This is a genomic window from Clostridioides sp. ES-S-0006-03, from assembly GCF_020662275.1.
In the GTDB taxonomy this organism is placed as follows: Bacteria; Bacillota; Clostridia; order Peptostreptococcales; family Peptostreptococcaceae; genus Clostridioides.
Window position 1 is genome coordinate 57672 of the sequence record NZ_JADGMM010000015.1, and the last position, 54605, is coordinate 112276.

46 protein-coding genes and 1 other annotated feature (1 of these 47 only partly in view) are annotated in these 54605 nt (G+C 28.1%); of the genes, 5 read left to right on the plus strand and 41 right to left on the minus strand.

The window, feature by feature from the left end; all coding sequences use genetic code 11:
- The 26 genes from IR151_RS16855 to IR151_RS16980 all read right to left on the minus strand — a co-directional run.
- Positions 1 to 60 carry the beginning of a D-2-hydroxyacid dehydrogenase gene (locus IR151_RS16855; protein WP_227436698.1) on the minus strand. 882 nt of this gene lie to the left of the window's left edge, so 60 of the gene's 942 nt are visible here — the first part of the coding sequence; its start codon is at positions 58 to 60; its stop codon lies off the left edge, out of view.
- Between the two features lie 240 nt (positions 61 to 300).
- Positions 301 to 1377 (minus strand): pyridoxal-phosphate-dependent aminotransferase family protein, encoded by a 1077-nt coding sequence (locus tag IR151_RS16860; RefSeq protein WP_227436700.1) that lies wholly within the window; start codon positions 1375 to 1377, stop codon positions 301 to 303.
- Between the two features lie 355 nt (positions 1378 to 1732).
- A complete protein-coding gene (locus tag IR151_RS16865) occupies positions 1733 to 2248 on the minus strand; it encodes a PaaI family thioesterase (RefSeq protein WP_227436702.1) in 516 nt (171 codons plus the stop codon).
- 307 nt (positions 2249 to 2555) lie between these two features.
- Complete coding sequence (leuB, locus tag IR151_RS16870; protein ID WP_227436704.1) at positions 2556 to 3626, minus strand: 3-isopropylmalate dehydrogenase; 1071 nt, start codon at positions 3624 to 3626, stop codon at positions 2556 to 2558.
- 6 nt (positions 3627 to 3632) lie between these two features.
- Positions 3633 to 4124 (minus strand): 3-isopropylmalate dehydratase small subunit, encoded by a 492-nt coding sequence (leuD, locus tag IR151_RS16875; RefSeq protein WP_227436706.1) that lies wholly within the window; start codon positions 4122 to 4124, stop codon positions 3633 to 3635.
- Positions 4125 to 4138: 14 nt separating this feature from the next.
- On the minus strand, positions 4139 to 5416 hold the full coding sequence (gene leuC / locus IR151_RS16880) for a 3-isopropylmalate dehydratase large subunit (RefSeq protein ID WP_227436709.1): 1278 nt from the start codon (positions 5414 to 5416) through the stop codon (positions 4139 to 4141).
- Positions 5373 to 7115 carry a 2-isopropylmalate synthase gene (gene leuA / locus IR151_RS16885; protein ID WP_227436712.1) on the minus strand — a complete coding sequence of 581 codons (1743 nt, stop codon included), beginning with the start codon at positions 7113 to 7115 and terminating at the stop codon, positions 5373 to 5375. Before leuA ends, leuC begins: the two co-directional genes overlap by 44 nt.
- Before the next feature lie 129 nt (positions 7116 to 7244).
- Positions 7245 to 7489, minus strand: a binding site (T-box leader).
- A gap of 156 nt (positions 7490 to 7645) precedes the next feature.
- A complete protein-coding gene (locus IR151_RS16890; RefSeq protein WP_227436713.1) occupies positions 7646 to 8092 on the minus strand; it encodes a hypothetical protein in 447 nt (148 codons plus the stop codon).
- 20 nt (positions 8093 to 8112) lie between these two features.
- Positions 8113 to 8832 (minus strand): phosphatase, encoded by a 720-nt coding sequence (locus IR151_RS16895; protein WP_227436715.1) that lies wholly within the window; start codon positions 8830 to 8832, stop codon positions 8113 to 8115.
- A 118-nt stretch (positions 8833 to 8950) separates the two neighbouring features.
- A complete protein-coding gene (locus tag IR151_RS16900; RefSeq protein WP_227436716.1) occupies positions 8951 to 10216 on the minus strand; it encodes a 30S ribosomal protein S1 in 1266 nt (421 codons plus the stop codon).
- Positions 10217 to 10428: 212 nt separating this feature from the next.
- Positions 10429 to 11796: an MATE family efflux transporter gene (locus IR151_RS16905; RefSeq protein WP_227436718.1), complete on the minus strand. Its 1368-nt coding sequence runs from the start codon at positions 11794 to 11796 to the stop codon at positions 10429 to 10431.
- Between the two features lie 242 nt (positions 11797 to 12038).
- Entirely contained in the window at positions 12039 to 12476 is a 438-nt protein-coding gene (locus tag IR151_RS16910; RefSeq protein ID WP_227436720.1) for a COG2426 family protein, read from the minus strand.
- Positions 12477 to 12507: 31 nt separating this feature from the next.
- A complete protein-coding gene (locus IR151_RS16915; RefSeq protein WP_227436722.1) occupies positions 12508 to 13137 on the minus strand; it encodes an HAD family hydrolase in 630 nt (209 codons plus the stop codon).
- Between the two features lie 21 nt (positions 13138 to 13158).
- Entirely contained in the window at positions 13159 to 14046 is an 888-nt protein-coding gene (locus IR151_RS16920; protein WP_227436724.1) for a decaprenyl-phosphate phosphoribosyltransferase, read from the minus strand.
- A gap of 28 nt (positions 14047 to 14074) precedes the next feature.
- The gene (locus tag IR151_RS16925; protein WP_227436727.1) at positions 14075 to 15298 is read right to left on the minus strand and encodes a DUF6080 domain-containing protein; all 1224 of its coding nucleotides are present in this window, start codon (positions 15296 to 15298) and stop codon (positions 14075 to 14077) included.
- A gap of 396 nt (positions 15299 to 15694) precedes the next feature.
- Complete coding sequence (locus tag IR151_RS16930) at positions 15695 to 16837, minus strand: aldo/keto reductase (protein WP_227436728.1); 1143 nt, start codon at positions 16835 to 16837, stop codon at positions 15695 to 15697.
- Between the two features lie 139 nt (positions 16838 to 16976).
- Positions 16977 to 17843 carry a cation diffusion facilitator family transporter gene (locus IR151_RS16935; RefSeq protein ID WP_227436730.1) on the minus strand — a complete coding sequence of 289 codons (867 nt, stop codon included), beginning with the start codon at positions 17841 to 17843 and terminating at the stop codon, positions 16977 to 16979.
- Between the two features lie 253 nt (positions 17844 to 18096).
- Positions 18097 to 19644, minus strand: coding sequence for a glycine betaine ABC transporter substrate-binding protein (locus IR151_RS16940; protein ID WP_227436732.1), 1548 nt, complete (start codon positions 19642 to 19644; stop codon positions 18097 to 18099).
- The gene (locus tag IR151_RS16945; protein WP_227436734.1) at positions 19637 to 20773 is read right to left on the minus strand and encodes an ABC transporter ATP-binding protein; all 1137 of its coding nucleotides are present in this window, start codon (positions 20771 to 20773) and stop codon (positions 19637 to 19639) included. The genes IR151_RS16940 and IR151_RS16945 overlap by 8 nt, the downstream gene beginning before the upstream one ends.
- 271 nt (positions 20774 to 21044) lie before the next feature.
- Positions 21045 to 22142 (minus strand): DNA polymerase IV, encoded by a 1098-nt coding sequence (gene dinB / locus IR151_RS16950; RefSeq protein WP_227436736.1) that lies wholly within the window; start codon positions 22140 to 22142, stop codon positions 21045 to 21047.
- A 394-nt stretch (positions 22143 to 22536) separates the two neighbouring features.
- Positions 22537 to 24042, minus strand: a complete 1506-nt coding sequence (locus IR151_RS16955; protein ID WP_227436738.1) for a DUF1846 domain-containing protein — start codon at positions 24040 to 24042, stop codon at positions 22537 to 22539.
- A gap of 261 nt (positions 24043 to 24303) precedes the next feature.
- Positions 24304 to 24654, minus strand: a complete 351-nt coding sequence (locus IR151_RS16960) for a DUF6483 family protein (protein WP_227436740.1) — start codon at positions 24652 to 24654, stop codon at positions 24304 to 24306.
- Positions 24655 to 24877: 223 nt separating this feature from the next.
- Positions 24878 to 25069, minus strand: coding sequence for a hypothetical protein (locus tag IR151_RS16965; protein ID WP_003418667.1), 192 nt, complete (start codon positions 25067 to 25069; stop codon positions 24878 to 24880).
- Positions 25070 to 25189: 120 nt separating this feature from the next.
- Complete coding sequence (locus tag IR151_RS16970) at positions 25190 to 26104, minus strand: MBL fold metallo-hydrolase (RefSeq protein WP_227436742.1); 915 nt, start codon at positions 26102 to 26104, stop codon at positions 25190 to 25192.
- Positions 26105 to 26274: 170 nt separating this feature from the next.
- Positions 26275 to 27771 (minus strand): 4Fe-4S dicluster domain-containing protein, encoded by a 1497-nt coding sequence (locus IR151_RS16975; RefSeq protein ID WP_227436744.1) that lies wholly within the window; start codon positions 27769 to 27771, stop codon positions 26275 to 26277.
- A 262-nt stretch (positions 27772 to 28033) separates the two neighbouring features.
- Positions 28034 to 29524 (minus strand): 4Fe-4S dicluster domain-containing protein, encoded by a 1491-nt coding sequence (locus IR151_RS16980; RefSeq protein ID WP_227436747.1) that lies wholly within the window; start codon positions 29522 to 29524, stop codon positions 28034 to 28036.
- A gap of 466 nt (positions 29525 to 29990) precedes the next feature.
- Between IR151_RS16980 and IR151_RS16985 the strand changes: the two genes are divergently transcribed.
- Complete coding sequence (locus IR151_RS16985; protein WP_227436749.1) at positions 29991 to 30191, plus strand: cold-shock protein; 201 nt, start codon at positions 29991 to 29993, stop codon at positions 30189 to 30191.
- A gap of 173 nt (positions 30192 to 30364) precedes the next feature.
- Here IR151_RS16985 and speB read toward each other — a convergent pair whose 3' ends face one another.
- From speB to IR151_RS17060, 15 genes are all read right to left on the minus strand, one after another.
- Positions 30365 to 31243: an agmatinase gene (speB, locus tag IR151_RS16990; RefSeq protein WP_227436751.1), complete on the minus strand. Its 879-nt coding sequence runs from the start codon at positions 31241 to 31243 to the stop codon at positions 30365 to 30367.
- A complete protein-coding gene (gene speE / locus IR151_RS16995; RefSeq protein WP_227436752.1) occupies positions 31233 to 32084 on the minus strand; it encodes a polyamine aminopropyltransferase in 852 nt (283 codons plus the stop codon). The genes speB and speE overlap by 11 nt, the downstream gene beginning before the upstream one ends.
- A gap of 35 nt (positions 32085 to 32119) precedes the next feature.
- Positions 32120 to 32533, minus strand: a complete 414-nt coding sequence (gene speD, locus IR151_RS17000; RefSeq protein ID WP_227436754.1) for an adenosylmethionine decarboxylase — start codon at positions 32531 to 32533, stop codon at positions 32120 to 32122.
- Positions 32534 to 32593: 60 nt separating this feature from the next.
- Positions 32594 to 34069: an aminotransferase class I/II-fold pyridoxal phosphate-dependent enzyme gene (locus IR151_RS17005; protein ID WP_227436756.1), complete on the minus strand. Its 1476-nt coding sequence runs from the start codon at positions 34067 to 34069 to the stop codon at positions 32594 to 32596.
- Between the two features lie 528 nt (positions 34070 to 34597).
- The gene (locus tag IR151_RS17010; RefSeq protein WP_227436758.1) at positions 34598 to 35902 is read right to left on the minus strand and encodes an MATE family efflux transporter; all 1305 of its coding nucleotides are present in this window, start codon (positions 35900 to 35902) and stop codon (positions 34598 to 34600) included.
- Between the two features lie 97 nt (positions 35903 to 35999).
- Positions 36000 to 36839, minus strand: coding sequence for a MerR family transcriptional regulator (locus IR151_RS17015; protein ID WP_227436759.1), 840 nt, complete (start codon positions 36837 to 36839; stop codon positions 36000 to 36002).
- Between the two features lie 144 nt (positions 36840 to 36983).
- Complete coding sequence (locus IR151_RS17020; RefSeq protein WP_227436760.1) at positions 36984 to 37622, minus strand: GntR family transcriptional regulator; 639 nt, start codon at positions 37620 to 37622, stop codon at positions 36984 to 36986.
- Positions 37623 to 37855: 233 nt separating this feature from the next.
- A complete protein-coding gene (locus IR151_RS17025) occupies positions 37856 to 39721 on the minus strand; it encodes a glycoside hydrolase family 13 protein (RefSeq protein ID WP_227436761.1) in 1866 nt (621 codons plus the stop codon).
- A 6-nt stretch (positions 39722 to 39727) separates the two neighbouring features.
- A complete protein-coding gene (locus tag IR151_RS17030) occupies positions 39728 to 42148 on the minus strand; it encodes a glycogen/starch/alpha-glucan phosphorylase (RefSeq protein WP_227436763.1) in 2421 nt (806 codons plus the stop codon).
- Positions 42149 to 42161: 13 nt separating this feature from the next.
- Complete coding sequence (gene glgA / locus IR151_RS17035) at positions 42162 to 43604, minus strand: glycogen synthase GlgA (RefSeq protein ID WP_227436765.1); 1443 nt, start codon at positions 43602 to 43604, stop codon at positions 42162 to 42164.
- A 28-nt stretch (positions 43605 to 43632) separates the two neighbouring features.
- On the minus strand, positions 43633 to 44763 hold the full coding sequence (glgD, locus tag IR151_RS17040; protein WP_227436767.1) for a glucose-1-phosphate adenylyltransferase subunit GlgD: 1131 nt from the start codon (positions 44761 to 44763) through the stop codon (positions 43633 to 43635).
- A 1-nt stretch (position 44764) separates the two neighbouring features.
- Positions 44765 to 45925 carry a glucose-1-phosphate adenylyltransferase gene (locus IR151_RS17045; RefSeq protein ID WP_227436768.1) on the minus strand — a complete coding sequence of 387 codons (1161 nt, stop codon included), beginning with the start codon at positions 45923 to 45925 and terminating at the stop codon, positions 44765 to 44767.
- A 759-nt stretch (positions 45926 to 46684) separates the two neighbouring features.
- Positions 46685 to 47728 (minus strand): SPFH domain-containing protein, encoded by a 1044-nt coding sequence (locus IR151_RS17050; protein ID WP_227436770.1) that lies wholly within the window; start codon positions 47726 to 47728, stop codon positions 46685 to 46687.
- Between the two features lie 20 nt (positions 47729 to 47748).
- Positions 47749 to 48195 carry an NfeD family protein gene (locus IR151_RS17055; RefSeq protein ID WP_227436772.1) on the minus strand — a complete coding sequence of 149 codons (447 nt, stop codon included), beginning with the start codon at positions 48193 to 48195 and terminating at the stop codon, positions 47749 to 47751.
- Between the two features lie 189 nt (positions 48196 to 48384).
- Positions 48385 to 49971, minus strand: coding sequence for an NAD(P)H-hydrate dehydratase (locus tag IR151_RS17060; RefSeq protein WP_227436773.1), 1587 nt, complete (start codon positions 49969 to 49971; stop codon positions 48385 to 48387).
- A gap of 816 nt (positions 49972 to 50787) precedes the next feature.
- Here IR151_RS17060 and IR151_RS17065 point away from each other — a divergent pair.
- The 4 genes from IR151_RS17065 to IR151_RS17080 form a co-directional block, all read left to right on the plus strand.
- Positions 50788 to 51675 (plus strand): ABC transporter permease subunit, encoded by an 888-nt coding sequence (locus IR151_RS17065; RefSeq protein ID WP_227436775.1) that lies wholly within the window; start codon positions 50788 to 50790, stop codon positions 51673 to 51675.
- Complete coding sequence (locus tag IR151_RS17070; RefSeq protein ID WP_227436777.1) at positions 51676 to 52431, plus strand: ATP-binding cassette domain-containing protein; 756 nt, start codon at positions 51676 to 51678, stop codon at positions 52429 to 52431.
- Between the two features lie 153 nt (positions 52432 to 52584).
- Positions 52585 to 53622 carry an ABC transporter substrate-binding protein gene (locus IR151_RS17075; protein ID WP_227436779.1) on the plus strand — a complete coding sequence of 346 codons (1038 nt, stop codon included), beginning with the start codon at positions 52585 to 52587 and terminating at the stop codon, positions 53620 to 53622.
- A 799-nt stretch (positions 53623 to 54421) separates the two neighbouring features.
- The coding region (locus IR151_RS17080; RefSeq protein ID WP_413927371.1) for an ABC transporter permease subunit at positions 54422 to 54605 on the plus strand (184 nt) is incomplete at its 3' end.

Sequence of the window (54605 nt, forward strand, 5' to 3'; positions counted from 1 at the left end):
CTCTCTCAATTTTCTCGCTGCATCTTTCTCTATTCCATCAGTAATTAATATATTATACATAACAAACTCCTCCAATTATATTCACTTAATTTTTCCAATTTTTATTTTTTAAAGTATTTTCATCACTAAAAAACTTTATTTAAATTACACTTTCTATTTATATAATTTTCAAAATATTTTTTATTAAAGTCATATCAAATTTCATTAATGTTTGTTAAAAATTTAATATGTAATTTTCATAAAACACATTTTATTTTATATATTTTAAATTTAACTTAAAATACACATAATTTTGTAATATTACTTATTAAAACCTAATATATCATCAATATTATCTAATAATTCTTGTACATCTTCGACAGTATAGTCACCCATATGTGAAATTCTAAAAGTTTTTTCTTTTAAATTGCCATAGCCATTTGCTATTTGGAATCCTCGTTCTTGTAATTTTGAATTTAAATTTGATACACTAATACCTTGAGTATTTTCTATAACAGTAAGTGTATTGGATAAGTGATTTTCATTGGTAAAAATTTGGAAGTGTTTTTTAGCCCAGATTCTAACTAAGTTTGCCATGTCTTCATGTCGTTTGAATCTGTTATCTAGGCCTTCATCTAATATATTATCTAATTGGAAATCTAAAGCGAACATGTGAGAAAGAGATGGTGTTGAAGGGTATTGGTAGTTTTTCTTGATTAAGTATTCATACATTTCTAACAAATCAAAATAAACTCCTCTAAAAGGTACTTGCTTAGCTCTATCGATTGCTTTTTGAGAAAATGTGCAAATAGACATTCCTGGTGGTAATCCCAGTGCTTTTTGTAATGATGTTATACAAATATCTATTCCAATCTTATCAACCTCGACTTTTATTCCACCGGCTGAACTTACAGTGTCTACACAGTAGACCACATCTTTATATTTTTTAACAACTTCTCCAATTTCTTCTATTGGATTTCTTATTCCAGTTGAAGTTTCATTGTGAGTTACGGTTATTAAATCATATTCTCCGGTAGAAAGCACCTTATCAACCATTTCTGGTGTTGTTGCCTCTCCTAATTCAACTTTAAATATATCCGCTGGGACATTATTAGCCACTGCCATTTTGTACCATCTATCACCAAAGGACCCACAGGAAAATACTGCTGCCTTTTTGGATGTACAGGAACGAATGGAGCCTTCCATTAAACCAGTTCCGGACGACGTGGATAAAAGTATCGTGTTGTTGGTATAGAATAGTTTTTGCATTTTTTCACTTATACTTTTTTGAAGTATAGATGCATCTTTCCCTCTATGTCCTATCATTGGTGTAGCCATCTTTTCCAAGACTTCTGCTCTAACATCAATAGGACCAGGAATAAATAATTTCTTACTCATTATAATTCCCTCCTTTTTTAGTTTGTAATATGGATAGTGTGTTTACTGTCCTTATTTTTAATATCTATAATATCAAGCTAAATTAAGTATGTCAACATAAAAATTATATTTTATATATAATTTATTTTCTATATTTTGTGAAATCATCCATTTTACACCTCATCATTAGTTTGAATTTTCTGAATTTTACCTATAAAAAAAATACACTTTTTAAATATATAAATTATTTTTTTTAACGTGTAAATTTAATGCTATTATAAGAATTTTTTTTAAGTATAGCTAAGTTATTTTTATCTTATGTTTTTCAATTTTATATTTTTTTACACATCATTTTACATAGCAAATATGTAATCACTTAAATCTCAATATATTCAACTTTTTCTTCTGATTCAGCAAAGAACCATTCTTCATCAGAAAAATCACCTTCTGCTATTTGACCAATAGGCATCTTCATATATTTTCCAGTTGCTGTTACTGCTATCTCTCCATTTGGCAAAATTATTTCTCCTGTACCTTCAAATAATTTTCTATTTTCTTTAGTTATCCTTCCAACTACTTTTATAGTAGCATCTGTTGGTACTGGCTTTTTATATTTCAATTCCAAAGATACTGTAACCCCCCATATTTGGTCATCATTTATACTTACAGCTCTTCCAATAGTCTCATCTAATATTGCAGCAGACATACCTCCATGAACTCTTCCTGGATAACTCTGATGCCAATCTTTTGTATTACAAATTGATACAAGTTCTCCATTTTCAAGTTCATAAAAATCTGCTTTTAATCCTAATTCATTTTGCGTTCCACAAACTAAACAAGATTTACTACTATTTTGCTTTTTTAAAACCTTATATTTTCCCAAAAACTCCATCTCCTAACTAATATTGACAGTCACTTAATATTCATAATACTAAAATATATTATATAATATTAATTAAATCCCTGCAAATTTCTAATAAACAAAAATAGGCTATTTCAGCATTAAAATCTTAATCCAAAGTGTTATTTTATAAAAAAGCACAACGTGATTTTATGTAATTAAAATTACCTAAAATCATGTTGTGCTTTAAAAATAAAATATCTCTTCTACCCCAAATATAAAACTATTTCACAATAAATTTTTTACTAATGCCCCCCATTATATGACCAAATCGTATTATATAAATTAAACTATAATTCTAAATTTCATTTACTATTAATTCTCCCATTTTCTTTGTACCAACAACAGTTCCTATACTATTATATATATCACTAGTTCTGTATCCTTTTCTAAGTACATTTTGTACTGCATCTTCAATGCATTTAGCTTCATCTTCTAGATTAAAGCTATGTCTTAACATCATTGCGACAGATAAAATAGTTGCAATTGGATTTACAATATCTTTTCCAGCTATATCAGGAGCACTCCCATGTATTGGTTCATACATTCCAAAGCTATCTTCTCGAAGTGATGCAGATGGTAACATACCTATAGAACCTGTAACCATGGATGCTTCGTCAGATATTATATCTCCAAAGATGTTATTAGTCACTATTACATCAAATTGGCTAGGGTCTTTCACAACTTGCATAGCAGCATTATCAACATACATATGTGATAGCTCTACATCATCAAATTCTTTAGCTAAGTTCTCCATAATACCTCTCCAAAGTCTTGAACTTTCAAGCACATTTGCTTTATCTATACTGACAAGCTTCTTCTTTCTATCTCTAGCGATTTCAAAAGCCCTTCTTCCAATTCTTCTTATTTCATTTTCATTGTATACCTCTACATCATAAGCCTCTTCAACACCATCAATAATCTTTCTTCCACGTTCTCCAAAATAAATGCCCCCTGTTAACTCCCTCACAACAACAAAATCAATGCCTTTTTCTACTATATCTGCTCTAAGTGGCGAAGATTCCTTTATACTTTCATATATAGTTGCTGGTCTCAAATTTGCAAATAAGCCTAAGGATTCTCTCAATTTCAAAAGACCTGCTTCTGGTCTTGCATCCCCTTTACATTTATCCCACTTTGGACCCCCAACAGCTCCAAGTAATACCGCCTCGTTTTTTCGACATATTTCAACAGTTTTATCAGGTAGAGGTTCTCCAGTTTCATCAATTGCACATCCTCCAGCCAATACATATTCACAATCAAATTTATGATTAAATTTATAACAAATTTTATTTAAGACCTTTATACCTTCTTTTATAATTTCTGGCCCAACACCATCACCTTTTATGACTGCTACTTTACAATTCATACACCATTACCCCCTGTTTACCTTTATTGAGTTAATTAAACCTTCATTTGTTATGATATTTTGCATAAACTCAGGAAATGGTTCAGCCTTATATTTTGTTCCTTTTGTTATGTTTTTTATTACACCTGTTGAAAAATCCACTTCTATAGTATCACCTTCTTCTATGCTATTAGCTGCTTCCTCACATTCAAGTATTGGAAGCCCTATATTTATAGAATTTCTAAAAAATATTCTAGCAAAAGTTGATGCAATTACACAGGATACTCCACTTTCTTTTATTACGATTGGAGCATGTTCTCTTGATGAACCACATCCAAAATTTTTAGTTGCAACTATAATATCTCCTGCCTTTACTTTAGATACAAACTTATCATCAATATCTTCCATACAGTGTGTTGATAGTTCCTTATAATCAGCTATATTTAAATATCTAGCTGGTATTATTACATCTGTATCTATATTATCACCAAATTTAAAAACTCTTCCATTAGCAATCATAAACTTTACCTCCCTTAAATTATTTCTGATGGTTTTGATATTTTTCCAGTTATAGCTGATGCTGCTGCTACAGCTGGACTGGCAAGATAGACTTCTGAATCAACATGACCCATTCTTCCTACAAAGTTCCTATTTGTTGTTGAAACTGACCTTTCTCCTGCTGCAAGTATACCCATATGACCTCCAAGACATGGTCCACATGTTGGTGTAGAAACAGCTGCTCCTGCTTCTATAAAGATAGTAATATATCCTTTTTCTATTGCTTCAAGATATACTTTTTGAGTTCCAGGAAATATCATCACTCTAACCCCATCTGCAACTTTTTTACCTTTCATGATTTCAGCTGCAACTTCAAGGTCTGATATTCTTCCATTTGTACAAGAGCCTATTACAACTTGGTCTATCTTTATATCGTTATCAATCTCATCTACTGTTTTAGTATTTTCAGGAAGATGTGGAAAAGCTACTGTTTCTTTTAATGTAGCTAAGTCAATTTCATATACTTCATCATAAATTGCATCTTCATCTGCTTCGTATACATTTACAACTTTTTCTGTTGTTGTACATTTATGTGAATTTATATATTCTATAGTTTTATCATCTACTGGAAAAATTCCATTTTTAGCCCCTGCTTCTATTGCCATATTACAAATAGTAAATCTATCATCCATAGATAGATTACTTACTCCATCTCCACAAAATTCCATTGATTTGTAAAGTGCCCCATCAACACCTATCTTCCCTATTATATGAAGTATCACATCTTTTCCAGTTATCCATTTATTTGGCTTATTCTTTAGGACAAATTTTATTGCACCAGGTACCTTAAACCAACATTTTCCTGTAGCCATGCCAGCTCCCATATCAGTTGAACCTACGCCAGTGGAAAAAGCGCCTAATGCTCCATATGTGCAAGTATGAGAATCGGCACCTATGACTACATCTCCTGCTGTTACTATACCTTTTTCAGGAAGAAGAACATGTTCTATTCCCATATCCCCTACATCAAAGAAATTGACCACTCCTTTGGATTTTGCAAAACTTCTTGTAAACTTACACTGCTCTGCACTCTTTATATCTTTATTAGGTGTAAAATGGTCCAAAACTATTGCCACTTTAGATTTATCATAAACATCCTCAATTCCTAACTTTTCAAATTCTCTAATAGCTACTGGTGATGTTATATCATTGCCTAAAACTATATCTAAGTTTGCTTCAATCAATTGTCCTTTCTTAACCTCATTTAAATTAGCATGTTTCGCTAAGATTTTCTGCGTCATAGTCATCCCCATTTTCTGCTTCCTCCTCAATATAACTTTTATTTATTGCATTCATAAGAGCATTAATAGCTGCTGTATTTATATTTTCTGATATGCTTACCCCAAAATAAACTTTATCATTATGTTCTATTCCCACATAGGCCACACCTCTTGAATGTGAACCTTCCTCTAATGCATGTTCCCAATAATATCTAAATTTATAATCTTTCATTCCACATTGTTTTAATGCATTATTAAATGAATCTACTGGCCCATTTCCTATTCCAACAATCCTTTGTTCATTACCCATATAAGTTACTCTTGCAGTCATCTCAATCATATTAGTATCATCAGAATCATCACTTTCATAGTTTATCTCATCCATTGATTTTATCTTATATTTCTTAACTTTATATGGACTCTCAACATCAATATATTCCTTCTTGAATAAGTTAAATATTGACTCACTGCTAAGTTCCGCTCCTATTCTATCAGATTCCATTTTAACCACATTTCCAAAATCAGCATGCATATTTTTAGGTATCATGAAACCATAATCTGTTTCCATTATATAAACAGCTCCACCTTTTCCAGATTGGCTGTTTATTCTAATGATTTCTTTGTATTCTCTTCCTATATCATGAGGGTCTATTGGTAAATATGGAACTTCCCAACAACCATCATTTCTATTGCTAATTGCTATCATACCTTTTCTAATAGCATCCTGGTGAGAACCTGAAAAGGCACAATGTACAAGATTTCCTGCATATGGATGTCTATCATGTACTGTAAGTTTTGTACAATCTTCATATATTTCTATCATTTTATCAATATTACTAAAGTCTAATTCTGGGTTTATTCCTTGTGTATAAAGATTAAGACCCACATTTACTATGTCCATATTACCAGTTCTTTCACCATTTCCAAATAATGTACCTTCAAGTCTATCTGCTCCAGCTAATAATCCAAGTTCACTTGCTGCTGTACAAGTTCCCCTATCATTATGAGTGTGTAAACTCATTATAATAGAATCTCTACAGCTTATATTTTCACAAAACCATTCTATTTGGTCTGCATATATATTTGGTGTTGCCATTTCTACTGTTGATGGAAGATTTATTATAACTTTCTTTTGTGGCGTTGGTTTCCACACATCTATAACTGCCTCACATATCTCAAGTGCATAATCCATTTCTGTACCTGTGAAACTTTCAGGTGAGTATTCAAAAATAAACTCTGTTTCAGGATATTTCTTTGCTTCTTCATTGAATAATCTTGCTCCCTCAACTGCTATATCTATGATTTCTTGTTTACTCATATTAAAAACCACTTCTCTTTGAAGAACAGATGTAGAATTATATAAATGTATTATTGCTTTCTTACATCCTTTTACTGATTCAAATGTTTTTTCTATAAGATGAGCTCTAGATTGTGTAAGTACTTGTATAGTTACATCATCTGGAATCATATTTTCATCTATTAGCTTTCTTAAAAATGTATACTCTGTATTTGATGCTGATGGAAAGCCTACTTCTATTTCTTTAAACCCTGTATCCAAAAGCATTCGGAACATTCTGACTTTTTCTTCTACATTCATAGGTGTTGGCAGTGATTGATTTCCATCTCTTAAATCGACACTACACCAAACTGGAGCTTTTGTTATTTCGTTATCTGGCCATTTACGATTTACCATTTTCATTCTATTATATTTTTTATATTTTCCATATTTCATGTTATTTTCCCCCTTTTCTGTTTTTTGTATTCAGTATACCTTATATCGACGCAATTCTACCCCTTTTCAATTCATAAGTACAAATGTTAGATTTATCATTAGAATAAAAATAACCCCATCTCTAGTAAAACTAGAGACGAGGTTTTGCTCGCGGTACCACTCTATTTAGCTTTTTAAAAAGCTCCCTTAGTAATAGCTACTACTAATTATTATAATAGCTATTTTTCCTATAACGTGGAAATACGGTTATCCTAAGTTACACAACTCAGGAAACAGCTCCTAGACAAGTTCAGAATTATCAACTGCTAAATCACACCATACTTTAGCTCTCTGGAAGTTTCATGATTCTTACTACTTCTATTCATCGCTTTTAAAATCATTTAAATTTTCTAAATATTTTGATTTAATAGTTATTATATACACATTAAAATGTATTGTCAACATAAAAAAATAATTATCTGTATTTTTTTATTATTTATTTTTGTCAGATAATATTCTAAATCATGCTAACTATTGAAAATAGTATGATATTACCCCTTAAATTTTTTTATCTTTTCATCTATTGTACTCAATAATTTTTTTTCATCTTCCAAACTCAATGCATTTAATCTAATTTTGTAATTAAAATTATCAGCACATATATTTAATATATTTTTTGTTACTTCTGTTTTTTCTATTACTTTATAGTTAAATTTTTGATTTTTTCTAGCTTTTATACTGAAAATACATTGATTATTTATTGATATTGAATGATTATCAAGAGTAAGATATACTTTTCCCTTATATCTATTTGAAAAATCACGACCTTGCTTAAAAAGAAAAACCGCTGTTATTATACATAAAAGATATAAAAATGTTGTTGAGTATATAAAAATTGTGGCCAAAATTATAAGAGCTAAAACCATATTTATAACCATTCCCTTTTTGAAATAACCATTGTCATAATAATTCATGTAGATAAACTTATTTTTACTCAAATTTTCTCACTCCTAAAATTCTAAAAATTTATATTAAAAAACTCTACAATTTCATCTTCATGATAATTTATTACTAGTTCTTCTGGAAAATCCACTGATTTTAAAACTTTCTCTGCACTTTCAAATTCACCTATAGAGTAACATATATGCGAATCTGTACCAAGAATAACTCTTACACCATATTGTTTACATAATAGTAACATTTCACTTGCATTTTCCCAAGTTCCAGTTCTATGAGAATTTGAACTTAATGAAGAGTTATTTATTTCTAAAAGAATATTTTTATCCTTTGCTTTTTTTACTATAGACTCATAATCTAAAGGATATCTACTATCATCTGGATGCCCAATTATCTTTACTCTAGGTTTATCCATCACTTTTAAAATAGCATTTGTATTTTCTTCTTTTGTACCTGAAACTATACAAGGTCTATGCAAACTTGCAATTATATAATCTAAATGTTGTAGCATGTCTTCTGGAACATCTAAGTTTCCATCATAATCCATGATATTTCCTTCTATACCTCTAAGAATTTTTAAATCTTGTATTTGGCGTGGAAGTAGATGTAAATTATAGAAGTAAAATGGATGTGGTCCTCCTGGCATATTAGGACCATGGTCTGATATGCCTAAATATTTTATATTTTTTTGAATTGCTTCTTCAACATTTTCTTTAAAAGTACTATGTGCATGTCCACTTATTAAAGTATGACAATGTACATCTATAATAGCTTTTTTCATTAATTTTCCTCCTAATACTGTATATAAATTTTTATAGATAGTTGAAGGGCTATTTTAAAACTAAAGCTGTCAAAATAGACAGAGTAATGTTTTAAAACAGCCCCCCTTTTTGATTATTTTATATTTCTAAGTCTTTAAATTTATCTTTAAATAATTCTCCAATACTTCCTAGAGATTCTTCTACTTCTAAAAACTCTGTTATATCCTCTTCTGGCTCTCTAGTTGCTTCTTTTATCGAAACTAACATTCTCTTAGTTTTTGGTTTAAAATCAAGAATTTTAACTTTAATTTCGTCTCCAATATTAACAACATTAGTAACTTTAGCTACTCTAGTATCACTCAATTCAGAAATTGGTAAATAAGCATCTACACCTTCTTCGATTTGGACAAAAGCTCCCTTTTCTATAATTCTAAGAACTTTAGCATTAACAACATCATCAACTTGTAATTCTTTTGCTATTAAATCCCATGGGTCATTGTTTATATCTTTTAATGCTAGTGCAATTTTTTTAGTTTCTTGATTTACATCTAATACATAAACTTCCACTTCTTGACCTTCAGAGACAACATCTTCCACACTTTCAACTCTTGTCCAAGATAGGTTATTTATATGTGCTAATCCTTCAATTCCACCAATATCTATGAATGCACCATAAGACATTATCTTTGTTACTTTACCATCTCTTTTCTGACCAACTTCAAGGGAATTAAACAATTCTTCTTTAGCTAATTTAATACGAGCTTTTTCTTCTTCTCTTTCATGTTTTATTCTAGCTCTTTCGGCTTCCTTTTCTGCCTTAATTTGAACTCTTCTTTCTTCTCTCTCTTTATTTATACGTTCTTGTAATACGTCTCTATGAGATGCTACAAATCTATTTTTTCTAGCATCCATTTCTTTTATATATACTTCTAAGTTACGACCAACAAATTTAGACGTATCTGTAATAAACTTTGTGTCAAGCTGAGAAATTGGTATAAAAAATGTATATGTATTGTAATTAGCAAATACACCTTTTTCTATATTTTTTTCAACGTTTACAGTTATTATTCTATGTTCATCATAAGCTTTGTGTAAATCAGCAAAATCATTTTTTCTATCTAATTGTAACTTAGATAAAGTTATTGTTCCATCTTTTTGAGATACTTTTGTTATTATAGCAGTTATTTCATCATTTATATGATATAACTCTTCTATAGATTGATTTTTTTCTATGTTTAATTCACTTATAGGTATTATTCCATCAAACCCATAACCTAATTCTAGTTGTACTTCATCATTTCTCACTGCAGTTATTTTTCCAGTTATCAATTCCCCAACTTTCACTTTGCTGAACACTTGCTCTTGTTGCTCAAGTAGCTCTTGCATTGTTAAATCATTTTCCATTATATAAACATCCTTTCCTCTTATTGATTATCATATCTGTAAATATTATACCATTAATATTGCAAATACTTACATTTTTCTTACTATAATTTTAAATTTTAATTCTAGTTTGTATCTTTGTAAATTATAAAAAATATCTTCTTAAATTAAAATACAAATTTTAATTTTTAACTAATAATATATGCTCCTAAAAACTTTCTACTATTTATATTTTACTCCTCTATTACTTTAGGTTTTGATAGAGAACATTTATAAAACACAAAGAAACAAATTGCTGTAATAGTGGCTGCTGTTATATCTGCAATTGGCTCTGCTAAAAGTACAGCAAAAAGTTTTTCATCAAAAAACATTGGAAGTATAAATATTAAAGGTATCAAAAGTACAACTTTTCTAAGAAGAGCTAAAATTAAAGATATTTTTGCTTTTCCAAGCGCTAAAAATGTCTGCTGGCAAGCTAATTGTATTCCAAACATAAAAGAGCCAGCAAAATATATTTTTATACTCCAACTAGTCATACTAAGTAATTGTGGGTTTTTGTTAAATATACTTACAAAGAACGTAGGGAATATCATAAGTAAAATCCACAAAATTGCAGAGTATGTAAAACATGACAATAAACATAACTTAAAAGTCTTTTTTACTCTGTCAATCTGTCCTGAACCATAATTGTAACTTATTATTGGTTGTGCCCCTTGTGTAAATCCCATGTTAGGAAGCATAAGAATTTGCATTATACTACTCATTATTGCCATTGAACCTACTGCTAAATCTCCTCCATACATCTGTAATTTGCTATTTAGGGCTATAAGCACTAAACTTTCTGTAGATTGCATTATAAATGGAGAAATTCCCAGACCTAATACTGGCAAAATAATACTTGCTTTAGGCATCATGTATTTCTTTTTTATCTTAAGTATACTTTTCTTTCCAAATAGAAATACCAATACCCAAATAGCAGAAACTCCTTGTGCAATTATAGTGGCTAATGCAGCTCCTTTTACCCCCATACCAAATCCAAATATAAAAATTGGGTCTAGTATTATGTTTATCAAAGCTCCTATAGCAACCGTAATCATACCAGTTGTCGCAAATCCTTGAGTATTTATAAAGGTATTCATACCTAGTGAAATTTGAACAAATACTGTCCCTATTAAATAAATATTCAAATAATCCATTGAATATCCAATTGTAGATTCGCTTGCTCCAAATAGCCAAAGTAAGGGTTCTTTTCCAATCTGAAAACCTATAGTCAATAGTATCGCCAAAATAACTAATACAGAAAAACTATTACTCATTATTTTCTCTGCCCCATCATTATCTTGTTCCCCCATTTTTATAGCAGCTAAAGGTCCTCCCCCCATACCAATTAAATAACTACATGAAGTTATTATAATTATTATAGGAAATGCTACTCCAACACCTGCCATAGCAACTTCGCCACTTTCCATTCTACCAATAAAGATTCTATCTACTATGTTGTACAAAACATTCACAATTTGTGCAATAATAGCTGGTGTAGCCAATTTAAAAAGCAATTTGCCTACATTCTCACGACCTAAATCAGTATTTGAATTTTCCATCTTAAAACCTCCTTAATAATTTAATGTTTAAATCTATTACTATTAAAAATACATTTTATATAAAAACTTTATTTTATTGATAGGCAAGTTTAAATTAATTTCCTCATAAATACTACTATACTATATTTCTTTTATGATAGTAAACATTTTAAGACCAAATGAATTTAAATATTTTGTCTAAATAAAAAATATTTTTCACATATTTTCATAAAAAAACTATCCAATAGTATATTTGGATAGTTTTATATTATATGTAGAGAAAGGGCTGACACTATGACTCCAGACAATAAATTTCCTAAAAATACTCCTATAAAAGCATCTTTTATTCTCATTTTTAGTATTGAGGCTATCGCAGACGCAGTCCATGTTCCTGTTGTTGGAAGTGGTATGCCTACAAATAGTATTATACCTATTATTGAAACGCTTTTTAATTTCTTCATTCTTGAATTTATTTTTTTATCAATTGTGTTAGCAAGTCCCTTAAATAACTTTTTACCTTTCAAAAATTGCAATATATGTCTAAATGTCAATATCAAAGGAATTGATACTAATGTAGAACCAATCACACTAAATACATAAACCCATATAGGATTTAAGCCCATTGCAATACCTATAGGAATGGCTCCTCTTAACTCTGTTACAGGAACCATAGACAAAATTAATATGTGCAAATATCCCAAACTATCCCCTCCTATTCTAAGTGATATAAAGCTATGAATTTATTTGTTCTATAACCTCACCATTTTTCTTATTAACCAAAAATGCATTTTTAGCTAAGGAAAGCATAGGTAAATCACTTTTAGAGTCTGAATATGCATATGAATTTTCATAATCAATCTCAATTCCAAGTTTATCTAATACAGTATTTATTCTCTGTATTTTTTCAATTCCCTTGCAGTTTTCGCCAATGAATTGGTTTTTGTATCTTGAATTTTCACAAAATAGCTCAGTGCCTATAACCTCATCTGCGAAATCATAATACTTAAAGTACTTCATATATGCATATGGAGATGCAGTTATCATAATTACAACATTATGCTCTTCTTTGTTTTTATAAATTACTTTTTTTATAGACTCATTAATTTTTTTCATTATACAACTATCAAAAAAATCTTTTAACTCGTCTTCGCTAAAATCTACTATTGGATAAAAGATTGCCTCTTTTGCTTTTTTCAAAGGTACTATTTTAACCAAATACATCATTAGAGTAAAAATTATGTATGGCAATTTTATAATAGTCTTAAGTGTTTTATTTTTTAAAGAATAAATAAAAAAGTCTACCATACTATCAGTATTTATAACAGTATAATCTATATCGAGCAATAATACACTTTTTTTCATAAGTATTTTCCCATCCTATCACTAAAAAATTAATATTATTAAACATGTAATTACCCATAAGATTACGTTTATTTTTAAAGCATTATCTTTTAGTATAATGTCAGTAGGATTTCCTTCATTTGTTTTGTTAATTATATAATTATATCTAAGTACACCATAAACTACAAATATTGTTGTAAATATCATATCTGGTTTTTCTGGATTACTTGTAGAATATAATGCATAGCATACAATTGTAGAACTTAGTATAACTATCATCATTTGATTTAAATTTTCTATATCATAATCTTCTAGTATTTTTCTATGCTCAACCGCATTATCTTTTAAAATTATGATTTCTTTTTTGCGCTTTCCAAGAGCTAAATACAGAGATAAAAAAAATGTACATAATATTATCCAGTTTGATAATCTAACATCTATAGCTACACATCCTGCATAAACTCTAAGTATAAAACCAAGAGATATAGAAAACACATCTAATAGAATTATATTCTTTAACTTAAGAGAATATAATATATTATTTATCAAATATAAAATGAGAATTATAGTTAATTTAAAATTAATAACCGTTGACAAGCAAATTGAAATTAAAGCTAAAATAACAAATAATATATTCGCACTTCTTTTACTTATTCTTCCACTTGCTACTGGTCTATTACGTTTTTTAGGATGTCTTTTATCTTTATCCATATCTATAGCATCATTTAATGCATATGCTGATGATGATATCAAACAAAAACACACAAAAGCTATAAATGTATTTAACAATAGACTTATATTTAGTATATTGTTTGAAAATATTATAGCAGCAAATATAAATAAATTCTTTATATACTGCTTTATTCTCATTAATCTTATATAATCTGAAATTTTAGTAAGAAGATTAATTATTGTATTTGTCTGTTTCATAAACTTACTACCCTTTCAACATTATTTTTTAAACAGGATATGATTTTATCCCAATATTTAAAATTTCTATAAATCCATTTATATTACTAATTATTATAGTGACTAGCAACAATGATAAAAATATATTGTACATACTTTTTTCATTTTTTCTAAGTGCTTTAGTAAAGTAAGCTAACAAAACTATAACAGCAAAACTAAAATTTATAGTCATTATACTTGAATTAGTCAGATTGTACCCTATTATACCATGTAAAACTAAATTAAATAAAATTATTCCCATACACAATTTAGGAACTCTTTTTTCTGAGTTCTCAATAACAGCTAAAACACAAAAACAAAATGCTAATAAAGTAAGGATAACTGGTATCGTTGCAACTTCTCCATTTTGTAAAAATAGTCCTTTTTTAATCTCTGCTCCAGGAAAATAAAAAACTGAATACAATAATCTTTCTATAATCATTGCAACTTTTTCTAAAATAGGCTCTCCACTTATAAACTTTGTATCATATTGTATTACATTTCCAAGATTCATAAAACTTTCATAAGATTTTGTTGAAACTACACAAATATATGCCATTAAAATAAATGTAATTAAATGCTTTAATATTTTTCCTATTTTTAATTTAAATTCAAATATTATGTTGAGCAAATACAAATATATATTACTAATAGTTATTCCAAATAATGGTATAGCTGCTAATTCTACTAAATAAGAGTTTTTTCCGTTCATTTTATTTGCAATAAATATAAAAAATATTAATGTAAACTGACTATATATAAATCTTTCTACATTTAAGGTCATAAATAGTTGTGGAAAAGAAAATATCATTATCATAGTAAGTAAAATTAAGGTTAACCTCTGCATTTTTATTTTTTTAATATGATTAAAAACTAAAGTTATAGATATAGCACTAGTTACTATTTGTAGACAAATCAATCCAAATCCATAAGCAGTATTAAAATCGGTTGTCCCTGGATTTGCTATCGAAGTACATAGTAAATATATTGGATATGCAAAAATTGATATAATAGCTGAAAATAATACGTGCTTACTATTGTCTTGATTTATAGCAAATACATTTAAATTGAATAGTACACCTGTATCTGTATCTAATAACACATCATAAGTGTTGTTCAAATCATAAAATATTGTAGTTTTAGAAAAGAATGCTATTGTTATTATTAAATAAGTTATTATGACTAATATAAATAAAAACATCTCATTTTTATATTTAAATATATTATTTTTCAATATATATCACCCTCCATTCATTATATAGGATTTGTTACTACCTACAATTTATTCTTTTAATTATAATAATCACTTTTATAATATCCTTACTTGTTTTATTGTAATTGAATAATTCCTTATTTACAACCACAATATTTACTTTATTAAAAGCTATAATTAAATAAAAATTATTTGTGTAATATATATTGAAAGCTTATAAAATTAGAGTTTACAAGTAATTTTATTGTAAAATATTGGAATAATTCAATGTGAAAATAGATACTGTCAGTTAGTATAGATAAAATTTACCCATAATAAATTAAAGCATAATATATAAGGAGACAAAATCATAATTTGTCTCCTTATATATTAAACCTTATTAAATACTATACAAATTTTAAGTACAATATAAACTGACTATACTGTGACATTATTAACTCCATGTTCTTCCCATTGCTTAATTTCTCTTAATCTGTCAATTATCGGTAAATGTTGAGTACACTCAATTTCACATTTTCCGCAAGCTATACATTCTTTAGCTTTTGCTTTACTATTCATTGTATAATTCCAATGTGCTAGCCCATAGACCGATTTTGTCATTTCTTCATCACTCTTTTTAAACATCTGTTTTTCATTATAAAAAAGCATATATGCTGGAGTGTTTATATCTTTTGGACATACTTTACAATATCCACAACCTGTACATATTTCATTCATATTTTTACTTAATCTAGTTTCAATATCATGTATATCTTCATCTGAATATATTTTATGCTCATCTGCAATTTTACAAGCATCATCTATATCCTGCTTTTTATTAACTCCTATTAACGATATATTTATTTGTGGAATTCCTATGTTAAATCTTAAGGCTGATTCTATAGTACTTTCACCTTCTCTTGCTAGAAAAGAAAGCTCTTCATTGTACTTTGGAATAGTTCCACCACTTAATGGATTCATAGCTACAACACCATATCCATTTTCAATAGCATGTTTAGCACCTTTTAATCTATATGGAAAGTTTAGTATATTAATTCCCATAGTAACACCTTCAAACTTATTTTCATCAAGAACCTTTATGACTTCATCTCCTGGCTGATGAGATGAAAATACTATGTGGTCTATCAATCCTTCTTCTTTACATTTTAATAGACCCTCATACTGACCTCCAGGTCTCATTGCAAATTCATAATGTTCCATCTTTCTAATATTCCATATATGATAGAAATTTATTTTAGATACGCCCAATCTTTCTATTGACTTTTTCACAGCATCTATTGCTTTTTCTGCTGTGTCGTATACTTTTGGCTTTCCTTTTGTAGATACGTAAAAGTCTGTTTTACCTTCTTTTATCATTTGTCTAAAGGCTAGTCCAAATATATCTTCGCTTCTGTCATCACAATACCCTGGTGCTGTATCAAAATAATTAATGCCCTTTTCATATGCATATTTAATTAAATCTGCATTTTCTTGGTCATTTTTTTCTAAATCAAATCTTAATCCTCCATATCCAACTACCGAAACCATTTTCCCAGTCTTTCCATATTCAACGTATCTCATAATAAATTCCTCCTTAGGTATATTAAGACTTAATTTCTCTATAAAAAATATTATACCATAAATATTTTCTGAAAATATTTATGGTATAATATTTTTTTTATGAATTATAAATTTTTATACTTATGTCTTTATAATCAAATTAAAAGCTATAAAAAGGTTCAATATGCACTATTACCTGAGCATTTTCATTAATTTCTTCTTGTATTTGTTTCTCAATTTTATGTGTTAAGTCATGTGATTGCTCTACACTTATAAATGGGTCTACCATTACATGCATATCAATATAAATAACACTCTTACTACCTCTACTTCTAATATTATGAACATCTCTCACTTCATTAAATTCAAATACAATTTCCCTTATATACTCTTCATCTACAGCTACTCTATCAACTAAAATTCCAATAGACGGTTTAAATATTCCATAAGCTGAATAAATTATAAACCCAGAAATAATAATAGGAACTACAGATTCTATTATTACTGGAAATCCTAACTTAACACCAACTAAAGTAACCAATACTCCTAAAGACACAAATATATCACTTCTTGTATGCAATGAGTCTGAAATTAAGACATAACTATTCAGTTTAGTTCCAACTCTATACTCATATATACAGACAAAAATATTTATAAAAAGAGTAATGACTAGAGCAATTAAACTTTCTATAGTTATAGAAGGTGTAACTGGGTTTGCCAGTCTTGATATAGAACTAAGAATTATCTTAACTGCTATAACAAATAGCATACCACTAATAAATAAACTGGTTATAATTTCAAATTTTTTATGCCCATAAGGATGATCTTTATCTTTTGGTTTAGATGCAAAAAAAATACCTATTAATCCTACTATATTAGATGCTCCATCTGACAGAGAATGAAACCCATCTGCTGTCATACTATAACTTTTAATTTTATTACCAATAATTATTTTTAATAATGCTACAGCAAAATTGGCAAATAAAATTATCCATAACACTTGCTTCACTTTTTTATAATTATCCATAACTGTATACCTCCTCCCTTCGACTTAATCGAAAAAAGACTATGTATCAATATCAATTGACTAGATAAAGCAAATTGTATATATGCACACTTACTATATTTATATTCAAAGTTGGTTGTACTTGTTCATTCAATTTAAAAATTAATTATGAATTAAAAATCATAATATAGGTTTTGTATACAAAAAAATAAGTTATAAATAGTATTTAAAATACTATCTATAACTTAAGTTCATAATATAAACTATTAATTTTCTATACTAAACCTTCTTTAACTAAGAATGAATGAGCAACCTCTTCTGGTGATTTTCCAAGCTCATCAACTTGATAGTTAAGTTCTCTCATAGTTTCTTCATTTATTTTTCCTGAAAGCATATTCATCACTTTTTCTAACTCAGGATATTTCTTAAGAGTATCTTGTCTCACTAATGGAGCCGCATAATATGGAACAAAGAAGTTTTTGTCATCTTCTAATATCTTAAGATTAAACTTCTTAATAAGACCATCAGTTAAAAACGCATCTACAACTTGAGATTCATTATTATCTAAAGCTGTATATCTTAAACTTCCATTCATAGCTTTTACATCTTTGAATTTTAGACCATAATCTCTAGAAATACCTACAAAACCATCTTCTCTATTTTCAAATTCTAAAGTTGGTGAGAAAGTAAAGTCACTACTATATTTAGTTAAATCAGAAATAGTGTTTATTCCATATTTCTCAGCAGTTTTAGGCATCATGGCTAATGTATAAGTATTGTTAAATCCAATAGGGTCAAGTAAAGTTAATTGATTCTCTTTTTCCATAGTATCTTTAACAACCTTATATGCTTCATCAGCATCTTTAATTGGAGCATGCTTCATTACATTTACTAAAAGTGTACCTGTATAATCTACATACATATCAAGTTCACCAGATTTAATAGCATTAAATGCAACAGATGAACCACCTAGATTTAAATTCTTTTTAACATTAAGGTCTGTATTTTTCTCTATCAATTCAGCATAAACATTACCAAGAATAAGTTGTTCTGTATAATCTTTTGAACCTATAGTTATTGTCTCTTTTTTGCTTGAAAAACTTGAACCAAAAGTAACAAATAACATTGCAATAATTATTATAGCAGATACTACTTTAAGCCCTATATAATTTTTCTTTGGAGCCTTTGGATTTAAGCCTTTTGGAGTAACTGCAACTTCAATCTTACTAAATAAATAATCAACTAGCAATGCAATTATACATGATGGAATTGCTCCTGCTAAAATCATATTGTTATTTACAGTTTGTACACCTGAAAATACTAAATATCCCAGACCACCAGCACCTATAAATGCTGCAAGAGTCATAAGACCAACCGCTGTAACAGCAGAAATTCTAACCCCACCCATTATTATAGGCAAAGCTAAAGGAAACTGTATTTTAAATAAAGTTTGGTTTCTTGTAAGACCAATACCTTTAGCCGATTCTAATACTACTGGGTCAATACTTGTTATACCTATATACGTGTTCTTTACAATTGGTAATAATGAATATACTACTACCATAAATATTGCTGGTTTGCTTCCTATACCAAGTACTGGTACAAGAAGACCCAAAAGTGCCATTGATGGAACTGCTTGAACTAAGTTTACAAATCCAAGCACAATTTTTCTAAGAGATGGTATTCTTGAAATAATTATTCCTAGAGGAACACCCACTAGTATAGCTATCAAAATAGATGTAACAGTTAAGCTCATATGTTGTATCAAAAGCTCTATAATCTTATCTTTTTGCAATAGTATAAAATTAAAAAAATTATCCAAGGACACTCACCTCCATCTCTAGGAATTGCTCACTTAAAACAGAAAGTAAACTACTTCTAGTAATCAGTCCTACTAATTTATTTTCACTTGAAACAACTGGAATATATCCAACTGAATTACAGTTCATTATATTTAGTATTTCTACTAAATTATCACCTTCATTTACATGCAAAGGCTCTCTTGACATAATATCACCAAGCAATGTCGATTTATCATGACGGTCTTTCATATCTTTTACAGTGACAATACCTTTTAGTGTTCTAGCTCTATCTATGATTAGTAAACTATCAACCTTACTCGTTCTCATAATTTCTATACCTTGAGTTACAGTTCTTGTTGAATTAACAGCAATAGGATTTTTTATCATAATATCTTTTGCTTTTATATATTCTGGATTATCCCAAACTCTATCTTCTCCAATAAAGTCTTTTACAAAATCATTTGCTGGATTTCTAAGTATGTTCTCTGGAGTATCATACTGCGCTATTCTTCCATCTTTCATAATACAAATCTTATCAGCTATCTTTAAAGCTTCATCCATATCATGAGTTACAAATATTATAGTTTTTTTCAGTTCATCTTGAAGAGAAAATAATTGTTCTTGTAAAGATGTTCTTGTTATTGGGTCTAAAGCACTAAAAGGCTCATCCATTAATATTATTTCAGCATCAGTTGCAATGGCTCTTGCAACACCAATTCTTTGCTGTTGACCCCCACTAAGCTCTGAAGGATACTTATTTAAAAAATCATCACTATCAAGACCTACCATTTCAAGTAATTGTAAAGTTCTTGCCTCAATTTCTTCAACTGACTTTTCCTTTTTTAAACGTGGAATTAACTCTATATTCTCTTTTATTGTAAGATGAGGAAATAGACCTGTGTTCTGTATAACATATCCTATTTTCCTTCTAAGTTCTATTTCATTTTCTTGAGAAATTGGTTTACCATTAATATATATTTCACCAGATGTAGGTTTTATTAATTTGTTTATAAGCTTCAAAGTAGTAGTTTTCCCACAACCACTTGAGCCAATTAAAACTACCAATGTGCCTGTTTCGACAGCTAGAGAAATATCATCTAATATTACATTATTTCCCATTTTCTTGGTTACGTTTCTTATCTCTATCATAATTTATCATCCCCTCTTTCGACAAGCAACCCTTGCCAACGCAATAAGTTGTTTTTATAATTATATCACAATATCCCCTTTATGTAAACAAAGTACGACTTTTGGGTTAATACATATTAGTAAACATTACTATAAATATCAAGTATTTGTATACAATACTCAAATTTAAAAGATATAAAAAAAAATAAAAAAATCTTAATAAAACAATACAACACTAGCCTTAATTATATATAATTAAGGCTAGTGTTAATTCATTCATTTAAACAAATAGTCATCGCTGAATACTATCCATATACTCAAATAAAGTAATGTCTTTGTAAGTTTCTTTTTTGTCGCTTAAGTTTGATATTGTAACTCCTAATAGTCTAATTTGTTTTCCATTCATTTCAACATTTCTCAATAAATTGTCAACACCATTTCTTATATCATTATATTCATCAATATAATGTTCTAAACTAAGACTTCTAGTTATCTGTGTAAAATCCTCATACTTAACTTTTAATGTCAACGTCTTTCCAAATTTCTCAGAGTTTTTTAATCTATGGCACACTTCCTCACAAAGTTCATCAAGGATATTACGTGTTTCTTCTTCATCAATATCCAAGTTATGACTTAGTGTAGTCTCTGCTCCAACAGATTTTCTAACTCTATTTGGCTCTACTGGTCTATCATCTATACCCCTTGCAAATTTATATAAGTCATATCCTTTTTTCTTAAATATGTTCTCAAGTTCAAATAAATCTAAACACCTTAAATCATATCCTGTTTTTATCCCTAAATTTTTAAGAGTATTTGAAGTGACTTTTCCAACACCAAAAAATTTATTTACAGGCAATTTATCTAAAAAATCCTGAGCATTTTCTTCATTTATTACAGTCAAACCATTAGGCTTTTTTAAGTCTGATGCTATCTTAGCAAGAAATTTATTATATGAGATACCTGCTGAAGATGTAAGTCCAACTTCCCTAAATATATCTCTTTTAATTTGCTTTGCTATTTCAATTGATGAATCAATATTCTTTTTATTTTTTGTTACATCTAAATATGCTTCATCTAAAGATAGTGGCTCTACTAAATCTGTGTATCTATAAAATATATTTCTTATTTGATTTGATACACTTTTATATACCTCAAATCTAGGTCTTACAAAAACTGCATATGGACATCTATTATAAGCTACAGTGGATGGCATAGCTGAATGTATGCCAAATTTTCTAGCCTCATAAGAACACGTTGCAACTACTCCTCTGCTTTGTGGATTTCCACCAACAACCACAGGTCTACCTTTTAATTTTTTATTGTCTCTTTGTTCTATAGACGCATAAAAAGCATCCATATCTATATGAATTATTTTTCTATAAAATTCCATTCTTATCACCTTAAAGTATAACTAGATTAAATTTATTTACATCACTGTTTTAATTATACCAAACTTATGTTTCTTTATGCTATTTTTTCATCTATTTTATTTATATGTCAATACTTTCTCTTACTAAAACAGTTTATAATCAATTAATTCAATACAATTTATAAAAAATCATAAAAAACACTTGCAAAAACTAGGTAAAAGCTTTACAATAGGTATTCCAAGGAACTAAATTAAAATTCCTTATGGATAACAGTATATATATTAATTTAAATGGGATGTTTTAAAAATAAAAGACTGCCTTATACAAGACAGTCTACTGATTTTATTATAATTGTAATGGACTGCTCAAACTATTACTTTAAAACAGCCCATATTTTTTTGTATAATTATATTTTTAGCTATAGTAAAGATTTTGTGAAGGATACTCTGGGTCACAAGTTACATCTATACCAAGCTTTCTAAATGTTTGTTCATCATCTCTATTTAATATAGTAGTAGAATGTGCTTGACACCCTTTTAATAAAGCTAACTTTTCCATAGCAAATTGTGCAGTTGGATTAGTTACAGCACAAATACTAAGAGCAGTTAAAACCTCTTGACAACTAAGTGAAACATTTCTACTTGCTAAAGTTTTTGTTTTTAAATTTATAATAGGCTCTAATATTACAGGTGATATTAAGTGCATATCATCAGATATATTAGCTAAATGCTTAATTGCATTCAGTACTGCTGCTGCTGTTCCATTCATTAAGTCAGAACCTTTACCAGTTAATATTGTCCCATCTTCTAATTCTAGTGCCACTACAGGACAAGTATCATTTTTATCAGCATTTTCTTTTAACTTATTACTGTAATTTCTAGCAGGTAAAACAACGTTTCTATCTTCTGGCTTTAAATTAAGCTCTTCCATAATCATTTTCATTCTATCATAAGCACCTTTATCAACTTGTCCCTTTTTATACTCACAAGCAGTTTTAAAGTATCTTCTTATAATTTCTTCTATAGAAGCTTTTCTTATTACTTCATCATCTATTATTCCAAAACCAACTCTATTAACACCCATGTCAGTTGGAGATTGGAAAATTGATTCTTTTCCAGTTATTTTTTCTATTATTTTTTTTAGCACTGGGAATAACTCTAAATCTCTATTATAGTTTACTGACATTTCACCATACGTTTCAAGATGGAATGAATCTATCATATTTACGTCTTTTAAATCTACTGTAGCTGCCTCATAAGCTATGTTTAAAGGATGTTTCACAGGTATATTCCAAACTGGGAATGTTTCAAATTTAGAATATCCAACTACATTTCCTCTTTTATTTTCATGGTATAACTGACTTAAACAAGTACCAAGTTTTCCACTATTAGGTCCTGGTGCTGTTACTACTACAATTGGCTTTGTAGTTTCTATATAATCATTTGCTCCATATCCTTCATCACTAACTATAGTTTCAACATCTGAAGGATATCCCTTTGTTGGATAATGTTTATAAACTTTGATTCCTCTACGCTCTAACTTATTTATGAATACAGTCGTTGCAGGTTGTCCCTCAAATCTAGTGATTACTACACTGTTTACATCTAGCTCATAACCTCTTAAATCATCTATTAATCTTAAAACTTCCATATCATAAGTGATACCAAAGTCACCTCTTATTTTATTTCTTTCTATATCTCCTGCATACACACAAATTACAACTTCAACTTTTTCTTTCATATGTTGTAATACTTTTATCTTTGCATTTTCATCAAACCCTGGAAGTACTCTTTTTGCATGAAGGTCTCCCATTAATTTTCCTCCAAACTCCAAATAAAGCTTGTCAAAATTATTTACTCTTTCTAAGATATATTTAGACTGCTCTTCTAAATATTTTTTGTGGTCAAATCCTATTTTCATCTTAACACCTCACTAAATTAAATTTCTTTTTGATAACAGTATATTTATATATATTTTTTTAGTAAAACATCTTATAAAAAAATGTTAATACTTTTTCACTCAAAGTAATATTATACATTTAAGATTAATTTTTTTCAAGATAGTTTTATGGTAAATAAGATATACTTATATTATTAATAAAATAAGAATATTATATTTAAATATATAAAATATAATATTCTCATCTTAACATTAATTTATTTTAATATCTTTATACATGCTTTATTCTAAATTTAAAACTTTCCTAATATCTTCTATACCTTGATAAACTTCTTGTTTAGAAAAATTCATAGCCTCTAATTCTTCATCAGTTTTTTCCATAAGCATAGTATAAAATTCTATTGCTATATACTGCATATTTTCACTATTTACAGTTTTAGCTTTATCAAATAAAATTTCTTCTGCTTCATTCACATTTCCCTGGAAAACTAATCTTTTCAAAGTTATTAATATAACTTCTTCTTCAGTATTATATACTAAATCTTTCTCTTCATATTCACTGTATTTTTTCCCCAATAAGAATCTTGCAACCATCAATTTTATCTCATTGAAAATCTTATCCACTATAGCCATATTTACATCTCCTATAAATAAAATTTATTTTCTTTTTAATTATACCAAACTTTATAGAAAAAATTATTGTATGTAAATAAAATGATGAATAAATAAATTTTAAATAATAAAAAAAAGAAGGTAGCGGGGGATCTCCGACTACCTTCAAACACTAGATTGTGATTGGTTTGGTATTTTGTTTATACCCACCATAAGCTTTTTTAAATCATTTAAATTGATTTTTTTAGCATCCACATCCTCCATCAAAAACGTCACCACATTCGCAAAGTATTAATAATAATATTAAGAAAGGTATCCATGCACATAAGTCCATCTCAGCCCAACAGTCTTGGAATGCTAAGAATAAGAAAAATAATATTATTATCCACCAAGCACATCCGCCAAATCCGCCTTCACCAAAAAATCTATCCAACATAATATGTTACCTCCTAGTTATTTTGTATGTGGAGTTTCAGCTCCTAAAATATACTATGTTTAAGGTCTTATATTTGCTAATGATTTTTTTAAATTTTTTTATACAATTTTTCAGAAAACACTATTGACTTACACTTAATTTATTTCCATCACTATCTATAACTATCTCTCCATTATAAGTAAGAAAAGTTTTTATATCTAATTTTTTTAATATTTCTAATACTTCTTTATCAGGTTCTTTTTTTTGTGAGCAAGTAATAGCAGCATATTTTGGTGAAATAGATTTTAAAAATGCTTCACTTAATTTATCATACCTTCCATGATGAGGAATTTTCACAAAATCGTATTTTAAAGTATTTTCACTTATAAATTCAGCTAAACGTTCTTCTTCTGCATCTCCTGCAAATAAAAAATTGTGTGTGCCATAATTTATACTAGTGATTATTGAGTAATCGTTTGAACTCTCATACTCACTTTTTAAAGCTGGTTGTATGCTTATATTTGCATTATTAACTACAATATTCATTTTTTCTTTCAATATTATGGGCTCTATACCAGTTTTTTTAAGTGAGTTAACATATTCATCATATTGTTTACTGTCTTTTTTATAATTTGCTTGTATTAAATTATTCACTTTAACACTGGACAACACACTATCAACTCCACCTATATGGTCTTTATCTAAATGAGTTAAAATTAGATAATCAAGTGTATTTATTCCTTTTTCTTTTAACTTATTAACTATTTGTTCACCATCTTTATCTTCTCCTGTATCAATCATTATGGCTTTTTTGCCTATCTCAATTAATATGCAATCTGACTTTCCAGTATTTAGTATAGTAGTTTTAAATGCAGTATTTCCTATATCATTTTGAATATTATTTTGACTCATACTATTTTTCTCACTACCTAAATAAGATTTACTTGTTGACTCTGTCTTACCATTAGCAGTTACATTTACTACAATCAATAGAGCTGCAATCAAAGATACTGTTGTAATTAAAAACATGATGTCTTTTAATATTATTTTCTTCATCCAAAAGCTCCTATAAATTTTATTTATTACATATTTATAGTATAGCAATGCTGACATAATAAAATACACCTAGAAAAAGGGCAAATTCTAGGCATATTTGTGGCATTAAATATAACAAATAGTTTAGTTTTATAATTGTAACTAAGTATTTTTTAAAATATTAATTAATACTATCTTTCTAAATTTAAATCTTCAAACTCTTTTATTTTATCATTAGATAAAACACTCTTCTTAGTTGACTGTCCATTTTTTCTATCAAAAGTATTTTTAGCTTTTGCACCTGATAAGAACTTACCAGCTCCATTAATACAGCCTTCTTCGCACATCATTCCTTCTATAAAATTACCTTCTAATCTACCTAATTTAGCCATTGTCATTGTTTTCTTAATTTGTCTTGGTCCAGAAACTTTTATAGGCTCAAAATCAAAACTGATACCTTTTTCAGCAATATAATTTTGTATTGATTTTGTGAGCCCACCAGATGCTCCAAATCCTCTTCCAAAAATTGAACCATCATTTATATCATCATTTGAGCATTTTGACAAATCTACATTAAAAGCTTCAAATAATGCCATTAATTCTTCAAAAGTAAGTACATAATCTACTGCATCTTTTAAACATTCCTCAGTTGCCTCACTCTTTTTTGCAGTACATGGACCTATAAATACTACCTTAGCATCAGAATCAAATTTTTTTACGAATCTTCCTGTGGCTACCATAGGTGATACTGTAGAAGATATTTTATCAACTTCATCTGGGAACATCTTCTCTATATACTTAAAGAAGCCAGGACAACATGAATTGGTCATATACTTATCTCCAGATTTTATTCTTTCAATAAATTCATTACTTTCATGAACTGTAACTGCATCTGCTCCACAAGAAGCTTCTATCATATCTATAAATCCTAGTGATTTTACAGCATTTTTTAATTGTCCATATGTAATATTACTATCAATTTGACCTGTTATTGCTGGAGCTACTATAGCATACATATTTTCTTTTCTTGCAAGTTTTTTTGCAACTGGTGCTATCAAACTCTTGTCACATATTGCTCCAAATGGACAGGCTGACATGCATGCACCACAATTTATACAATTATCTTCATGTATCATAGCCTTCATAGTATCCCTGTTAAAATCTAACGCCCCAGTTGGGCATACACTTTTACATGGTCTTACAACTTCTGAGATAGCATCATATTGACATGAACTTTTACACATTCCACAAGCTTTGCATAAATCATGGTTTATATAAGCTCTTCCATTTATATAAGAAATTGCTCCAAACTTACAAGCTTCTTTACATCTATGTGCCAAACACCCTCTACAAAGTTCTGTTACTGTAAATTCATTTATTGGACATCTATCACATGCAGCTTCTACTATATACATAATTTGCTCATTAGAACCTAAATTTACTGAATCTGGATTTATATTTTCATATTTAGCATTTGGTGTCAAACTCAGTGCAAGCTGTGCTCGTTCAAGAACTACCTCTCTCTCTTTATAAACGCAACATCTATATCTTGCTTTCTCTCCTTTAATTATTTCATATGGAATTTTTTCTATATTTTCTTTTGTTAAATTTTCTTCAATTGATAACTTTGCTACAACTGTTAAAACTTCATGTTTTAATCTTTTTAGCTGTGTTTCGAACTCAAACATAAGTACTCCTCCCTATAAATCACCTATTTCACCTATATTTATACTATTATGTATATTGTATTTTTTATTTATTTCCATAAATTATTATAACACAGGCATAGTTTTTGTTAAGTTATATACAAAATATTATATATCTAATTTTTATTTTAAGTACTTAAACATCTTGATATAAATCTAAATAAAAATAGAGTTATCCTAATGTTAAATTACAACTTAGAACAACTCTATTCTCCATCTATATTTTTTATGATTATCTATAGATTTATTTTTCTAGATTTATATCACTAAAATCTTTTATTTTTGTATTTGCTAAAACACTTTTCTTAGTTGATTGAGAATTTTTTCTATCAAATGTAGCTTTAGCTTTTGTGCCTAGTAAGAACTTACCAGAACCATTAATACATCCACCTTCGCACATCATACCTTCTATAAAGTTTCCTTCTAATTTCCCTAAATTAGCCATAGTCATTGTCTTCTTAATTTCTCTTGAACCAGAAATTTTTACAGGTTCGAAATTAACTCCAATACCTTTTTCAGCAAGATAATTTTCTATAGCTTTTGTAAGTCCACCAGCAGCACCAAAGCCTCTTCCAAATATTGATGCATCATCTATATCTTCATTTGAACACTTAGCTAAGTCTATATCAAAGGCTTCAAATAGTGCCATTATTTCTTCAAAAGTTAGTACATAGTCAACAGCTCCTTTTAATTCCTTTTTAGCTGCTTCATTCTTTTTAGCTGTACAAGGACCTATAAATACTACTTTTGCATCAGGTTCATAATTTTTTATAAATCTTCCACTAGCTATCATAGGAGATACAGTAGAAGATATTTTTCCTACAAGGTCTGGGAATGTCTTTTCTATGTAACCAACAAATCCTGGGCAACAAGAGTTTGTCATAAAAGTGTCTCCTTTTTCCATTCTTTCAGCAAACTCTAAACTTTCATGAACTGTAACTGCATCTGCTCCACAAGCTGCCTCTAGTACATCGACAAAACCTAATGATTTTATAGCATTTTTTATTTGACCATATGTAACATTTGCTTCAACTTGACCTGTTATAGCTGGAGCTACTACTGCGTACATTTTTTCTTTTTGTACTAATTTTCTAGCTACTGGAGCTATCAAACTCTTATCAGATATCGCTCCAAATGGGCATGCTGACATACAAGCACCACAGTTTAAACATTTATCTTCATGTATCATAGCTTTCATATTTTCTCTATCAAACCCTAAAGCATTAGTTGGACATACGCTCTTACATGGTCTTACAACCTCTGAGATGGCATCATACTGACAAGCTTTTTTACACATTCCACAAGCCTTACATAATTCATGATTTATATAAGCCATTCCTCCAACATGTGTAATAGCCCCAAATTTACAAGCTTCTTTACATCTATGTGCTAAACAACCTCTACAGATATCAGTTACTGTAAATTCATTTATTGGGCAACTATCACATGCTGCTTCTAAAATATATATTATTTGTTCATCTTCTCCTACATCCATTGTATCTAAATCTATTTTATCTTGACCTGGCAATAGTCCCATACTTACATTTACTCTTTCAGATATTATAGCTCTTTCTTTATAAACACAACATCTGTATGTAGGTTTCTCGCCTTTTATTATTTCATATTGAATATTATCCATTGCTTCTCTTGTAAGGTTATCTTCTTTTCCAAGCCTAGCTATTGCAGTTAAAACATCATGTCTTAATTTGTGTATTTGTGTTTCAAATTGAAACATGTTAATACCACCCCCGTAAATAATTTTATACGGTATTATTATAGCATAATATTTCCTTTTATTAATATATATGTAAAATATTATATATTTAATTTTTATTTTATCGAATTCATATATTGTTTTTTTATTTTATTATATAATAATAGTGATATTTCTGAAATTTCACTATTTTTAAATTTTATTTTTAACCTATTTTATAATATTTTTTATTATTTTTTTAAATTTTATTTTTTATTTTTCAATTTATATATTACATTTTTTGATATTAAATTTACCAGACTCTCTCAGATTTCTATTTTATTTTCTTTCATTATTAATATATTTTTTAATAAATTTTTTTAAATTATAAAATTGATTAACTTTTTTTAAAATTTCAATTGCTTTTTTTTTAAATTTATGCTATATTAATAGAACAGACTTAATTTATTTAGTTTGTATTTTTTAATAAAGCGGAGGTTTTTTTATAATGAAAAACGGAATAGTAAAATGGTTTAATAGTGAAAAAGGATTTGGATTCATATCAGTAGAAGGAGAAGACGATGTTTTTGTACATTTCTCAGCTATACAAACTGATGGATACAAAACTTTAGAAGAAGGCGAAAAGGTTAGCTTTGATATAACTCAAGGTAATAGAGGACCTCAAGCTGAAAACGTAAATAGAATATAATTATTTAATTTAAATATATATATTTTAGAAAAAGGAGCTACATAAGGCTCTTTTTTATTGTTTAAATTTATTGTTTAAAAAATAAAGAAGTTACCTTAAAAAAGTGCTAAGCTTAAAACAACTTATTTAAAGTAACTTCTTTATTTTATAGTATATTATTTATACAGACTTCTCTACCTAAATTTACTTGATATTATTAAACATAATTCTCTCAATACTTTGCATGCTATAACTGTTGATACTCCTGTCGTATCATAATCAGGGCTAAGCTCTACAATATCACAACCAACTATATTTATATTAGATTTTTTTATAATCTTAAAAACATCTTGAAATTCTCTATAATTTATACCACCAGGTTCTGGCGTGCCTGTTCCTGGAAATACAGATGCATCCAACACATCTAAATCTATAGTTAAATAAACATTTTTCCCATTCAATTTATTAATTATCTTTTCAAATGTATTTATTCCACCGACTTCCATATAGGTATGTTTTTGTTCTATTGCAAACTTAAATTCTTCTCTTGTTCCAGACCTTATTCCAAATTGAAATATTTTATCATCTCCAACAATATCCCATACTCTTTTAATTACTGTTGCATGAGAATTTTTACTGTTATTATATTCTTCTCTTAAATCTGTGTGAGCATCAAAATGAATTACATACACATCATTATACTTCTCATAAACTGCTTTAAAGGCTGGTAAAGTAACTAGATGTTCTCCACCAATCATAAATGGAATCTTTAAATCTTCAACTATACTAGCAGTTTCATCATATATTTCTTTCAAAACTTGTTCTGTATCTCCAACACTAATTTCCAAATCTCCATAATCACATATATTATAATCTTCTAAATCCAAGTCTAAAAAAGGACTATATGTCTCAAGACCATAAAATTCTTTTCTCATTGAGCTACTTGCAAATCTAGCTCCAGGTCTATTTGAAGTAGTTCCATCAAACCCTACTCCAAACACTATCAGATTTGATTCTTCATAACTTTTATCCATACCCATAAATGTATTTATATGATAGAAATTACTCTTCATTTAGCATCTCCTTTACATATTGAGGTAACATAAATGAACCTAAATGGATATCACTATTATAATACTTCGTTTTTAAATTTAATTTTTCCCAGCCATCTCTATCTTGATTCTTTATTGGGTCTAGTTTTTTTGAAGCAAAGCCAAATAACCAATGTCCAGATGGATATGTTGGTATATGTGCTTGATAAACTTTAGCTATTGGAAATATCCCTTTTAACTTATCGTTGGCTCTTTTCATTTCCTTAGCATTAAACTCGAAATAAGGACTTTCACTTTGATTTACTAAAATTCCATCATCAGTTAGTATTCTATAACAATCTCTATAAAAATCATTTGAAAAAAGTCCTTCTCCTGGTCCTATTGGGTCAGTTGAATCTACTATTATCAGGTCATAAGATTTGTCATAAGCTTCCTTAACAAATTTAACTCCATCTTCAAAATATAAATTTACTCTTTCATCATCTAATTTACATGAACATATATCTATATACTCTTTAGACACATCCACAACCATTTTATCTATTTCAACCATGTCAATTTTTTCTATTTTAGGATAACGACTTAACTCTCTTACTGTACCACCATCTCCACCACCTATAACTAAGACTTTTTTGATATTTAGATTTGTAGCCATAGGAACATGAGTTATCATGTCATGATATATAAACTCATCTTTATATGTCACCATCATTAAACCATCTATTGTCAGAAACTTACCAAATTCCTCACTATCAAACACATCTATTCTTTGAAATTCAGATTTTCCTTCAAACAAATGTCTATCTACTTTTATAGAAAATCTTACATTTTTTGTCCATTCCTCTGTATACCAAAGTTCCATATAATAATCCTCACTTTCATTTATCTATTTTACGTTTATACTGCTTCAGGTTTATGAGTGATTTTACCTAAATCTTTTTTTGAATATTTTTTTATTTTTGTTGTCAATCCTCTTGGAATTTCTGTGGACTCACTTCTTTCTGATTTTAGAAGCTGTTCCAATAATTCAAAACTTTTCCATGGGTCTATATCACCACAAGTGAAAAAATCCGCCGCTGCATAACCATATTCAGGCCAAGTATGTATTGTCAAATGAGATTCAGCAATTATTACAGCACCTGAAACCCCCCAAGGATTAAAATGGTGAAATACAGAATCAACAATTGTAGCCTTTGCGTTTAATGCTGAATCATTCATAAAATTTTCTATAAGATGTGGGTCTTTAAGTATACTCTCATCACAGTTATAGTATTCTACTAGTATATGTCTTCCTAGTGTTTCAAATTTCATTTCAATCCCAACTCCTTTTACATATTTATATGTACTATTGTATTTATCCAATAACACAATTTATTTTATAACGAGTATTGTATCTAAGTTTTTATCTTGCATATCAGTCAAATATGCATTACTCTTTTTTAAAAAAACAATATACTCCATAATTTCTTTTGTTATTAATTCTCCTGGAGTAACAATTGGTATGCCTGGTGGGTATGCCATTATTGATTCTCCACAAATTCTACCTATGCATGACTTAATATCTATGCTTTCTTTAGATGCATAAAAAGCTTCTCGCGGATTAAGCTCAATAGTTGGATTTATTTGAATCATATTAAACTCATTTAACTTGGTTTCTTTTCTATAATTTTTTTCAATTATAGAAAGAGCCTTAACCAATCTGTCAATATCTGATTTGTTGGTTCCAATAGACACAAGTGCCAAGATATTGTACAAATCGCCTAGTTCTACTTGAATTGAAAACTTTTTATACAACAAATCATACACTTCAAAACCAGTTAAATTTAACCCTTTTACATTTATACATAATTTAGTTTCATCTATAAATTTAACACCTTTTCTTTTTAATATTTCGGTAGACAAAACATCTATTCCATCTATTTTATTTAATCTAGCTTTTGCATATCTAGATAAATTTAATGCTTTTGATAATTGTTCTTCTCCATTTTCAACTAGGTTAACTCTTGCTCCATCTATACTTGCCATAAGTAAATAAGATGCAGATGTAGACTGTAACATGTTGATTGACTGAAGTACTTTTTCAACTCTTATATTTTCTCTATTCAATAAAAGTGCTGAAGATTGTGTCAATGCTCCTCCAGTTTTATGTATACTTACAGCCACCATATCTGCTCCTAAACTTATTGCAGAAGGAGGTAAATCTAAATGAAATGGAAAATGAGCACCATGAGCTTCATCTACTAATACTAAAAGATTATTTTTATGACATAATTCTATGATGCTCTCAAGGTCTGCACAAGCACCATAATAAGTTGGATTAAGTAAAAATAAAGCTTTTATATCGCAGTTTTTTTCTATTTCCTCTCTAACTTTATCAATAGTAATATTTAAACTTATACCTAATTGCTCATCAAATTCTGGTTGTATAAATATTGGTATTCCTCCACAAAGTATTAAAGCATTTATTACTGACTTATGAATATTTCTTGGTAGCAATACTTTTTCTCCTGGATTTATTACACTTAAAATCATTGCATGTATTGCTTGTGTAGTACCATTAGTTATAAAGAATGCTTCATCAGCCATATAAGCCTGTGCTAATAAATCTTGTGCATTTTTTATGACTCCAGTTGGATTAGATACATTATCCATAGTGGGTGATGAGTTTATATCCATTTTCATGAGATTTTCACCTAGATATTTATTTAATATATCTACACCTCTATTTTTCACATGTCCAGGTACATCAAAGCAAGCTATATCTCTTTTTGAATATTCTTTTAATGATTCCAATAATGGAGCACATTCATAGCTCAATTCAACTGCATTTGCGAACTCACTGTCCATGACTTTAAATTCATCCCCTCTCTATATTCTAATATTTTCATTGTTTTTATTTATTATTTCTATTTTTTATTTTTACTTTTATTAAACTCATGATATTTATTATATTAACAAACAAGTATTTTTACAAGTATTTTTTTATTTATTATCAAAAACCTATACCTTAGTGTTATCAATATTTATAAACTTTTATATTTTTTATTGTTTATATTAATTTTTTTTAAAATTAGTATTTGTAAACTTTCTTATTTTTAGTCAATTTCTTATTTTTATTTTTTTCAAGTTTTACTAACGCTTTAAGTTTAATATTTTTAATTAGTATGTATTCTATTACTAAACTTTTATACTATTTTTATTTTATATATTAAAATCCATAGTTTAGTGTAACTAAATAATTTTCATATTTGTAGATTTAAATTTTTTATAAAAATTATTAAAATTTAATCTAATACTATAGAATAAATTCTATTTGTACAAACAAAAATAGAGTAGTAAATAAATTCACTACTCTAGATTTATAGTATCATAACATTATAGACTTATAGCATTTTTTGTACATTCCTTTATATTTGCTACTTTACTCATAATTATAACTGTTAAAAGTTCTGAAACAGCCATACTTACCCATATTCCATTTACTCCAAATAACTTAGAAAAAACAAGTAGTATAATTGGCAACAGTAGGATTGAACGTAAAACGCCTATAATATTAGAATGTACTGGCATTTCTATCGCCTGATAATACATCATAGTTGTCAAATTCTTCCCAATCATAAGATAGGCTAAATTAGCCATATTAAGTGCAACATAGGCCATTAAAATAATTTCTCTATCACTTGTAAATATTTTTATAATTTCTTTTCCAAATAAAAAACATATTACTGTAAACATTATAGATACAAAGAAACTCATTTTTGTTGCCATATTATAATAGCCTAACATTTTTTTACTTTCTTTAGAACCAAAATTATAGCTTATAAGTGGTTGAACACCTAAAGTTATACCCATTAAGAGATTATAAATATTAGTAGTTACATAGTTTACTACAGCATAAGCAGAAAGACCTACATCTCCAACAACTCTTGTCAAAACTATATTATGTGCAAGTATAATTATTGAAAAAGCACTCTCTGCAAAGAATGAGGGAAATCCTATATTAAATAATTCTTTTAAAACATCCTTTTCTATCTTTGCTGAACCAAAAGATAACTTACCTTTTTTAAACATAAAATGAGGTAACATTATTATAAGTGTAGATAGTTGACCTAAGCCACTTGCAATTGCTGCACTTTTTACACCAAATCCAAGCTTAAATATAAATAGATAATTTAAAGTTATATGAAATATTGTTCCTGACACAGTAGCTATCATAGCAAGTTTTGGTCTTCCATCATTTCTTAAAAAACTACAAAAAACAAGACCTAGCAAATTTGGTAGACAGAAAATAGCATAAAATGTTAAATATTCAGAAGATAATCCTACTAAATTTTCTGTTGCTCCCATAATTCTAACTATATGTTCTGAAAAAAGTATACAAATTATTGTAAGAGATAAACTACCTATTATTAAGATTTTTATCACTTGTCTAAATATATTTACAGCCCTTTCATCATCTCTAGAACCAAATTTTTTGGAAACTAGTACTCCTCCTCCAACTGCCATTAAACTGGATAATCCTAAAAATACCATTACAAGAGGCATTACTATACTAACAGCTGTAAGTGCTGAATCGCCTAGTCCTTTTCCCAAAAATATTCCATCTAATATTGTATTAAATGATGATACAAACATAGCAAGAGCTGATGGTATAGCATACTCTAAAAATTTTTTTGCCATTAAAAATCTCCCTCCCATAGATTATTATAATAAATATTATTTCACTATATAAAATACTAATCTATCCTCTGAGGGTAGAGTCAAGTTTTTTTGTATACTATTTTTTTCTTATTTCTAATTGAACCAATGTCTTTTCTTTTGTATCTGAATCTACTCTGGAAAGCATCCATATTTCATTAAAATTTCCAACAAGTTCTATATTATTATTCTTTGCATAATCTATTATTTTTTGATAATAATCATAGGCATTATTCCAATTATCATCATATATAATTGTTAAATATTCACCTGCTGGTAAAATATGCTCATTCTCATATTCTTCTCTTTCTTTAAAATCTACTATATCATCATATAATAATGCTTTACCTTCTTTGATTACTTTCTCATATGAAATACTACCTGAGATTATAGGATATACATCATTATACTTATCTTGAATGTGTAAAATAATATGTCTCAGATACATCTCAAGTTCCACTTCATCCTTTGAATTACATTTATATACATTTACTTTTCTTTCTTTATTGTATTTTATAAATACATTATTTAAATCATATTTTAACAGTTCATTTACTTTAAATTCTATATCATTTAGATAATTTTTCACATCTGATAGTTCTTTTATTTTATTTTCTATCATTTTATTTTGTCTATCAATTGTATTCATCATAGAATCAATTGAACTGTCTGAATCAATTAATTTTTTTATATCTTCAAGAGCCATCCCCATAATCTTACAGTACTTAATTACATCTATACTCATAAATTGTTCTCTTGAATAATACCTATATTTATTTTCTTGATTTACATATGCTGGTTTTAATATACCTACTTTATCGTAGTATCTTAGAGTTTTTATTGATAAATCAAAAAGTCTAGACACTTCTCCTATTGAAAAATATGTTTTTATATTATCCCCTCCCTTTATATTTTGCATTAAAATAGTACTACATTAACCTATAAATATCAATATAAAAATTAATTGTATTTTTAATTAATTTTATATTGATATTTATATATTAAAAATAATAAAATAATGATAGAATTATAAAAAAATAAGAGAAGCTTTTAAAAGCTTCTCTTATTCCATCTCTGCTATAGGTATCGTTTTCCAATGTTTTCTTAAAATTGCTTCAACATTTTCTGAATCCTTTGCTCTCATAAACTTCACTGCCTCAATATGTTGATTATTGCTGTAAGTTAGCATTTTATACAATTCTTCTTCATTGTCGCTAGTATATGACTTTGACATAAAATTATATCTAAGAGAGTTCAACATATTTATTAACACCTGATTATCTGATTTTGCTATGTATATATCGTGAAATTCATTGCTTAGTTTTAAGTAGTTATTGTAATTTTTATACTTTATAGAGATAGCCATCATTTCTGTTAACTCGTCCATTTTTATTAAATCTGATTCAGTTAAATTTTCTAAAGATGAAGAGCCTGCTAACGCATCTAACATACCAATTACAGAGTATGTGTCTAGTTTTTCCTTTTCCTGAAACTCTTTTACCACAAATCCCTTATTAGGTATCTTTTCTAGTAAATTTTCACCTGCCAACCTCGTTAGTGCTTCCCTTGCTGGTGTTCTACTAACTCCAATAGAGTTACAAATTTCAGATTCAGTAATTCTCTGATTAGCTTCATACTCTCCATTTTGGATTTTTTTTGATATATAGTCATAGACTTGAGTTGTAAGTGGATCTACTTTCATAAGACACTCCTCCATATTAAGATTATAAAAGTTAAATCTCCCTACAACTTCAGTAGAGAGGTTTTGTTTTATCTTACTTATCTATATAATATCATAACTTCTATATTTTTTACACTTCTTTGTATATTTTGAAATACTAAAATTTTTATGATAATTTAAAACAAAAATGTAGCAAAACCTTTGATAAATCAAAATTTTTGCTACATTTTTATTTTTAACTTAAATTATTATACTTAAAATACACTAAAAATAATAAATGATTTAGAATCCATATGGATTTTTAATTCATTGTTTTCTATCTGTATATTTTTATTTATATTTTTAAGATTATACTTTATAGGTATTTCCTCTATAAAGTTACCTTCTATATTTAATGATATATTTTCAGGATTGTTACTTCTATTTATTAAAATCAGTATCCTATCATTATATTCATTAAATCTTATAAATGCAAACACATTGTCATTTTTAGTATATATAAATTCTGTTTCTCCAGAACTTAAAATTTTATTTTTATTTCTGATTTTTATAATATTTTTATAAAAATTTAACATATCTTCATCTTCATTTTTCCATGGATATGTTCTTCTATTGTCTGGGTCTACATCTCCACAAAGACCTGCCTCATCTCCATAGTATATATATGGTACTCCTTCAAATGTCATCTGCGTAGCTACAGCAAGTTTCATCAAATCTATATCATTATTTAATTCAGTTTTAGCTCTTGTGACATCATGTGTTCCAATTAAATTTAAATTAGACTTAAATGATTCTTCTGGATAATTTTCTTTAATTTGCATATATTTATTGCTAAGTTCATATGAATTAATTTCTCCTTTTAAAAATGAAAACATATTATTTCTAAATGGATATCCCATAACAGAATCTAATTCTTCACCTAATAAATAGCTTCTCCTTTGACCATAACTAATCTTATTTGAGGCATCTTCCCATACTTCCCCTATAAGTATAGAGTCATTATCAGCTTCTTTTAGTTGCTTTCTCAGCTCTCTTATAAACTCAGTTGGCAGTTCATCTGCAACATCCAATCGCCATCCTTTAATCCCCATATTCATCCATTTGTTTATGACACTATCCTTGTCATATATTATATAATCCATATAGCTTTTTTCTAATTCATTTGTATTTGGCAAGGTCTTTATATCCCACCAACTTTTATATTTATGAGGAAATTCTTCAAACACATACCATGAATAATATGGTGATTCTTTTGATTGATATGCACCTAAACTATCATAATTTCCATACATATTAAAATACTTACTATCTGCTCCAGTGTGACTAAAAACACCATCAAGTACTATTGATATATCTTTTTCTTTTGCTTTATCAATTAATTCTTTAAATGTATCTTCATCTCCAAACATAGGGTCAATCTTTTTATAATTTCCTGTGTCATACTTGTGATTACTAGAAGCTTCAAATATAGGACTCAGATATAATATACTCACTCCTAATTTTTTTAGATACCCAAGTTTATTAATTATTCCCCTTAAATTTCCACCATGAAAATCCCATCTTATAATATCCCCTCTATTGTCCTTTATGTACATAGGTATATCGTCCCAATTGCCATATATAAAGCTGTTTTTTTTAGGATTATCAACCTTCCCATTACGATTTCCATTGTTAAATCTATCTACAAATATATGGTAAAGTACTCCTTCTTTGTACCAGTTTGGCACTTTAAAGTCTCTATAAACAGTAATTTGATATTTATTGATATCATTATAATTATATTCACAAGTGTATCCATTTTCTCTATTCTTTCCATAGAATACAGTCTTTTTCTCACCATTTATTTCAGCAATCACTTTAAAATAATAAAAATAAACACCAGTTGTATCAAATTTTCCAACCTTACAATAAAAATACTTTCTAAGTGTATTATTGTTTAATTCTTCATTTAAAATTATTGTTTTTGATTCATCTTCTTTGTTTATTTCTAGGGAAATAGACTCAACATTATATCCTTCATTTACTTTGACATTAATCATCAATTCTTCATCAAATTTTAAAGCTCCAAACGGAGCCTTAAAATTTTTATCCCAAGAGTTATATTCTATTATGTTTTGCATTTATAATCACACCCTTTTAAACCAAATGTCTTTTGCATATTCAGAAATTGTTCTATCAGAAGAAAAAAATCCTGAATTAGCTATATTAACCAAAGACATTGTATTCCATTTTTCTTTATCACGATATAGTTTGTTTATATTTGCTTGAGCTTGCCCATAATTTTCAAAATCCCTCAATACAAAGTATTCATCATTGTAAGTGGTAAGTGAATTATAAATACTTCTACCTTCTTCACCTAGGTTAGGAATAAATCCATTTATTAAGTCATCTACTACTCTTTTTATATCCATGTTAGAATGATACAAGTCAAGTGAAGAATATCCACCAAACTTATTATAATTAAGTACTTGCTCTGCACTAAGTCCAAATAAAAACATATTTTCTTTTCCTACTTGTTCACATATTTCTACATTTGCACCATCTAATGTTGCTAAAGTTATAGCACCATTCATCATAAACTTCATATTACTTGTTCCTGATGCTTCTTTTGTTGTCGTTGAAATTTGTTCACTCACATTTGCTGCTGGTATTATTATCTCTGCTAATGATACACCATAATTCTCTATAAATACGACTTTTAACTTGTCCTTTACTCTAACATCATTATTTATAGTACTTGCAACTGAATTTATAAATTTAATTATGCACTTGGCTAAATAATATCCTGGTGCAGCTTTTGCTCCAAATATAAAAGTTCTTGGGTCAATATTTAAATTAGGATTGTCAAGTAATTCATGATACATATGGAGTACATTAAAAATATTCAATAGCTGCCTTTTATAAGCATGCAACCTCTTAACCTGAACATCAAATATAGAATTAGGGTCGATATTTAAATCGTATTTATCATTTATAAAATTTGCTAAATTTACTTTATTATTGTATTTTATATCATCAAGTCTTTTTAAAACAGAAGAATCATTTTTAAATTTTTCAATATTCTTTAGCTGTAAAGTATCTGTTTTCCATGAATCACCAATTAAATCTGTTATTAAATTGCTAAGTTGCGGATTTGAACTTATAAGCCATCGTCTATGTGCAATTCCATTAGTTTTATTGTTAAATTTATTTGGTTCGTCTTGATAAAAATCTTTTAAAACTTCTGTTTCAAGAATTTGAGTATGAAGCTTAGCAACTCCATTTACACTGTGACTTGTTACAATACATAAATTTGCCATATTTATGTTATCCCAGTCTATTATACTCATTCTCCTTATTTTATCTTGGTCATATCCTTTATTATTTAATTCTTCTACATACCTTCTGTTTATTTCTTCTATTATCATATAAATTCTTGGTAATAACTCTTTTATCATACTTACAGGCCACTTTTCCATTGCTTCTGACATTATAGTATGATTAGTATAAGATACTGTTTTTTTAGTTATCTGCCATGCTTCATCCCAAGATAAGCCTTCTTCATCAAGTAAAATTCTCATAAGTTCTGGTATACACAAGGTAGGATGTGTATCATTTATATGAATTGCCACCTTATCAAATAAATTACTGATGTTTAGTTTATTCTTTTTATACTTCCTTATTATATCTTGTACACCTGCACTTACAAAGAAATACTCTTGCTTCAGTCTCAATAATTTTCCTGCATAATTTGAATCATCAGGATACAACACCTGTGAAATTTCTTCAGTATAGTACTTGTGTTTTAGGGCCTCTTCATAACTTCCTGAATAATTTAGAGCATTTGAAGTAAGTTCTCCAAAGTCTCTTTTTGGTATCTCACTTTTAAATAATCTTAAAGTATTGATACACTGATTCTGGTATCCGATTATTGGTATATCATAAGGCATTGCCATTACAGGAAGATAGTTTTTATGGACTACTTTTAAATGGTTTCCCTCCTTAATCAACTCTACTTCTCCACCAAACTTTACAATCGTCGCTTCATTTGGTCTTACAGTTTCCCATGCATAGCGTCCTTCTGTAAGCCAGTTATCAGGTACTTCGACCTGATAACCATTTACAAATTTTTGTTCAAATAAACCGTATTTATATCTAATTCCATATCCTTGACCACTTATGTTCAAAGATGCCATAGAATCTAAAAAACATGCTGCTAATCTTCCAAGACCACCATTCCCTATAGCTGGGTCTACCTCAGCTTTGATTAAATCATCTAAGTTAATTCCTAATTCTAGTAATCCTTCTCTAACTTCTTCTTCAATATTTAAATTTAGTAAATTAGATTTTAATTGTCTTCCTATTAAAAACTCTAGACTAAAATAATAAACCTCTTTTTTCTTATCTAATTTCGTAGCAACCCATTTTTTTGCTATTTCATCTTTCAGTAGACTACATAATACATTTAACAATTGTTCATCAGTAGCTTCCTTGATAGACTGTGCATATAAGCTATACATTTTCACTTCAAATTTTTGCTTGAATTTCTTTTTGCTTATTGTTACCAAAAAAACCACTCCTTTAATCACATATGTCTCTATATGTTTCTATATACTCCTTAGCTGATTTTTTCCAACTATTATCAGTATTCATTGCATTTTCAACTACTTTAATCCATTTTTCTTTATCTTTAAAAACTTTAATTGCATTTTGCAAACAGAAAAACATCTCATGAGCATTGTAATTTTTAAAACTAAATCCATTACCTTCTCCAGTAAATTGATTGTAAGGTATTACAGTATCTTTAAGTCCTCCAGTTTCTCTAACTACTGGTAAAGAACCATATCTCATAGCTAGCATTTGACCTATACCACAAGGTTCAAATAGTGATGGCATCAAGAATATATCACTTGCAGCATAAATTTGTTGAGCCAACGATGCATTGAATGTAATTCTAGCAGATACTTTATCTGAAAAATTAGAATCATAATAATTAAACATTGATTGATATTGATGTTCCCCAGTTCCTAAAATGACAATTTGTAAATCTTCCCTCATAAGCTCAGGCATCATATAGGCTATTAAATCAAATCCTTTTTGAGAAACTAGTCTTGAAACTATCCCTATTAATGGAATAGATGAATCCTTTTTTAATCCTAATATATCTTGTAATCTTAATTTATTTTCCAATTTTTTCTCAATAGAATTTACATTGTAATTGACAAATATATCCTTATCTTTCTCAGGGTTATTCAAGTCATAATCTATGCCATTTAATATCCCTTTTAATTTGCCTGATTCCTTTCTAAGCAAACCATCTAATTGTTCTCCATAAAAAGATGTTTGTATCTCATTTGCATAAGTAGGACTAACAGTTATAACTTTATCTGCAAAATTTATTCCAGCTTTCATAAAATTTATTGAACCATAATACTCTATATCTCCATTATCAAAATATTTTTCAGGTAAATCTAATATATCATTTAAGACATACTTATCAAATACACCTTGATATTGTAGATTATGTATAGTATACATAGTTTTTATATTTTTATACCCCTCAAGGGTTGCATATCTCTCTTTTAAAATTAATGGTAACATACCTGTGTGCCAATCATTTATATGTATTACATCTGGATAAAAGTCAATTCTACTTATAGCTTCTAAGACAGCATCTGTAAAGAATGTATATCTTTCTGCATCATCTCCATACCCATAAATACTCTTTCTCTCATCTTCTCTTCTAAAATAAAATTCATTGTCTATAAAATAAAATTTAACACCATCTAGTTCCATTTCTAAAAGACCACAATATTGATTTCTCCATCCAACGCGTACACTAAAAACGGCTATTTCTTTTAATTGATCTTTTAAATAACTTGGTATAGTTGAATATTTAGGCATTACTACCCTTACATCTACACCTTCTTTTTTTAATTCTTTAGGCAATGCATAAGATACATCTCCTAATCCTCCAGTTTTAGCAAAGGGCCAACACTCTGCTGTTACATAAAAAACCTTCACTAGCTATTCCCCCTTCTAAAAAATATTTTTATATATTCGTATTTTTTTCTACTACAATAGGATATTTTTCATCTCCTTTTAACTCTTTTCCTTTTGATACACTTGTATTTTTATCTAGTATTGCATTATATAGTTTTGCATTTGACTTTATTACACAATTTTGCATTACTATTGAGTTTTCTATAACTGTTCCTTTTTCAACATTAACTTTTCTAAATATAATGCTATCTTTTACAGTACCTTCTATTAAGCAACCTGATGCTATAAAACTATTTTCTACCTTTGCACTATCTGTGTAAATTGTAGGTGACTCATTCTTTTCTTTAGTAAATATTTTTCTTTCAGAATACAGTAATTCATCAGCCACTTCTATTTCTAATAAATCTTTGCTCATTTGAAAATATGATTCAACAGAATTTACACATTTCAAATATCCTGTATACTCATAAGCTCCTATTTTCATATTTTCTGCTTCTTCAACAATGAACTCTTCTAAATAACAATAATTCCCTTTATTTACAATATTATATATACATTCTACAAAATCTTCACGTTTCATAATATATGTTTCCATACATATATTTGCTCTAGGGAATTTTCCTAAATTATTTCCTACATTTATTACTCTGTTATTACTATCTAAGTTTAAGGTTAGATTACCAGCAAAATCTTTATTTGCATTGTTTACATTTTTATATATTATAGTTATATCATTATGAGATTTTTTATGGTACTCCAAAGCCTGAGAGTAATCTAGGTTACATAACATATAACTTGGAGCTATTAAAATGTATTCTTCTTCACTTTTCTCTATATAATCAAGATTAGCTAGTATTGTGTATATATCTCCTTCTCTATGTGAGTAAGTATTTCTATACTTAGTATTTTCTGGGCTAAAAATTGATAAACCGCCCTTTTTTCTACTTAAATCCCAATCTTTTCCACTACCTATATGGTCTGTCAATGATCTATACTTTTCTTTTGCGAATATTCCAACTTTTGTGATTCCTGAATTTATCATATTAGATAGAGCAAAGTCTATTATTCTATATCTTCCAGCTATTGGTGTAGAAGCTATCGGTCTTCCATAATTAAGTTTATTTATTGCAGGGTCTCCTTTTTTGTTTAAATTTATTATACCTAAACATTCATTTCTCATCTTAAAGACCTCCTTCTATTAATACGCATCTAGGCTCTATATTTTCATATTCAGAAACTACATTTATCTCATTATTTACATTTTTTATCTGAACATTGTCATTTATAGTTGCACATTCACCTATCATAGCTTTTTCTATAGTTACATTTTCTCCTATTACAACATTTGGCATGATTACTGAATCAATTACTTTACTTCCTTTTCCAACAACAACTCCATGTGATAATACAGAGTTTCCTACTTCTCCTAAAATTCTACAACCATCAGCTATCATTGATCTATGAACATTTGCACTTTTGCCTATATATTGAGGAGGCATTGCCATTGTATTTGTATATATCTTCCATTTAGGGTCTGATAAATCCAGTGTTTCTGGAGATTTAATTATATCCATATTTGCATCCCATAAACTTTGTATAGTTCCTACGTCTCTCCAATACCCCTTAAATGGATATGCATACATTCCAACATTATCCTCTAACATTTTAGGTATTAAATTCTTTCCAAAATCATCATAATTTATATCTGAATTTTTTTCTGCTTCTTTAAAATAACTTCTCAACATTTTCCAATCAAATATGTATACTCCCATAGATGCCAAATTACTTTTAGGTTCACCTGGCTTTTCTTCAAATTCATAAATACTTGAATCTTCATTTGTATTCATTATGCCAAATCTAGAAGCTTCATCCCAAGGTACTTCAATTACTGCAATCGTAGCCTTAGAGCCTTTTTCTTTATGAAATTTTAGCATTTTACTATAATCCATCTTATATATATGGTCACCAGATAATATTAATACATATTCTGGATTATAGGTATCTACAAAATCCATATTCTGATATATAGCATGTGCTGTACCATTATACCAATTTCCCTCTTTTTCATTCATAAATGGTTGTAATACATATACTCCACCATTTATTCTGTCTAAATCCCAATGACTTCCCATACCTATATGAGAATTTAATATCAGTGGTCTATATTGAGTTAAAACACCTACAGTATCTATACCAGAATTTGAACAATTACTTAAAACAAAGTCAATAATTCTGTACTTTCCTCCAAATGATACAGCTGGTTTTGCAATTCTCTTTGTGAAAACTCCAAGTCTTGAACCTTGCCCCCCTGCCAAAATCATAGCTAACATCTCTTTTTTCATTTAATGACACTCCCCTCATCTAGTAATTAATATTTATAATTGCATTTTTACCTTTATAAACTTTTAGTCAATAAATGTTGTGTATAAATTTTGCCCAAATGATAATGTAATAAGAGTAAAATAATATAAACTATACAATTTCTATAATGTATACCCCATAATTACTTTATTGAAGTATACATTATTTTCCATAAGTGCTATAGTACTTATAATATTCAATTCCTAGTTAGAAAATAATATAAACATTTATTTTATAGATATAAAAAATATTTTTTATAAATCAATTTATATCATACAAACATACTTAAATTTTTATGCTTTTTTGATTTGATAATAATAGAACATAATATGACATGATTATCTAAAAATCTTTAAATAATTACTAGTTAATTTTATTTTTTGTTATTTGCTCATCTATGATTAAATCAGTGAATTATAAAATTTTAGTTCTATTGTTAGACATATTCATTATGTTTGATATTTTTATAACTATATATGTTATCAATATAAATATCCAAATTAAAGTTACTTTCTTTTCCTATATGTTTTATTTAATATTATATAACACTTTTTACATTAGTAAAGGGTAAATTGTATAAAAATTCTGTTAATTTATTTTTAAAATCGCGTTTTATAAATAAAAACAAAGAAGAAGACCTAAAAAACTATAAGTCTTCTTCTTTTCAATGTGCATTCTATACTATATTTAATTAATTCGACATTTAATTTCCATTTCCTTCCTACTATAAAAAAACTCTTTTATTTTTTTAATGAATCATTTCCACTAAATGCATCTTTTACATCTAATATATCATTTTTATCATCACTCATGACTTCTTTTATTCCTTTGAATGTTCCTAAGAAATTAACTGCTTCTGAAGGTAAAACCAATTTTGTTGACTTACCTTCAGCCATTTTTTCAAGTGCTTCCATAGATTTTAATGCTAAGATATTATTGTCAATGTCAGACTCTTTCATAGCTGAAAATACTAATTTCAAACCTTCTGCAGTAGCCATTTGAGTTCTTTTAATCATTTCAGCTTCACCTTGTGCTTTAGCAATAGCTGTTTGTCTTATAGCCTCAGCTTCACCTTCTGCTACCAATATAGCAGACTCTTTTTCTCCTTCTGCTACACGTACCATAGCTTCTTTTCTTGCTTCTGCTGTTAATATAGCAGATTGTTTTTCTCCTTCTGCTTGTAATATAGCAGCTGACTTATTACCTTCTGCTTGAAGTATTGCTTCTCTTCTTTCTCTTTCCGCTCTCATTTGCTTTTCCATCGCAACTTGAATATCATGAGGAGGCATTATGTTCTTTAACTCTACTCTATTTACTTTTATTCCCCATTTATCTGTTGCTTCATCAAGGATTGTTCTCATTTTTACATTTATTATATCTCTTGATGTTAGTGTTTCATCTAAATCAAGTTCACCAATTATATTTCTTAAAGTTGTAGCTGTTAGATTTTCAATAGCAGCTATTGGATTTGCTATTTCAAATACATATCTAACTGGGTCTGTAACTTTATAATATACAACTGTATCAATCTGCATAGTTACATTATCTTTAGTTATAACTGGCTGAGGTGGGAAATCTATTACAATTTCTCTCAAGTCAATCACATATGCCATTTTATCTAAAAATGGTATCAAGAAATGTACTCCTGTTTCAGCCACTTTTTGAAACTTACCAAGTCGCATTATTATACCTACTTTAGATTGTTTTATTACTCTTATACAAGTTAAACTTATTGCTACTACTACTATTATTAATACAATACTTAAAACAACTTTCATGCCCATAAATATATCCTCCTTTTATTTTATTGATTCGTCACACTAGTTGCAGAATTTACTTTTTTAACAACTAGTTTTACCCCTTCTATTTTTAATACTTCTACTGTAGAACCCTTATCAATCTTTTCATCATCTATAGAAATAGCAGTCCATGTTTCATGTTCAACTACAACTAAACCAGTTTGATTTGGAGAAATTTCCTCTGTAACAACACCTTTTTTAGATATCATTGCTTGTAAATTGGTATTAGATTTATAAGTTTTATCTTTTTTTACAATTTTCTTAGTAGCTACAACTAACATAGCTATAGAAATTACAGCAAATATTAAAACTTGTAAAAATATACTCTTTATAAAAGTACTTAAAAATATAAGTATTACTGCTCCCACACTAAACCATATTAGTGTTAAGCTTGGAGTCAACATTTCTGCTATTCCAAATAAGACTGCTACTATTAACCATATCAACTTCATACTATCTACCCTCTTTTCATATGAATTATCAAACACTATATAAATCATATTCTTTATACAATATATTTGAATATGATTTTAAACAATCAACCAAAAACCAATAAAATAAGTCAATTTGAGATTAATTTAATAGTATTATATCAGCATACTTTGTTAAAGTTGTTACAAAGTAGTATCAAATATTAGTAATTAAATAATCAAAAACTTGTTCATTGTTAACGAAATGTTACTTATTAAATCTGTTGCATTTACTGTATACATACTTTTTCCTAACTTATCTCCTATATAACCATGTACATATGCTCCACTCACTGTAGCTTCAAGTATATCCATACCTTGACCTACAAAAGAAGTAATCATACCAAGTAAACAGTCTCCCATTCCACCAGTTGCCATACAACTATTTCCTGTAGGATTCATATATGTTTCTTTACCATCTGTTATGATAGTTTGATATCCTTTTAAAAGGACAACTACATTGTATTTTTGAGCAAATTCTTTCGCCACATCTACTCTATGTTCTCTTATATACCCAATTGAGTCACCTGTCAACCTGGCCATTTCTCCCAGATGTGGAGTAATTACAAACTTATTTTTCCACTCTAAAAACTTATAGCATCTATCCTTCATAACATTTAATCCATCTGCATCCAATATTATTGGACAACTAGAGTTTTCTACTACTCTAAGTAATCTCTCAAAAGTTTTGTGATTATCTCCCATTCCTGGACCAAAACCAATTGCATTGCTAGAACTCAATAGTTTATCAACTCTCTCTTCTTCAAAATTTACAGTCATTGCTTCAGTGAGTCTAATAGATACTTTTTCTTGTACATCTTTACTACTAATCAAAGTTACAAGACCACTTCCACTTTTAACAGCAGATTCAGTTGCTATGAAACTAGCCCCATAAAATCCTTTTGAGCCTGCAACTATAGATACTTTTCCAAAATCACTTTTAAATCCATTCTTATCTCTTCTTCTAATATTATTTTTTACAAAACTCTCATCAGTTATGAATTCATCATTATGGTATTTTCTTGTAATAAAATCTGGAATACCTATTTTTTCTACAATTACATCCCCAATAAGTGAGTTTACATCATAATTTAAAAAACCTCTTTTATAAAACTCAAAACTAATTGTTTTTTTTGCTTTAATACAAATTCCAAGTATACTTCCTTTGTCACTATCTATACCAGATGGTATATCTATAGAATATGTATTTTTGCTGTTATCATTTACTATATCAATTACTTCTTTAAAAATACCAGTTATTTCTCTCTTTAGTCCTGTTCCAAATATTGCATCTATTACAACATCACTTTTAGATACTGCTTCCTTAAACATTGTTAAATTTTTATTTTTAATTATACTCTGTTTTTCTGTTTCAATAATTTTATCTACTTTATTTTTATTTATATAGTCATTATATTCCTCACTTAAATCATTTTTATCAATATTTATAATATTAATCCCCATATTTAAAAGTATATTATAATTGATTTTAGAACATTCACTTAGTTTCTTGATATTACCAATTAAAAAGACATTTACATTTTTTTCTTTTAGCTTTAAATGTCTTGCTATTCCAAGACCATCTCCACCATTATTTCCAACACCACATACAATTGTATAATCATTATATATATCTATATCCATGTTTCTCATTGCAGATATTACTGCATTTTCCATCAATACAATCATTGGAATTCCCAATTCTTCTACGCATGCATTATCAACACTTCTACTTAAATTCGCTGTACCTATCAACACATATCATCACTCCTATAAAATTAAATACTTCCTAAAATATTTAAATAAAAACATATAAATATCTACTGAAGTCTTTTTAATCTTGTAAACATCTTGACTAAAAACATCAAAAATAAGATTCCTAAAAATAATTAAAAAAATAATAAAAATTCTGAATTGAAATAATCATTCAATTTATTATATCATATAATTTTGGTCATTATATTACTTCAAAATCTATTTTCATTAATTCTATAAAAAGTTTACCTTTTGCTCAATTTGTTTCTAAAATCCAAATGAATTTTAATTTTTATTTATAAATTAAAATTTAAGAAAACTACCCAATCCTATACATAAAACTTTTTTTATTCGAACTCAATTTTCTGATAATTTAATAATTTTTCAAAATTTATTGTTGACTTTTATTTTTTACTGTATTAAACTAATTACTATACAAAATATAAAACAAAATTTTCAAAATTATTAAATTAAAAGGAGAGGTAAATATGAAGACTTTATTAAACAAACAAGTACGATTTTTTAGTAGCCAATTTAGTTAGGGTTTGTAGCTAAGTTAAGACAAATTGTCATAACATAGATACAGACCCCTTAGGATTACCATTTTTAAGGATTGTATCTATGTTGGCTATAGTGATTGTTGTTAAAGTTTTTATTTTATCATCATATTATAGAGAGCCACATGGATTATACTGTGTGGCTTATTCGTGTTTTTGCCATACAGTTATATGTACTGTGTGGTTTTTTTATATCCAAAATTTAATTTTCAATTAGATTTAAAAAATTATTTTAAAATATTTTCAAAGGGGTGTTTTATTTATGTCAGGTATTATATCTGTAATGACGCAAAGTTTAATTTTATCAATCATGGCACTGGGGGTTTATATAACTTACAAAATCTTAGATTTTCCCGATATGTCTGCTGATGGTAGCTACACAATGGGAGCTTCTATTGTAGCATTTTCTCTTACTAATGGGATTTCTCCTATAGTAGCAACTTTAATGGCTATTTTATGTGGTTGTATTGCTGGTCTTGTAACTGGTATACTTCACATTAAATTTAAAATATCTAACTTACTTTCTGGTATTTTAGTTATGGGAATGCTCTACTCTATCAACCTAAGAATAATGGGAAAATCAAATATCCCACTATTTAGTTTTAAGCATTTATTCAATGGAGAAATATCTCCTATAGTTTTAGCTCTAGCATTTGTACTTATCTGTAAAGTGCTTTTAGATTTATTCTTAAAGACAGGTCTTGGATACACTCTAAAAGGTGTTGGTGACAACTCTCAAATGATTAAATCTTTGGGTATAAACATTGGTTCTATAAAAATATTAGGGCTTATGATTTCAAATGGACTTATAGCTTTATCTGGTAGTTTGATGGCTCAATTCTTAGGATTCTCAGACGTAAATATGGGTATCGGAACTTTAGTACTTGGAATTGCATCTATCATAATTGGTATTACATTATTTAAGAAATTTACTTTTATTAAAAATACTACTGCAATAATTGTTGGTTCTTTCATATACCAATTCACTATATACTTTGCAATGAGTTTAGGTATGTTATCAACTGATTTAAAACTAATAACTGCCATAGTTATAATAGCTTTCTTAGCTACTGGTAACTTAAATATCTCACTAAAAAAAACAAGTGCAAGGCTAGTACCAAAAATAAATCTGAAAAAAGAGGTGTTATAGATGTTACAAATTAAAAATCTTTCAAAGAGTTTCCCAAATCCATACGGTCAACCTAATACTATATTTGAAAATTTATCCCTTAGTATAGAAGACGGTGAATTTGTAAGTATCATAGGTAGTAATGGAACTGGTAAATCTACTTTATTAAATATAATATCGGGATTATTAAAAGAATCTTCTGGTGAAATCACTCTAGGTAATACTAATATAACAAATTTAGCTGAACACAAAAGAACTCAAATAGTAAGTAGAGTTTTTCAAGACCCAAGCTTAGGAACTTGTCCTTCTATGACAGTTAGAGAAAATTTATCTTTGGCTCTTAATAAGGGGAAATTGCTAAATTTAAAAAGATGTCTCCGTCATAAAACAAATGACTTAGAACACTTACTTGAAGGAATTTCTCTAGATTTAAAAAAATACTTAGATATCAAAGTACAATATCTTTCAGGAGGTCAAAGACAATCACTTTCACTAATTATGTCTAGTTTAGCAAGCCCTAAGGTTCTATTATTAGATGAGCATACAGCAGCACTTGACCCAAAGACATCAAATGAAGTAATTGAATTAACTGATAAAATTATAAGAGAAAAAAATATAACTACACTTATGGTAACTCACAACTTAAAGCATGCACTTCAATATGGAGATAGATTAATTATGCTCCATAAAGGTGAAGTTGTCTTAGATGTAAAGGGAAAAGAAAAAGAAGAATTAACAGTTGAAGAAATCTTAGAAAAATTTGAATATGCTGTTTAAAAGTATGTATTATGATAATTTAATTTTAGCTTAGTTACAAATTAGTTTATTTATAAAATAATTTTAAAGTCATAATATTTTTAGCAATACTACAATAATTCATATGAATATATGAACATATATAACAATAAAATTTTCGAGGGGGATATAAAAATGATTAATAAAAAAAGATTGGTAAGTTTAATTTTAGCTGGTACTCTTGGAATATCTATGCTCACTGGATGTTCTCAAAATGGAGGCTCAGATGCTTCAAAAGACAATGAAAAAACAGACAAGAAAGAAATAAAAAATATAGGAATCACTCAATTAGTAGAGCATCCATCTTTAGATAAGGCAAAACAGGGATTCATAAAAGCACTAGAAGATAAAGGTTATAAGGATGGAGATAATATAAAAATAGACTTCCAAAATGCACAAAATGATATGCCTACTACACAAAGTATTGCAAGTAAATTCGTATCTGATAAAAAAGATTTGATATATGCTATATCTACACCTTCAGCTCAAGCAGCTTATAATGCTACTAAAGATATACCTATAATAATGACTGCTGTTACAGACCCTGTAGAGGCTGGCTTGGTTAAATCTCTTGAAAAACCAGGTGGAAATGTTTCAGGTACATCAGATTATCTTTCAATTGATAAAACACTTAAATTAGTTAAAACTTTAACTCCAAAAGCAAAGAAAATAGGCGTTATATACAATACTAGTGAAGTTAATTCAAAAATACAAGTTGATTCTCTACATGATTATGCTAAGAAAAATAATTATGAAGTTGTTGAAAAAGGAATCAGTTCTTCAAGTGAAGTTAATCAAGCTATTTCTAGTTTAGTTGGCAAAATAGATGTTTTATATGTTCCTACTGATAATTTAATAGTTTCTTCTATGCCTATAGTTTCTAAAGTAGCTAACGAAAACAAAATACCTATAATAGCTTCTGAAGAAGGCTCTGTATCATCTGGTGCTTTAGCTTGTTGTGGGATAGACTACGAAAAACTAGGTTACAAGGCTGGAGAACTTGCTATTGAAGTGTTAGAGGGTAAACCTGTTGGTGATATACCTGTTGCTATGTTAGATGAAACTGAAATAATAATCAATGAAGATACACTAAAAGCACTTGACATGCAAAAGCTATCAGCAGATAATATAAAGTATATAAAGTCAGATAAAAATGCAAAATCTGCAGAGTAAAATGTAGTAAATTCAAAAAAGTAGGTAATATGAAAACTTTATATAGTAAGTACTCTTATCCACCCTAACCCTTTGAAAATTGTACTTATTGTAGCAATTTATTGCATATAAAGTTATTCATTTTCCATAAAGTCGTCTATTTTGACGACACATTATGAAAGTTATATAACTTTCTAATCATTATTTGAGCTGTCTAAATAGAAATTTAAATTTCTTAGACAGCTTTTTTTTATAAATTTTAATATCTACAGCTTTATCTTCATTCCATATTTTTCTTTAATTAAATATTTTTTCACAAAATTTCCATTCAATCCACAAGTTTAGGATAACGTTTTTTTCAATTGATATATTCTCTTTTGAAAAGTCTAAGTATACACTATGTAGTATCTTAATTAAATTTAGTAGTTGACTTTTATTATTGTATAATTTATAATTTATAACAAGTCAAGAATACATATAATTTTCTGACTAATTAAAATATTAAAAGGGAGAGATAATTATGAATACTTTATTAAACAATAAAAAATATTATTATTACTATAGCCACTATTTCTAGGGTTTGTACCTACGTTTTAACATAGATACAGACCCCTTAAGACTAGCAAAACTTTGGGATTGTATCTATGTAGGCTATATTGTTTATAGAGTTTTCATTTAACTATATAAGAGCCACATAGATTATACTATGTGGCTTATTCGTGTTTTTACCACATAGTTGTTTATACTATGTGGTTTTTTTATATACAAAATTAACAAATAATTAAAATTATAAAAATATTTTTAAAGGAGTGTTTTATTTATGTCAGGTATTATATCTGTAATGACGCAAAGTTTAATTTTATCAATCATGGCACTAGGGGTTTATATAACTTACAAAATCTTAGATTTTCCCGATATGTCTGCTGATGGTAGCTACACAATGGGAGCTTCTATTGTAGCATTTTCTCTTACTAATGGGATTTCTCCTATAGTAGCAACTTTAA

What these genes read in the sequence shown, in the direction of transcription:
- IR151_RS16860 (WP_227436700.1), bottom strand. Translation starts at nt 1,377, where the DNA reads ATGAGTAAGAAATTATTTATTCCTGGTCCTATTGATGTTAGAGCAGAA.
- IR151_RS16865 (WP_227436702.1), bottom strand. Translation starts at nt 2,248, where the DNA reads ATGGAGTTTTTGGGAAAATATAAGGTTTTAAAAAAGCAAAATAGTAGT.
- leuB (WP_227436704.1), bottom strand. Translation starts at nt 3,626, where the DNA reads ATGAATTGTAAAGTAGCAGTCATAAAAGGTGATGGTGTTGGGCCAGAA.
- leuD (WP_227436706.1), bottom strand. Translation starts at nt 4,124, where the DNA reads ATGATTGCTAATGGAAGAGTTTTTAAATTTGGTGATAATATAGATACA.
- leuC (WP_227436709.1), bottom strand. Translation starts at nt 5,416, where the DNA reads ATGGGGATGACTATGACGCAGAAAATCTTAGCGAAACATGCTAATTTA.
- leuA (WP_227436712.1), bottom strand. Translation starts at nt 7,115, where the DNA reads ATGAAATATGGAAAATATAAAAAATATAATAGAATGAAAATGGTAAAT.
- IR151_RS16895 (WP_227436715.1), bottom strand. Translation starts at nt 8,832, where the DNA reads ATGAAAAAAGCTATTATAGATGTACATTGTCATACTTTAATAAGTGGA.
- IR151_RS16900 (WP_227436716.1), bottom strand. Translation starts at nt 10,216, where the DNA reads ATGGAAAATGATTTAACAATGCAAGAGCTACTTGAGCAACAAGAGCAA.
- IR151_RS16905 (WP_227436718.1), bottom strand. Translation starts at nt 11,796, where the DNA reads ATGGAAAATTCAAATACTGATTTAGGTCGTGAGAATGTAGGCAAATTG.
- IR151_RS16915 (WP_227436722.1), bottom strand. Translation starts at nt 13,137, where the DNA reads ATGAAAAAAAGTGTATTATTGCTCGATATAGATTATACTGTTATAAAT.
- IR151_RS16920 (WP_227436724.1), bottom strand. Translation starts at nt 14,046, where the DNA reads ATGAAACAGACAAATACAATAATTAATCTTCTTACTAAAATTTCAGAT.
- IR151_RS16930 (WP_227436728.1), bottom strand. Translation starts at nt 16,837, where the DNA reads ATGAGATACGTTGAATATGGAAAGACTGGGAAAATGGTTTCGGTAGTT.
- IR151_RS16935 (WP_227436730.1), bottom strand. Translation starts at nt 17,843, where the DNA reads ATGGATAATTATAAAAAAGTGAAGCAAGTGTTATGGATAATTTTATTT.
- IR151_RS16945 (WP_227436734.1), bottom strand. Translation starts at nt 20,773, where the DNA reads ATGATAGAGATAAGAAACGTAACCAAGAAAATGGGAAATAATGTAATA.
- dinB (WP_227436736.1), bottom strand. Translation starts at nt 22,142, where the DNA reads ATGGAATTTTATAGAAAAATAATTCATATAGATATGGATGCTTTTTAT.
- IR151_RS16955 (WP_227436738.1), bottom strand. Translation starts at nt 24,042, where the DNA reads ATGAAAATAGGATTTGACCACAAAAAATATTTAGAAGAGCAGTCTAAA.
- IR151_RS16960 (WP_227436740.1), bottom strand. Translation starts at nt 24,654, where the DNA reads ATGGCTATAGTGGATAAGATTTTCAATGAGATAAAATTGATGGTTGCA.
- IR151_RS16965 (WP_003418667.1), bottom strand. Translation starts at nt 25,069, where the DNA reads ATGTTGGATAGATTTTTTGGTGAAGGCGGATTTGGCGGATGTGCTTGG.
- IR151_RS16970 (WP_227436742.1), bottom strand. Translation starts at nt 26,104, where the DNA reads ATGAAGAAAATAATATTAAAAGACATCATGTTTTTAATTACAACAGTA.
- IR151_RS16975 (WP_227436744.1), bottom strand. Translation starts at nt 27,771, where the DNA reads ATGTTTGAGTTCGAAACACAGCTAAAAAGATTAAAACATGAAGTTTTA.
- IR151_RS16980 (WP_227436747.1), bottom strand. Translation starts at nt 29,524, where the DNA reads ATGTTTCAATTTGAAACACAAATACACAAATTAAGACATGATGTTTTA.
- IR151_RS16985 (WP_227436749.1), top strand. Translation starts at nt 29,991, where the DNA reads ATGAAAAACGGAATAGTAAAATGGTTTAATAGTGAAAAAGGATTTGGA.
- speB (WP_227436751.1), bottom strand. Translation starts at nt 31,243, where the DNA reads ATGAAGAGTAATTTCTATCATATAAATACATTTATGGGTATGGATAAA.
- speE (WP_227436752.1), bottom strand. Translation starts at nt 32,084, where the DNA reads ATGGAACTTTGGTATACAGAGGAATGGACAAAAAATGTAAGATTTTCT.
- speD (WP_227436754.1), bottom strand. Translation starts at nt 32,533, where the DNA reads ATGAAATTTGAAACACTAGGAAGACATATACTAGTAGAATACTATAAC.
- IR151_RS17005 (WP_227436756.1), bottom strand. Translation starts at nt 34,069, where the DNA reads ATGGACAGTGAGTTCGCAAATGCAGTTGAATTGAGCTATGAATGTGCT.
- IR151_RS17010 (WP_227436758.1), bottom strand. Translation starts at nt 35,902, where the DNA reads ATGGCAAAAAAATTTTTAGAGTATGCTATACCATCAGCTCTTGCTATG.
- IR151_RS17015 (WP_227436759.1), bottom strand. Translation starts at nt 36,839, where the DNA reads ATGCAAAATATAAAGGGAGGGGATAATATAAAAACATATTTTTCAATA.
- IR151_RS17020 (WP_227436760.1), bottom strand. Translation starts at nt 37,622, where the DNA reads ATGAAAGTAGATCCACTTACAACTCAAGTCTATGACTATATATCAAAA.
- IR151_RS17025 (WP_227436761.1), bottom strand. Translation starts at nt 39,721, where the DNA reads ATGCAAAACATAATAGAATATAACTCTTGGGATAAAAATTTTAAGGCT.
- glgD (WP_227436767.1), bottom strand. Translation starts at nt 44,763, where the DNA reads ATGAGAAATGAATGTTTAGGTATAATAAATTTAAACAAAAAAGGAGAC.
- IR151_RS17045 (WP_227436768.1), bottom strand. Translation starts at nt 45,925, where the DNA reads ATGAAAAAAGAGATGTTAGCTATGATTTTGGCAGGGGGGCAAGGTTCA.
- IR151_RS17050 (WP_227436770.1), bottom strand. Translation starts at nt 47,728, where the DNA reads ATGGGCATGAAAGTTGTTTTAAGTATTGTATTAATAATAGTAGTAGTA.
- IR151_RS17055 (WP_227436772.1), bottom strand. Translation starts at nt 48,195, where the DNA reads ATGAAGTTGATATGGTTAATAGTAGCAGTCTTATTTGGAATAGCAGAA.
- IR151_RS17065 (WP_227436775.1), top strand. Translation starts at nt 50,788, where the DNA reads ATGTCAGGTATTATATCTGTAATGACGCAAAGTTTAATTTTATCAATC.
- IR151_RS17070 (WP_227436777.1), top strand. Translation starts at nt 51,676, where the DNA reads ATGTTACAAATTAAAAATCTTTCAAAGAGTTTCCCAAATCCATACGGT.
- IR151_RS17075 (WP_227436779.1), top strand. Translation starts at nt 52,585, where the DNA reads ATGATTAATAAAAAAAGATTGGTAAGTTTAATTTTAGCTGGTACTCTT.